The organism is Brevibacterium album DSM 18261, assembly GCF_000426445.1.
GTDB lineage: Bacteria > Actinomycetota > Actinomycetes > Actinomycetales > Brevibacteriaceae > Brevibacterium > Brevibacterium album.
This window is the reverse complement of the sequence record NZ_AUFJ01000010.1, coordinates 225881-281686: the sequence shown is the minus strand read 5'-3', so window position 1 is coordinate 281686 and position 55806 is coordinate 225881. Positions and strand designations below refer to the sequence as shown.

The following is a 55806-nucleotide window of genomic DNA, read 5'->3' as shown; positions in this document are numbered from 1 at the left end:
AAGGCCCGTCCGGCCCGTCCCATCGCCGCGGCCTCCTCGGGTTCGGCGAGCAGCCGCCCGGCCGCCGCGGCCAGTTCGCCCGGATCCGCGGAGACCGTGCCGGCGTCCGGGGGGACGGCGCGGCCGGCCTCGGTGGCGGCGAGGGCGAGCACGGGCATGGCCAGGTGCATCGCCTCGAGCAGCGACAGGCCGAGCGACGTCCAGCGGACGGGATGCAGATAGATCCGGCGGCGGGCCATGAGGCGGTGCAGCTGGCACCGCGGGAGGTCTCCGAGCACGCGGAGGCGGTCCGATCCGAGGCCTGTGGCCTTCTGGAGGTCCTCGGCTCCCATGCCGAACACGTCGATCGGCGATGTGCGCGCGAACTCCGCGAGGAGGTCCGCCCCCGTCACGCGCCAGCGGCGCACGGGCTCGTTGCCCACGAAGGCGAGGCGGGGGATCTCTCCCGTGTAGAGCGGGCCGGGGTCCCGGATGCCGTGCTCGATGACCTCGGCGGGTGCGCTCCCGCTGTCCCACATGAGCCGGTTGAAGTGCGTGACGTGGACGAGGGGGATGTCCCGCTGATCGGCGAGGGGGTGCACGGAGTCCGGCACGTCCCCGCGGGGCGTGTTGTGCTCGACGTAGACGGCGGGCACGTCCCGGCCCGGGGTGCGGCCCAGCAGACGGGCCGCGGCCTCCCGCTCCTCCGGGCGCTGGAGGAGGACCAGGTCGACCTCGGCGTCCGCGAGCTCCTCGGGGCCGAGCTCCCGTGCGGAGGGGGGCCAGTCGCGGCCGCCGCGCCCGAGCCCCCAGGGGCCTCCCCCGGGGAGTGCGGGCAGCAGGTACTCGTGGCGTCCGTGGACGAACGCGTCCGTCCACGAGCCGTGGACGTGCCAGAGGAGGATTCTCATGCGCTTCTCCTGGTGCGGTGAGTGATGCGCTCGACGGCCTCTGCGACGTCCGCGGGCGACACCGAGGCGAGGCAGGGATGGCCGGGCACGGGGCAGTTCCTGGCGCGGGAGTCCCGGCAGGGGGCGGTCTGATCGCCGAGCAGCTCGACCGGGACTCCGTGCGGGGCCCAGCGGACGGGAGGGACGACGGGGGAGAAGAGGCTCACGACGGCAGTCCCCACCGCCGCCGCCAGGTGCGCGGGGCCGGTGTTCCCGGTGACGAGGCAGGCTGCCCGGGAGAGCACCTCCGCGGTGCCGCGCAGGCCGGTGCGGCCGCCCAGGTCGATGCCGTGCCTGCCGGCGACGGCGGCGGTGAGGTCTGCCTCCGCCGGTCCGCCGGTGACCGCGACGGTCCAGCCGCGCTCTGCGAGCAGGTCGACGGCCGCACGGCTGCGCTCCGGAGGCCACATGCGGGCGGGGGCCGAGGCGCCCGGATGGAGGACGAGGTAGGGTGCGGCCGGATCCGGCCCGCCGGCCGCGGCCGCGGTCCCGAAGTACGCCCCGGCGGGATCGGCGATCCGCATGAGCCCGGAATCGTCCGCCGGGAGCTGGAAGCCCGCCGCAGCGGAGATCCGCAGAGCCCTCGCGACCTCGTGCTGGTCCTCGGGGAAGTCCTCTCCGGGGCGCAGGCGCACATCGAGCAGGCTCCCGGCGAAGTCCACGGAGGCGCCGGTGATGCGCGGCACCCCCGCCGTGCGGAGCACGAGGGCCAGCGGCAGCGGAGACTGGTGGAAGGACGTGAAGATCACGGCCTCGTCGAAGCCGCCCGCCGCGATGCGGCGCCGCAGGTCCTCCACGTGCCCGGCGTCGGCGGCCGGCGAGGGCACGAGGGTCCACGGACTCGCCCAGCACTCGAGCGCGTCCGGTTCCGGGAGCAGGCGGGCGGCGGCGAGGCCCTGTGGGCCGCACAGCAGGGTCAGCTCCGCCACCTCCGGATCGGCGGCGATGGCGCGCAGGGCGGGCTCGGTGACGAGGACGTCCCCTGCGCTGTCGAGCCGTGCGGCCAGCACGCGCCTCATGGCCGTCCCTCCGTCCTCAGCGCGAGGAGGACGGCTCCGGGCAGATCGGCGGCCACGGCGGGGGCGGCCTCCACCTCCGCGGGGAGCGTGACGGAGGTGGGGACGAGGACGCCGCGGCAGCCGGCCGCCGCTGCCGCGCCCATGTCGGCGCCGATGTCGCCGATCATGACGGTCTCGGCCGCGCGCACTCCGAGCCGGGAGACGGCGCTCAGCAGCATCCCCGGTCGCGGCTTGCGGCAGCCGCAGCCGTCCCCGGGGGCGTGCGGGCACATCTCCCACACGTCGAACGGGCCCAGGAGCTCCGCGACCCGTGCGTTGACCGCTCGTGCCTGTTCCGCCGTGAGGAGGCCGCGCCGGATGCCCGACTGGTTCGTGACGACGCCGAGGCGGACTCCATGGGTGCGGAGCAGCTCCAGCGCACGGGCGGCTCCCGGCACCGGTTCGACGAGTTCGGGCCGGCCGTTGTACGGCACGTCGCGGATGAGCGTATCGTCGCGGTCGAACAGCACCGCAGACGGGAGGGGCCCCTGATGGATCAGCCCACAGTGCTCGCACTCCGTGCGCTCAAGCTCGGCGACCTGCTGGTCGCGGTCCCCGCGCTCCGCGCGCTCCGCGCCGGGCTGCCCGAGCATCGTCTGCTGCTCGCCTGCGCCGCGTGGCTGCATCCGGTGATCGAGCTGATCGGGGACGTCGACGCGCACCTGCCGGTGCGCGGGCTGGACGCGGCGCTGCCCGCGGCCCCCGGAGACGTCGATGTCGCGGTGAACCTCCACGGGAACGGCCGGGAGAGCCGCGGGCGGCTCGAGGCCCTGGCCCCTGCGCACCGGATCGGCCACAGGGCCCCCGGCTGGGACGGCCCCGAGTGGGTCGATGACATCCACGAGCGGGAGCGCTGGGTGAGGCTGCTCGCCGCCCACGGGATGCCCGGCGACGCCGCGGATCTGCGTCTGCGGACCGAGGGTCTCGCGCTCGGGGCGCACGGCGGCGGGCCGGGCGCGGCCGTCGTGCACGTGGGCGCGGCCCACGGCAGCCGGCAGTGGCCTGCCGAGCGGTTCGCCCGCGTGGCCCGCGGACTGGCCGAGCACGGCCTGCGGGTGCTCGTCACCGGCGACGGGCGGGAGCGCGCCCGCGCCGAGGAGGTCGTGCGGCTGGCGGCAGGTCCGCGCCGACCTGCGCCCGCGCCGCCCGCGGTCCGCTCCCTCGCGGGCAGTCTGTCCCTGCGCGAGCTGTGCGCCCTCATCGCGGGCTGCGAGCTCGTGGTCTCCGCGGACACGGGTGCGGCCCATCTCGCCAGCGCGTTCGGCCGGCCCTCGGTCGTGCTGTTCGGTCCGGCTGCCCCCGAGCACTGGGGTCCGCCGGACGGACCGCATCGCGTGCTCACGGATGCGCGGCTGCGTCGCGGGGAGGTCTTCGCCGCGGACCCGGATCCCGCCCTGCTCGCCGTGGAGCCGGAGGACGTCCTGCGAGCGGCGGCCCTGCTGATCGGCTGAGCGCGCCGGACCTGCGCCCCGCGGACCCGGGAGGGTCCGAGTGAGTGTCCCGCTGGTTTCGGGAAGGTCGTCACTGCTCATACTCCAATACAAGGCCCCTTGCTGAGAAAAAACAAGGGGCCTTGGGCTAGAGGTTGAGGTCAGCGGCATGGAGGTGCGTTCATGGCCGCTGAGTGCGCGCTGAGCGGAGGGCTCAGGCGCGACCGTTCTCCGTGCCGACCGGGACGGCGTCCGCGGCCGGTGCGAAGGGATCGCGGTCGCGGCGGAGCGCGCCTGCGCGCGCATGGCGGTGGACCGCGTCCAGGGTCTGCAGCTGCGCGCGGGTCCCGCGCACCCGCCTCGCGAACTGCGCGGCGTCCAGGCCGAGGACTCCGGCGTTGTCCTCGCAGGTCTGCCACAGTCCGAGCTTGCCCTCGACCGCGCTGCGCATGAGCTCGGTCTCGAGCAGGAGCGTGAGCGGCGAGCGGCTCAGGAGGCGCCCGTTGGCCTTGAGCCTGCCGAGATGCTCCGCTGACCAGGCGAGGGCCTGTCGCGCGGGCCGACGCCGGAGCCCGAGGTCCTCGGCGACGCGCTGCGCGAACGCGCGATCTGCGCGGATCCCGTCCGCGAGCTGCGTCAGCGCCGGGCCGACCGGCGTGTCCGCGAACGCCTCGGCCATGCGCCGGATCCGCGCCTCGCCCGCCCGGGCACCGGTGAGGTGGTCGCTGAGGTAGAGGCTCAGCAGGCCGCGGTCGCAGGACTGTCCGGGTGCGGGGTGCACCTCCTCTTCCTCCTCCTGCGTCCGCGGACGCAGGGGGCCGGAGGGTGCGCCCTGCCCCTCCGCCATCCCCGCGAGCAGGATCTGCAGCGCCTCCCGGGCACTGTGGCGCGGTGCCCACCCGAGCTCTCCGCGGGCGCGTCCGGCATCCATGAGGGGAACCCCCACGGCCATGTCGAGCCAGCCCGGATCCGCCGCGACCGCGCCGGTGCGGTGGCCGAGCGCCAGTCCGGCGCGCATGAGGCCGGTGGGCAGCTCCACGGTGCGCCCGTGGTCGACGACATCGCCCAGGTCCTGGGCGCCGAGGACGTCCTCGGCGCAGATGTTGAAGGCCCCTCCCCGGCGCCGGAGCACGGCGGCGACATAGGCCCGCGCCGCGTCCTCGCGATGCACCGCCTGCACGCCGCGCAGCCCCCGGGGCAGGGGGAGGGCGGGGAGCCGGCCCGCGCGCAGCAGGTGCACCGGCATCCAGGCCCCCAGGAAGTACCGCTGGATCTCGGAAGCGGGAGCGCCGCCGAAGACGAGCGCGGACCTCAACCGGGTCACCGTCATTCCGGGAGAGGAGGCGGCGACCCGGTCGAGGACGGCCTCCTGCGCGGCCTTGTCGACGCTGTAGTGGGATGTGCGGATGCCTTCCGTCGGCCAGGTCTCGTCCCGGAGGTCCGTCCCGCCGTCAGGGGAGTAGGCCCCCACGGAGGAGGCCGCGACCAGGTGCGGGACGCCCGCTTCGGCGGCGGCGCGGGCGACCCGGGCCGTGCCGTCCACGTTCACCCGCCGGAGCAGATCGCGCCTGTCGTTGGGCTGGATCAGCCAGGCCAGGTGGATGACGGCGTCGGCGCCCGCGAACGCTTCGCGCAGCCCGGCGACGGCGGCCTCCTCCGTGCTCGCGGCGGCGATGTCGAGCGAGGCCCACTCACAGCCGGAATAGGGGAGCGCGCCGGTGTCGGGAAGGCGCCGGGCGATGCCGAGGACGGACGATACCTCCGGGGTCCGGGCCAGCTCCTCGAGCACGGCCGTGCCCACATTGCCGGTGGCTCCCACCACTGCGACTCTCATGTCGTTCCTCTCCTTCGCTGTTCCGCTGGGTGCTCTTCCTCGACGGGCTGCCCCGGTGCGGCTGCGGGGCTCTCCGCCTGGCGCTCGGACGCGGTCCGCGGCGTCCGGAATCCGCTGAGCCTGTGCGAGCCGTCGCACAGGGGCGGGATCGCCGTCATGCCGCAGCGGCACAGGGCGGTCACGTTCCGCCGGGGAGGCTCCGGATCCGCCCCCGGTGCGGGCGCGATCGCGAAATCTCCCCGGACGAGCAGGGGCCCGTCCGGACAGAGGGTGATGACGACGGGTTCGTCTCTGTCTCTCATCTCCAGGCCTCCCGGCGCTCTCGTGTGCTCTCGTCCGCGCCCGTGCCCGCTCGCTCGCGCTCCCGGCGGCGCAGGGTGCCGAGGGAGTGGGCGGCCGTGGGCAGGCGCGTCCCGCCGTACCGGATGCCGCCGCGCAGGCCCGCCGCCAGCGCGATCCACGCGCAGGCCGCCCGCTCGAGCAGCCACAGGGGCGCCCATAGCGCGGTGCTCGCGGGAATGACCGTGCCGCCGCCGGCCCTGCGCCGTCCGGCCTCCGCGAGGAGGACCGCGGCAGCGGCACCGGCGACGAGGAGCGAGGGGCGTCTCAGCCCGGCGAGGACCGCCGGGAGGAGCATGAGCTCGACCGCACAGCGCAGCGGCTGCGCGCGGCTGTCATAGGCCTGTCGGACTCGCTGGCCCGCGAACTTCCGAGTCGAGGGCGGGCGGCGCTCGACATACACCTCCGGCGCGTGCTCCGTGAGGCCGCCGCGCGCGCGGACAGTGCGCATGAGCTCGAGGTTCTCGAAGAGGACGGCCGGGTCGTAGCCGCCGGCGAGGACGCTGCGCCTGAGCGCGAGCGTGCCGGGGAAATCCGTGCCGAATGCGCGGTTGAGACAGGAGCGTGCCGTGTCCCATCCGGCATGCCAGGGCAGGGGTGAGCCGTCCCCCGTCGCGAAGACGTTCTGGGGGACCACGAGATCGGCGCGCTCGAGGCGCCGCAGCACCTCTCGGAGCGCTTCTGCCGAATAGCGCACATCGTCGTCGGCGATGACGACCGCGGGGTGGGTGAGGTGCGGCAGGGCCGAGAGGACGCCCGACACCTTGCCGTTGGCGCCCGGCACGGCCTCGGCGGAGAGGTGCCGCACTCCCGGGGGAAGCGCCGCCGCATGGAGTTCCCGCACCTCCGGTGCCGAGCCGTCGACGACGGTGACCTCCACCTCCGGCGGCAGGTCGGCGAGGTAGCCGACGAGCTCCGCGAGCGCCTGCCCGTGCGCGCCGTCCTGCTCCCAGCGCAGGGGCAGGAGGTAATCGGCGCGCAGTGCTCCGGCCTCTCCCGCCGTCTCCCGTGCGCACTGGACGCCGCCGGCCCTCATGCTCCCACCGCTGCCGGGCACCGGAGCGAAGACGCTCCCGCCTGCCATCTCGTGAGCAGGTGCGCGCCCGCGAGGTCGTCGACGAACAGGCACGCGGCGGCCCCGAAGACGATGTCCGGGACGAGCGCGGGCTCCTCGTCGGCGAGCCCGCCGGCGAGATCGCGCGCCGCTATCTGCTCGTGGACGGCATCGGCCTCGACGTGCTCGTCGAAGTACTCCCTCACATCGGACCCCCAGCCGAGCCTGCCGAAGGCCCGGGAGTAATGGCGGTTGGGGATCGAGGAGGTCATCTCGAAGGCCGCGAGGTGCCCCACGATCGCCCCGCGGAGCCGCCGGTTGAGGCCGAACATGCTCATCGCGTTCATGGGCAGCAGCGTGCCGGCCGGCACGAGGTCGAGGTACGCCTCCGGCCGGCTGTCCAGTCCGAGCCCGCGCATGGTGCGCGCGAAGATCTCCGCGTGCACGCGGTCCGGCCTCCCGCCGCCGTACTCGTCGGCCTGGATCTCGACGAGGGCGGCCTTCGCCCGTCCGCGCAGGCGCGGGATCGCCCAGCTGTGCGGATCGGCCTCGCGGAGCGTGTAGAGCGAACGGTGGACGAGGAACTCGCGCAGCTGCGCCTCGTCGGCGCGGCGGGAGAACCAGGTCGCCAGCGTCGGGCGGGCCGCATCCGCGGTCATCGAGAAGAGGAGATCCGCGAGCGCGGCTCCGCTCCCCGGGAGCTCGGCCGGCGGCGCGATCCGGGCGCGAAGCTCGTCCTCGAGCGCGCGCTCGAGCACCGCTCTGGCGGCGAGGAGCCCCGGATGCCACTCCCGGTCCCCGCGGACCCACTCCTCGGGGCCGTAGTGGAGCTGGTAGAGCAGGAACAGGGAGAGCTGGAGGTCCTCGTCCCTGAGCACATCGGCGCTCGCGGCCGCGGAGGCGTGCGCGGCGGTGCGGACGGCATCGGCTCCCGCAGGTTCGCCGTCCGAGGAGAGCAGTGCGATGAGCTCCGCGCTGAGAGGCCCCCGGGACTCGGGCGGCACGGCGGCGGGGCGGGCGATGGGAAGGGTCATGGATGCTCCTCGGAACTCGGCTGTGCGGCTGCGCGGGGGTCGTCGCCGGACGCGGAGGCCTGCTCCTGCTCGGCGAGCTGGGGGAGGAGCTCTCGCGGCAGCTCCTCGACGACGGAGAGGACGAAGTCCTGGATCCTCCAGTCGAGGGCGATGCACCGCTCGCGGAGCTCCGTGATGCGGGCGAGGGCGGGCGGGGCGCCGCCGGTGGGGACGACGAAGGCCTCCACGTGCAGGACGTGGCCCTGGTCCCGGATGCGGCATTCCGCCTCGGCGACCCAGTCGGCCGCCTGCAGCGCCTCGTCGGTCCGGTGCACGAGCGGATCGGGATCCTCCCCGTCGTACTGCGTGGCACGTGCGTCCATGAGGTCCAGGACGGAGCCGCGGAGGTTCGTCCAGCCGTCGTGGAGGATGCTCAGGGAGACTGCGATCGCCGCGGCTGCGTCCATCCACCACAGGCCCACCCCGATGCCCAGCACGCCGATGATCGTGGCCAGGGAGGAGGTCCAGTCCGCCTTGTTCATCTGGGCGTCGGCGTAGAGCACCTTGTCGTGCAGCAGCGGCGCCAGGCGGAGCTTCAGCCTGCCGAGGACGACGGGAGGGATGATGACGACGACCATGACGAGGAGCATGAGCCAGCCCTGCCACACTGGAGTCCCGAAGACGCTCATGGTGCCGATCGGAGGGCGCTCGCCGCGGGCCAGGCCCAGCCCTGAGTCGATGAGGAGGAAGCCTCCCATCGTCAGCAGGGCGAGGGCGGAGACGAGATGGGCGATCCCGATGGTGCGGTGGTACCCGTAGGGGTGTCGCGTGGTGGGAGCACGCCGGATGAATCGCACGGCGACGAGGAAGGCGAGCGGCGGGAGGAGGGCGAGGGAGTCCTCGACCCACGCGGCCTTCATCGCCTGGGAGTCCCCGGCGACGAGGATGACGAGGGTCATCGTCACGGCTGTCGTTCCGAGGCTCACCCGTTCGAGGCGGACGGCGCGGCGGAGGGCGCGCGCCTGCTCGGCCGGGAGTTCGGTGTGTCCGAAGCGCGCGGTCATCGCGATGTCTCCAGTCCCGATTCCCGGACCGTCCCCTGCGCCTCGGGCGAGAGCAGGTGGCGTTCGAGTGCGGTGAGCAGTGCGTTCTCGCCCATGCGGACGGCCATGACGTGCTTCTCCGTCCGCCCTCCGGGTCCGGTCGCCTCCGCGTAGTCCGTGGTGAGCGCGGCCTGCGAGGTCCAGGGGGAGTCCGCGGTGAGTCCGCCGACGACGATGTCGAGCTCTCCCTCCTCCAGCCTGCTCATGAGGTGCTCCTCTCCGGAGACCTCCCACTCGATGCGGGCATCGAGCGAGGCGGCGAAGCTCCGGACGAGCTCCGGCTCCGTCCCGGCGGGCGCGAAGCCGCGGGCATCCGTCCACGGCGGGCTGTGGGAGACGCCCACCAGGAGCTCTCCGCCGCGTGCTCCGTCCAGGGTGCCCTCCGGGTCGGCGGGGACGGAGAGGCCGCAGCCGCTCAGGCTCAGGGCGAGCAGGAGTGCTGTGAGTGCGCGAAGACTGCCCATATCCCCAGTGTTGCAAGTAACCTTGTTCTTGTCAGGAGTTCTTCCCTGTGAGAGTCCGAGGAGTGGCGCGCATGCGGGTGGTGGAGACGATCGCGGAGCTCGAGCGCATGGCCGCGGAGCTGCCGCCGGTCCACGTGAGGTACTCGGAGGGCCCCGAGGCGGATGAGGCCGGCGGTTCGATCGACACGGAGAGCGGTCTGGAGCTTCCCGGCCTGTCCGTGAACCCCCTGCTCCCCGAGGAGTGGTGGACGCGTCCGCTCGCCGACTGGATGGCCAGGCAGCTGTGCCAGTACAAGCACCTCGGCGAGAGGAACCCCGGGCGCAGCGCCTGGGTGCTCACGGGCGAGTTCGTGGGGCGCGGTCCGGACTGCGAGCCGCTGCTGGTCCGGTGCCGGTACCGCGCGCGGCTGTCGGACGCGCTGCTGGAGGAGGCCGAGGCGCGATACCGGGAGCGCTTCGATGCGGGGCGGGGTCCGGAGGACGGGTAGCGGCGGGGCATTGTGCTCGCAGTGCGTGGGGAATACCGTTGAGATCACAAGGAGACTTGTTCTTGCGACGGGTCCCGGGACGTTCCTGGGACAGCCACGAGGAAAGTGAGAGCGATGTGGGATCCCCGAACATCTTCGTCCTGGCGCTGACGGACGAGCAGCGCAGAGAGCTCAAGACCATCCGCGGGGCCGAGGGCTTCGCCTTCCACGGCCTCCTCGACTGCGAGACGCTGGTCAACACGCACACGGTCGACTTCGCCGGCCTGCTGGAGGCCGCGCGGGAGGAGCTGGAGGCGTTCGACGGCTCGGTCGACGCGATCATCGCGCACTGGGACTTCCCTGTGAGCATCCTGGCGCCGCTCCTGGCGGCGGAGCGCGGCCTTCCCGCACCTTCCCTCACCAGTCTGCTGAAGTGCGAGCACAAGTACTGGAGCAGGCTTGAGCAGCAGCGCTGCATCCCCGAGTGCGTGCCCGCCTTCGCCGCCTTCGACCCCTTCGATGCGGACGCACTGGGGAAGATCGGCCTCGACTATCCCTTCTGGATCAAGCCGGTGAAGGCGCACTCGTCCAATCTGGGCTTCCGGATCGAGGACGAGGCCGGGTTCCGCGAGGCGCAGGAGGAGATCTGCGCCGAGATCGAGAACATCGGAGACGCCTTCAACGAGGTCCTCTCCCGGGTGGAGCTGCCGGAGGAGATCGGCGGCGCGGACGGCAACACCTGCCTCGCGGAGCAGTACGTCGAGGGAATCCAGTGCGCGCCCGAGGGTGCGGTGTGCCGGGGCGAGTACAGCGTGCACGGCTTCTTCGACATGCACAAGGACGCGGCCGGGACGAGCTTCGACCGCCTCGACTACCCCGCCGGCGGCGTCCCGCAGGACGTCCAGGCCAGGATGACCGAGCTCACCGGGAGGTACCTGGAGCACATCGGCTTCGACGACGGCTGCTTCAATGCGGAGTTCATGTGGGACGCGGAGACCGACCAGCTGTGGCTCATCGAGGTGAACACGCGGATCAGCCAGTCCCACAGCGACCTGTTCGTCAAGGTCGACGGCGCCTCCAACCACGAGGTGGCCGTGGACGTGGCCCTCGGCCGCCGTCCCAGGCCGGCGCGGGGCGAGGGCGCCTTCGCCGTGGCCGGGCAGTGCATGGTCTTCCACGACGAGGACGCCGTCGTCGCCCGAGTCCCGGATGCCGACGACATCGAGCGGATCCGCCGGGAGCACCCCGATCTCGTCTTCACCCCGCAGGTGAAGGAGGGGGACCGGCTCTCGGAGCTGCCGGCCCAGGACAGCTATCGCTGCGTCGTCGGCAAGTTCTGCATCGGAGCCGACAGCCACGAGGAGCTCGGGAGGCGGCACGCGGAGATCGCGGCGAGCCTTCCCTTCGAGTTCGAGCCCGTGCCCGGCGGCGAGGCGGAGGGGCGGGGGCTGCAGATCTGAGACGCAGACCGGAGAGAGGAGAGGAGTCCGAGAATGCAGACCGTGGCAGACTTCCCGCACGAGGTCCGCGAGATCGAGAACGTCTTCATACCGATGCGCGACGGCGCCCGTCTCGCGGCTCGGCTCTGGCTGCCGGAGTCCGCCGAGCGCCGTCCGCAGCCGGCGGTCCTCGAGTACCTGCCCTACCGCAAACGCGACAGCACGCGGGCCCGCGACGCGCTCAACCACCCGTACATGGCCGGTCACGGCTATGTGTGTGCGCGGGTGGACATGCGCGGCAGCGGTGACTCCGACGGCGTCCTCGTGGACGAGTACCGGCCGCAGGAGCAGGAGGACGCCGAGGACGTGATCGCCTGGCTCGCGGAGCAGCCGTGGTGCGACGGGAACGTGGGGATGATGGGGATCTCCTGGGGCGGCTTCAACAGCCTGCAGCTCGCCGCCCGCCGCCCGCCCGCGCTGAAGGCGGTCGTGAGCGCCTCGGCGACGGACGACCTGTACGTCGACAACATGCACTACATGGGCGGGGCGCTGCTGGCGGACAACCTGTCCGAGGCGACCGTGATGTTCGCCTTCAACAGCCTCCCGCCCGACCCCGCCGTCGTGGGGGACCGCTGGCGGGACATGTGGTTCGAGCGCCTGCGGGGCAGCGGGCTCTGGCTGGAGACCTGGCTCGCGCATCAGCGCCGCGACGACTACTGGAAGCCGGCCTCCGTGAATGAGGACTACAGTGCGGTGGGTGTTCCCGTGATGGCGGTCGGCGGCTGGGCGGACGGCTACACGAATGCGATCTTCCGCCTCATGGAGCACCTGGAGGTGCCGCGGAAGGCGCTCATCGGCCCGTGGGGGCACAAATATCCCCACGTGGGCGTGCCCGGTCCTCCCATCGGCTTCCTCCAGGAGGTCGTGCGCTGGTGGGACCACTGGCTCAGGGGACGGGACACCGGCGTCATGGACGAGCCGATGATGCGCGTGTGGATGCAGGACAGCGTTCCGCCCCAGGCCTCCTACCGGGAGCGGCCGGGGCGGTGGGTCGCGGAGGAGTCCTGGCCCTCGGCGAACGTGGAGGACCGTCCCCTCGTGCTCACCGGCCACCACCTCGTGCCGGAGGACTCGCCCGAGGCCGCGCAGGCGGCGGATGCGCCGGCGGAGATCACCGTCCGCTCGCCGCTGAGCGTGGGCCTGTTCGCCGGCAAATGGGCGTCCTATGCCGCGACGCCGGATCTCCCGTTCGACCAGCGCGAGGAGGACGGCGGCGCGCTCGTCTTCGAGACGCGGCCGCTGGAGCGCGATGCGGAGGTCTGCGGGCTGGCCTCCCTGGAGATCGAGGTCGCCTCCGACCGGCCCGTCGCGCAGCTGGCCGCCCGGCTCTCGGACGTGAACCCCGACGGCGAGGCCACGCGGGTGACGTACGGGGTCCTCAACCTCACGCACCGCGACGGCAGCGAGTTCCCGCAGCGGCTGGAGCCCGGGAAGCGGTACCGCGTGAGGGTGCCGCTCAACGGGATCGCGCAGCGCTTCCCCGCAGGCCATCGCATCCGCCTCTCGCTGTCCTCCTCGTACTGGCCGCTCGTGTGGCCCTCGCCGGAGGCGGCGGCCCTCACAGTGACGACGGGGACGAGCCGTCTGCTCCTGCCGGTCCGCCGGCCGCAGCCGCAGGACGGGAGGCTGCGGGAGTTCGGCCCGCCCGAGGCCGCCCCGGAGCTCGAGGTCGAGAGGCTCGCGGCCGGAGACCACCAGTGGCGCGTGATCCGCGATCTCGCCACGGACGTCTCCACCCTCGAGATCATCAACGACCAGGGTGCCTTCCGCATCGAGGAGACGGGCACGGTCGTGCGACGCGCGACGGACGAGTGGTTCAGCTTCCGCTGGAACGACGTCGACTCGGTCCGCGGCGAGACCCGCACCGTCCGCCGCATCGAGCGGGACGGCTGGCGGGTCGAGGTCGTGACCCGCACCGTGCTCACCTCGACGCGAGAGGCGTTCCGCATCGCCGCGCAGCTCGACGCCTACGAGCTCGACGCCGAGCGCGGCGATCCGCGCGTGCACTCGCAGAGCTGGCAGCGTGACATCCCCCGCGATCTCGTCTGAGAGAGCGGGGCAGGGTGCCCGCCGCACAAGGCTCTCCGGGAGAGCCCTTCCGGAGATGAGAGGACGAAGGAGAGGACACGACGATGAACCCCAGCACCGGCAGCGACCAGCTGACCTTCCAGAACCCCGTCACCCGCTTCCCCGACATCACCCCGCCCGTGCAGGACCAGCCCGAACCCGGACTCGACCGGGACCTCGTGCCGCAGACCGACCGCGGTCACGACTCCTACCGCGGCACCGGCCGCCTCGAGGGCAGGAAGGCTCTCATCACGGGAGCCGACTCCGGGATCGGCGCCGCGATCGCGATCGCCTTCGCCCGCGAGGGGGCAGACGTGGCGCTCGCCTACCTCCCGGAGGAGGAGGCGGACGCGCAGGACATCAGGAGGGTCGTCGAGGACGCGGGGCGCAGGGCCTTCCTGTTCCCGGGCGATCTCTCGGACGCCGCGTACTGCGAGGAGCTCGTGCGCGGAGCCGTGGAGGCGCTGGGCGGCCTGGACGCGCTCGTGAACAACGCGGGCCGGCAGATCGCCGTCGAGGATATCGCGGACCTCAGCGATGAGCAGTGGCAGGAGACGTTCGACACGAACATCCGGGCGATCTTCCGCGTCTCGCAGGCGGCGATCCCGCACCTGCCGCCGGGCTCCACGATCGTGAGCTCGACCTCGATCCAGGCCTATCAGCCCTCGGAGCACCTGCTGGACTACGCCGCCACCAAGGCCGCCATCAACAACTTCACCAAGGGGCTCGCCCAGCAGCTCGCCCCCGCCGGCATACGGGTGAATGCGGTGGCGCCGGGGCCGATCTGGACTCCGCTCCAGGTCTCGGACGGCCAGCCCAAGGAGGCACTGCCGCACTTCGGCAAGAGCACCCCGCTGGGCCGGGCGGGCCAGCCCACCGAGCTCGCGCCCGCCTACGTCTTCCTCACCTCCGCCGAGTCCAGCTACGTCATCGGGGAGACGCTGCACGTCAACGGGGGCACACCCACTCCCTGAGCGGCCCGGTGCGCACTCCGGGCGATCGCCTCAGTCGATCCTGCCGATGTCCGTTCGCTTCTCCGACTGGAAGCGGTCCTCATTGCGGCCGTGTGCCCAGTAGCCGGAGATCGAGATCTGCTCGCGCGGGATGCCGCGCTCCTTGAGCAGCCTGCGGACCTGCTTGATCGACTCGCGCTCGCCGTGGGCGAACACGTGCACCCGCCCCTCGGGCCAGTCCCGGCTCACCATCGTCTCCGCGAGGAGGCCGGTGGCCGCTCCGGCCTCGGCGCCGACGGCCCACACGATCTCGACCCCGGCGGGATGGGGGAGCTCGAGGCGGTCGTCGGCGTGGTCGACGACGAGGAAGGCATATCCGCGCGCGTCGGCCGGCAGCGCTTCGAGCGCGGCGGCTACGGCCGGCATCGCCGAGGCGTCCCCGGCCAGCAGGTGCCAGTCCGCCTCGGGGTCCGGGGCATACGCGCCGCCGGGGCCCATGAAGACGATGGGGTCGCCGGGCCGGGCCTCGCGGGCCCAGGGCGCGGCGAGGCCCTCGTCGCCGTGGACGACGAAGTCGAGGGTGAGGGTGCGGGCGTTCGCATCGACGCTGCGCACCGTGTAGGTGCGGGTGACCGGGATGTCCTCGGGCGCGAGCGTCTCGCGGAGGGCGGCGAGATCGTACGGGGGCGTGAGGCCGAGCTCCGGCTTCGCGAAGACGATCTTCACATAGGAGTCCGTGCTCTCCGAGGGCGCGAAGCTGTCGAAGCCGTCCCCGCCGACCACGAGGCGCACGAGCGAAGGGCTGATGCGCTCGCGGGAGACGACCTCCATGACGTGCTGCGGGCGGGGCGGACGGGCGGGTGCGGCCATGGGGAGTTCTGAGTCCTTCTGCGAGGCGGCGGAGGGACGGTGCCCACCGATTCCGCGTCCAGCCTAGACCATCGGCTTAGGCATGCCTAAGGGGACTGCCCTTGCCCTGCGGCCGGGTGATGCACAAGGATGAGGACATGGCTGAAACCGCACTCAAGGGATCCCCCGTCCAGACCGCAGGCACGCTCCCGGCAGAGGGGGAGAAGGCCCCGGCCTTCACCCTCACGGGACAGGACCTCTCCGATGTCACGAGCGCCGACTTCGCGGGCAGGCGCATCGTGCTCAACATCTTCCCCAGCGTCGACACCGGCGTGTGCGCCGCAAGCGTGCGGAAGTTCAACGAGCTCGCCTCTTCCCTCGAGAACACCGTGGTGGTGTGCGCCTCGAAGGACCTGCCGTTCGCCCAGGCCCGGTTCTGCGGGGCCGAGGGGCTCGATGCCGTGGTCACCGGCTCCGCCTTCCGCTCGGACTTCGGCACCGACTACGGCATCCAGCTGGCGGACGGTCCCATGGCAGGCCTGCTCGGCCGTGCGGTGATCGTCCTCGATGCCGAGGGCACCGTCCTCCACACCCAGCTGGTCCCGGAGATCACCCAGGAGCCCGACTACGACGCCGCTGTCGCCGCGCTGAGCTGAGAGGAGCACGCCTCATGGAAGCCGTCTTCGGCCTGGGCATCGGCCTCGTCGTCGTCCTGCTCGTGGTCGCCGTCCTCCTCTTCAGCGGTCTGCGCACCTCGGTCTTCTTCACGGTGAAGACGCAGGAGAACGTCATCGTCGAGAGGTTCGGCAAGTTCAAGAAGGTCGCGCGCCCGGGGCTCAACACGAAGGCCCCGTTCATCGAGACCACGACGCGGCCCATCTCCCTGCGCGTGCAGCAGCTGGGGGTCGACATCGAGTCGAAGACCAAGGACAACGTCTTCGTCAACGTCCCCGTCGCCGTGCAGTACGTCGTCAACGAGGACAGCGTCGTCGACGCGTACTACCGCCTGGCGAACCCGGAGGAGCAGATCCGCTCCTATGTGTTCGACACGGTGCGTTCGGCGCTGTCCTCGCTCACCCTCGACTCCGCGTTCGAGTCGAAGGACGACATCGCGCACAATGTCGAGCAGCGACTCTCGCAGTCGATGGCCGCCTACGGCTTCCGGATCGTCAACACCCTCGTCACGGACATCTCGCCGGACGCCCGCGTACGCGATTCCATGAACTCGATCAACGCCGCACAGCGCGATCGCGTGGCCGCGCAGTCCCTGGCCGAGGCGGACAAGATCAAGCGCGTCACGCAGGCCGAGGCCGATGCCGAGGCCATGCGTCTGCACGGTGAGGGCGTCGCTGCTCAGCGCAAGGCGATCGCCGACGGCATCGCGGAGCAGTACGAGCGCCTGCGCGAGGTCGGCATCAGCGAATCGGCCGAGCAGCTGCTCATGATGACCCAGTACTTCGACACGATGCAGGAGGTCTCGCGCTCAGGGCGCTCGAACGTCCTCTTCATGCCCTCCAATCCCGGAGGCCTGGGTGACATGGCCGCCGAGGTGCGCAACTCCCTGTTCTCCGCACAGGCGAACGAGCAGGGCACGGCGAACGCGCAGCTCGATCAGCGCGCCGCCGCCGAACAGGAGTCCCGGCGTCAGCGGCGCGAGGCCGAGCACAAGGCGGAGCAGGACCGGCGCCTGGCCGAGGAGCGCAGCCGGCGCGCGGCCGCGAACGCCGCGCAGAGCGGCCAGGGCGTCGCCCAGCGGGCCGCGGACCTCGCCGCCCGCGCCCAGCAGTGGGCACAGAACCAGGGCGGACAGCAGCAGGGCGGCCAGGGCGGCGTCCCGCAGCCGCCGCCGCACCAGCCCTGACTCGGATTCCCGAGGCGGCGCGCTCACAGCCGGCTCCTCCGCAGCCGCGTCCTGTCAGTAGGACGCGGCTGCGGCTGTCTGTGCAGGGGCAGCTTTCGTACTATGATCGGCATGCCGGGGCAAGGGCCCCGGCCCATCACCATGGTCTCCCGCGGTCAGCGGCTCACGGATGAGCGCGCACCGCTTCCCGAAAGGCCCGTCCCATGACCCCTGGCTCCTCCCTGCCCGCACGCGGCTACTCCCTGTCCGCGCGCGGCATCGCGCTGTCCGCCGCGGTGCTGCTGGGAACCGTCCCCGCCCTCGCGACGCTGCCGGCCGCCGCCGCTGAGCGGATCGAGTTCTTCGACGCGATCCCCGGGGACGCCCACTACACCGGCGCCCCCGACAGCATCGAGGTCATGGTCTCCGCGATGACCCCCGCGGACGCGGTGACGGTCACGGTGGACGGCCGTGAGGTGCTGCGGACCGCGGAGCCCGCGAACCACCGCGCTCTCGACCTCTGCGCATCCTGCCACCTCGCGGACCTCACGGACGAGGAGGCCGAGGAGCTGGACGAGGCGTTCTTCACCCGGGGTGAGCCCACCGACATCTGGCTCTCGGCCTACCTCGACGCACCGCTGACCGACGGCGCGCAGATCACCGTGCGCGTGGGCGAGGCCGAGGTCTCGGGCACGTTCGCGGATGTGGGCTGGTACGACGGAGCGGAGTGGACCCCCTCCACGGCCACGACCGTGCGCGATGCGGAGGTCGCGGCCTCCGGGCTGAGCCTCTCCGGCACGCTCCATCCCACGGAGCTGGCGCCGCTCGACCAGGTGAGTCACGAGACCATCGTGTTCGAGTCCACCGAGGACGCAGACATCTTCTGGGTGCTCTCGGGCGAGCCGGTCCCCGCACAGGTCGGGGGCGGGAGCCTCAGCGGCGTCCTCGCGCCGGAGACGCCCATGGACGCCGTCGTCTTCACCTGGGAGGACTGGGACGAGGAGGACTGGGAGGACGAGGAGTGGGTCGGGGAGCAGGCGGAGAAGTTCGGGCTGGACGGGGAATCGGCCGCGACCGAGGCGCTCGCGGAGACGGTCACCCAGCTCAGGGCCGCGGCCGAAGCTGCGGGCGCCGATGCCGCGGACACCTCCGGGACCGCAGCGGCCGCCGAGGACGCCGAGGACGTCGAGGTCCCGGAGACCGCGACGCTGGCCGAGGTGGTCTCCCGGCCCGATGCCGTGATGGGACAGCACCTCCTGTCCACCGAAGTGATGGGCGAGACCGTCCCTGTCTTCTCCGTCGATGACGGGGACCTCTACGAGATCGAGCACGAGGGCGCTCCGCGACCCACCGAGCCGGGGGAAGAACCCAGCGAGGAGCCGGGCGGGAAGACTCCCGGCGGGGAACCGGGAGAAGAGACTCCTGGCAGTGAGCAGACCGGAGCCCCGAAGGAACCCTCCGCGGGCGGGGAGCCGGAGGCCGCTCCGTCGCCGCGTGCGCATCCCGGCACCCTCCCGCGCACCGGCAGCGAGCTCGCCGCACCGCTGGGTGTCGCGGCGGCACTGCTGGTCGTGGGCGGCGCGGCCGTCGCGGTCAGCCGGGTGCGCAGGCGCCTCTGAGCCCGGCGGAGGCTCAGCGCAGCAGGCGGTCCATCCGCCGGTCGCTGAGCTTCCGCCCGCCGGTCTGGCAGCCGGAGCAGTACTGGAGGGACCGCTCGGCGAAGGCGACCTCGGCGACCTGGGTCCCGCAGACGGGGCAGGGCGAGCCGGTCCGGCCGTGGACGCGCAGCAGCCTCTTCTTCGCCGCCTTGATCTTGTCCGGCGGCAGGCCGACGAGTGCCTCACAGGCCTGAGTGAGCACGGCCCGCATGACGGCGTGGAGGGACTCGGCGTCCACCCCGTCCGCGGGCGCGAAGGGGGAGAGGCCCGCACGGTGCAGGATCTCGTCGGACCACGCGTTCCCGATGCCCGCGAGCACCCGCTGGTCCTCGAGGACCGTCTTGATCCGCGAGCGGGTGCCCGCGAGCGCAGCGGCGAAGTCCGCCGACGAGAGCGCGAGCGCATCGGGGCCCGCCTGCGCGAGCGCCGGCACCTCGGCGAGCTGCCTCACGAGCGCGACCGAGGCGTTCTTCCGCGTTCCCGCCTCCCGCACATCGAAGCCCGCACCCGAGGCGAGTGCCACCCGCAGACCCAAGGGCCCCCTGCCCATCCGCACGGGTGCCGCGGGCATCTGCGCGTGCCAGGCGAGCCAGCCGGCGCGGGCGAAGCGGCACACGAGGGAGAGGCCGTCGGCCTCGATCACGAGGGCCTTGCCCGCGCGCGAGGCCCCGGTGAGCTCGAGGCCGAGCAGCGCCTCGAGCGGTGGATCGACGGTCTTGAGGAGGCTGAGCTCCGCGAGCTGCATCCCGGCGATGGCATCGCCGGTGATGCGCTCGCGGAGGAACGCGGCGAGGGCTTCGATCTCGGGCAGCTCCGGCATGCGTCAAGTATGCGTCGGGCGCGCCCGGCAGGGAAGGGCGCCGGTCAGCGCACTCCGCGCATGAGGCGGGTGAAGGGCCGGGCCAGGAGCAGGACGAGAACTCCGAGCGCGATCGAGGACAGTCCCAGAGTGGTCCAGTACGGGGCCTGCGCATCCGCACGGTAGTACGTCGAGAACACGCCGGAGAGCGCGGTGCCCACACCCGAGGACAGGTAGAACAGCGCGATCATCTGCGAGGTGAAGACCTTGGGCGCCAGCCGCGTGGACAGTGACAGGCCGATGGGGGAGATGAGCAGTTCGGCCACGACGAAGAGCGCCATGATGAGCACGATCCAGAGCAGCGGCGTGGAGTGCTCCCCGGCCTGCGCATAGGGCAGGAACAGCAGGTAGGCCGCACCGATGATCGCGAGCGCGAGGCCGGCCTTGACATAGGAGCTGGGCTGGCGGTCGCCCAGCTTCAGCCACAGCGCCGAGGCGATTGGGGCCAGCGCGATGACGAAGATCGGCGGGATGAGCTGGATCCAGTTGATGGGGAACTCCCAGCCCAGGATCACGCGGTTCATCTGCGTGTCCGAATACGCCGTCATGACGTTGAAGATCTGCTGGTAGAGGGACCAGAAGCCGGCCGAGGCGATGAAGTACGGGATGAAGGAGAGAGTGCGGGACTTCTCCACCGGCGTCGTCTGCCGTGAGGTGAGGAGGACGGCGAAGTACGCCACGGCGGCACCCGCGGAGACGCACGCGGTCCAGGTGGCGAGGTTGCCCCCATTCATGAGGCCGGAGGTCCAGAGCGCCGTGACGACGGCGATGACGCCGAAGAGCGCGGCGGGCAGCACCCACAGCCGCCTGCGGGGAAGCGGGTTGACGGCGAAGCCCGCGGAGGCGGGCAGGCCCTTCCTGCCCGTGAGGTAGATGAGGAGGCCGATCGCCATGCCGGCTGCGGCCGTGCCGAAGGCGATGTGGAAGCCGATGGAGGACTGCAGCCAGCCGGTCAGCAGTGGGCCCAGCAGGGCGCCGATGTTCACGCCCATGTAGAAGATCGAGAAGCCTGCCTCGCGCCGGGTGTCCTGCTCCGTGTACAGGCTGCCGACGACGGCGGAGGCCGTGGCCTTGAGTCCGCCCGAGCCGAGTGCCACGAGCACGAGGCCCACCGCGACACCGGCGAGGCCCGGCAGCAGGGCCAGCGCGATGTGCCCGGCCATGATCGTCACGGCGGACCAGAAGAGCACGGTCTCGGAGCCGAGGAGCCTGTCGGCGACCCAGGAGCCCAGGATGGTCGCGAGGAAGACGGCGCCGCCGTAGGCGCCGACGATCGCGAGCGCGGTGGGCTGAGCGAGGCCCACCCCGCCCTCGCTCACGCTGAAGTAGAGGTAGAGGGCGAGGATGCCCGTCATGCCGTAGTAGGAGAACCGCTCCCACATCTCGAGTCCGAAGAGCTGGGCCAGCGGGAGGGGGTGGCCGAAGAACCTCCGGTCGTGCGTGTAGTCCTCGACCTGCGGTGCTGCAGGCCCTGCGGGCTGCGCGGTCTGTCCTGGGGCGGTCGCCATCTGGGGTTACCTTCTCTCGACACGGCGCGCCCGGGACGGCCCCGGACGCGGCACAGCGAGCCAGGGTAGTCCTGCATGCTGAGATTCCGGGGCCTCGGGAGCCGCCGGGCCGGGGAAAGAGAGAAGGGTCACGTCACCCGTCCCGGAGACGGATGACGCGACCCCCTCAGCGGCGCTCGCCCTCTCGGCCGCCTTTCAGGCGAGCTCCTGCCGCTTCGCCGAGATCACCCCGGTGTTGAAGCCGGCGAGGTTGAGGCCGCCGTGGAAGCGGGCGTGCTCGATCTTCAGGCACCGGTCCATGACGACCTCGAGCCCGCCGGCCTCGGCGATGGCCGCGGCCTCCTCGTTCCAGGAGCCCAGCTGCAGCCACAGCGTCTTCGCGCCGATCCGGACCGCCTCGCGGGCGACCTCGGGGAGGTCCTCGTCGCGGCGGAACGCATCGACGATGTCCGGGACCTCGGGCAGCTCGTCGAGCGAGGCGTGCACGGGGCGGCCCAGGATCTCCGTCTCCCGCGGGTTGACGAAGTGCACGCGGTAGGGCGAGGAGGAGAGGAGGTAGGTGGCCACGAAGTTCGAGGCGCGGGAGGGCTTCGCCGAAGCCCCCACGATCGCGATGGACTGCGCGCGCCGGAGGATGTCCAGCCGCTGTGCCGCCGTGGGCCCGGCCCAGGTCCGTGCGGTGTCTGCCTGCTGTGTCATCGTGTCTCGCCTTCTGCTCCTGCGGCCGCGAGCGCTCGCGGATCCTCCTGTGCGGACGCCGCCCCCGTGTGCGTGATCCCGGTGGCCGCGGTGAGCGACCGGTCGAGGTCCCACAGGATGTCCGCGAGGTCCTCGAGGCCCACGGAGATGCGGATGAGGTCGGGTCCCACGCCGCCGGCGGCGAGCTGTTCGCCCGTGAGCTGCTGGTGCGTCGTGGAGGCCGGATGGAGCACGAGCGTGCGCGCATCGCCGATGTTGGCCAGGTGCGAGGCGAGCTGGAGGCCCTCGATGAATTCGGCGCCCACGGTGCGGCCGTCCTTGTCCGCGGTCCCTGCGACGCCGAAGGAGAAGACGGAGCCCGGACCGCCCGGCAGGTACTTCTGCGCGCGTGCGTAGTGGTGGTGCGTGGGCAGGCCCGAGTAGTTCACATAGGAGATGCGCGGGTCCGCCTCGAGCCATTCGGCGACGGCCCGGGCGTTCGCGACGTGCTCGTCGACGCGCTGGGCCAGCGTCTCGACGCCCTGGATGAGCTGCCATGCGGCCTGCGGCTGGAGGGAGGGGCCGATGTCGCGCAGCTGCTCCGAGCGCAGGCGGGTGAGGAAGCCGTACTCCCCGAAGTTGTCCCACCAGGAGAGGCCGTTGTAGCTCGGCACCGGTTCGGTCATGAGCGGGAAGTTCCCGTTGCCCCAGTCGAAGGTGCCGGACTCCACGACCACGCCGCCCAGGGTCGTCCCGTGTCCGCCCAGGAACTTGGTCGCGGAGTGGATGACGATGTCGGCCCCGTGTGCGATGGGGCGGCACAGGTAGGGGGTGTTGAGCGTCGCATCGACGACGAGCGGGATGCCGGCGGCGTGCGCGACCTCGGCGAGGCCCTCCAGGTCCGCGATCTCGGAGGAGGGATTGGCGATGAGCTCGGTGTAGACGGCCTTGGTCTCCGGGCGCAGGGCCGCCCGGTAGTCGGCCGGGTCCGTGCCCTCGACGAAGGTGGTCTCGATTCCGAAGCGGCGCAGGGTCACGTCCAGCTGGGTGACGGTGCCGCCGTAGAGCTGCGAGGAGGCGACGATGTGGTCGCCGGCCTGGGCGAGCGCGGCGAAGACGATGAACTCGGCGGACATGCCCGAGGCGGTGGCGACGGCCCCGATCCCTCCCTCGAGGCTCGCGATGCGCTCCTCGAACGCCGCGACGGTGGGATTGCCGATGCGCGAGTAGATGTTGCCGTACTTCTGCAGGGCGAAGAGGTTCGCCGCATCATCGGCGTCCTTGAACACGAAGGACGTGGACTGGTAGATCGGCACCGCCCGGGCGCCGTGCACGGCATCGGGGACGGCCCCGGCGTGCAGGGCCCTGGTGCGGAACCCGAACTCATGGTCGGACATGTGCGGTCTCTCTTCCTTCCGCGGAGGGATGGCCTGTGATCCCGGCGATCTGCGCCACGGCGTGCGCGTTCTGCAGGGATGTGATGTCCCCGAGCGTAGTGTGCTCGAACAGCTGAGTGAGGAGGCGTCTCATGATCTTGCCGGAGCGGGTCTTGGGCACCTCGGGCACGGCGATGACGTGCTTGGGCTTGGCGATGGGCCCGATCCGCTCCGCCACGTGCGCGCGCAGCTCGGCCGCGAGCGCGTCTGCGTCGAGCTCCGCAGCCTCGGCGGTGAGCACGACGAAGGCGAGGACGGCGTGCCCCGTGAGGGGGTCGGCGGTGGGGGCGGTGCCGGCCTCGATCACGTGCGGGTGGGAGACGAGCGCGGACTCGATCTCGATGGTGGACAGCCGGTGGCCGGAGACGTTGATGACGTCGTCGACGCGCCCGAGCACCGTGATGTCGCCGTCCGCGTCCCGGCGGGCGCCGTCGCCGGAGAGGAACCAGCCGCGCTCGCCGAACTGCCGCCAGTACGAGTCGAGGAAGCGCTGCGGGTCGCCCCACACCGTTCGTGCGGCAGACGGTCCGATGCCGTCGACGACGAGGAGCCCCTGCTCACCGTCCGGGGTGGGGGAGCCGCCGGCGTCCACGACGGCCGTGCTCAGCCCCGGCAGTGCCCGGGTGGCGCAGCCGGGCTTGGGCGCGGCGTCACCGGAGCCGGAGTCCCAGCACGGGTCCTGGGGGCGCGGGGACATGACGCACGCGCCGGTCTCGGACTGCCACCACGTGTCGATGACGGGGGCGGTGCCCGCTCCGACCTCGCGGCGCAGCCATTCCCAGGCCTCGGGGTTCACCGATTCGCCCACCGTTCCCACGAGCCTGATCGAGCCGAGGTCCCAGCGGTCTGCGGGGCGCTGCCCGGGCGCCGGCCGCGAGCCGAAGGCGCCCATGTGCGAACGCACGAGGGTGGGGGCGGTGTAGTAGGTCGTCACCCCATAGCGTTCGATGATCTCGAAGTGCCGGCCCGGATGGGGCGTCTGCGGGGTGCCCTCGTAGATCACCTGCGTGACGCCGTTGAGCAGAGGCCCGTAGATCTCATAGGTGTGCGCGGTGACCCAGGCGAGATCGGCGGTGCACCAGTGGACGGCGTCCGCGACCCGGGCGGGGTCGTTGACCGCATCGTCCTCGTGCTCGACGAGGTCGAAGAGGAGGGCGTGCGTGTAGGCGGTCTGCACGAGGTAGCCGCCGGTGGTGTGCACGAGTCCCTTGGGCCGTCCCGTGGTGCCGGAGGTGTAGATGACGAACAGGGGGTGCTCGGCGTCGAAGGGACGGGCCTCGTGCACCGCCGAGGCTCGGTCCACGGCCTCGTGCCACCACACGTCGCGGCCCGGAGTCCACGGGATCGCATCGCCCGTGCGGCGGACGACGAGGACGTGCTCGATCGCGTTCTCGCCGGCGACGGCGGCGTCCGCGTTCTCCTTGACCGCGACGGCCCGGCCGCGGCGGAACTGGCCGTCGGAGGTGACGAGGAGCTTGGCGCCGGTGTCCTCGACGCGGAAGCGCAGCGCCTCGGAGCTGAAGCCGCCGAAGACGAGGGAGTGGACCGCGCCGATGCGGGCGCAGGCCAGTGTGATGACCACGGTCTCCGGGATGACGGGGAGGTAGATCACCACCCGGTCGCCGGGCCCGATGCCGAGGGCGGCGAGTGCGTTCGCGGCGCGGGAGACCTCGGCCTGCAGGTCCGCGTAGGTGAGCGTCCGGCGGTCGCCGGGCTCGCCCTCGAAGAGGAGGGCGGGCTTGGCGCCGAAGCCCGCCTCGACATGGCGGTCCACGCAGTTGTGCGCGGCGTTGAGCCGCCCGCCCGTGAACCACTCGATGCGGGGGACGGTGTACCGGGGCTCATCCTCCGGCCCGCCCGCCTCGAGCAGGCGCGGCCGTTCGAAGGTGTGGGCGGTGTGCCAGGGGGAGGCCCAGTCGAGGCGGCCGGCCTGGCGCTCCCAGAACGCGATGCGGGCGGCCTCGTCCTCGATCGGGGGCGCTTGGTCGGCTGGAGGCGTGCGCGTGGTCGAAGCGGTCATGCTCCTATGCAACCGCGTACGGGCCGTGGGAGGGGCGGCGACCGTCACAAACCGGCGCGCGATGCGTCATATCCGGGCCTGCCGTGACGGATATCACGGCAGCCCCGGCGCGGTCGGGACGAGGGTCAGAGCACCTCGCCGGACTCCGCATCGACGCGGACGTCCGTGCTGCGGTCCTCGCCCTCGGGGTAGACGCCGACCTCCCAGTGGAGGGTGCCGCCGTCGTCGTCGAGGGAGGCGTCGTCGAGGAGGCCCGGCGTGTCGCCGAGCGCGGTCTCGAGCGCATCCGCGAGGGCGACCGAGGCGGCCTCCCGCTCACGCCGGTCATCGCCGTCGACATCGTCCTCCTCGGTGCCGAGCACCTCAGCGCCGTCGGCGGACACGCGCACCTCCTGCTCCCGGTCGCCGTCCATGACGCCCACGCTCCAGTGCGCCTCGCGCACATCGTCGTCATCGTCGTCGTCCGTCTCCGCCTCTTCGAAGTCGACGTCGAAGGCGGTGCCGCCGGCCTCGGCCTCGGCGGTCGCGATCGCCGCGAGTGCGGCGTCGAGCTCTCCTCCGCGGGCGGAGGAGGTGCCGCTCTGCTCGGCGGCGGGGGAGGAGGCCTCGTCCGAGCCCTCCTCCCGGGTCTGCTGGGTCTGTGCGGACGTCTCCTCCGCGGGGGCGGCCTCACCGCCTCCGGAACCGCAGCCGGCGAGGGCGAGGAGGGCGGCGGCGGGGAGGGCCAGGACGGGGATGCGGATGCTGTGCCTCTTCATGCCCCGAGACTAGCGAGCCGGGTATGAGAATGGAGTGAAGTGCGGATGAGGAGATCCTCATGAGGTGCTCCGCACAGGCGGGCTGCCGGCATGCGAGCCGGGCAGAAGGGGATCAGCGGGAGGCCCGGAGCGCGCCGAGGAGCACGGCGGCGACCTCTGCGACGACGGTGGAATCATCCTCGCGCCGGCTCACCCAGGCCTCCGAGGCGGCGGAGGCGCCGGTGAGCGCGAGGGTGCGGATCCGTGCGTCCCGAGCATGGCGCCGCGCCACGCTGCGGGGCACGACGGCTGAGCCGAGCCCGTGCGCGGTGAGCTCGATCGCGCTCTCCCAGGTCGAGGTCTCGTGGCGGATGTCCGGCTCCAGGCCCGCGGCCGTCCAGAGCGAGAGCACGCGGTCGCGGTAGTGGGGTGAGGCTTCGCGCCGGAAGGTGATGCACGGGAGCGCCGCGGCCTCGGCGAGGCTGTGCGCGGACGAGGACGCGGGCACGCAGAGGACGAAGGGCTCGGCGAGCGCGGCGGTCGTGACGATGCCGGCATCGCCGATCGGCATGTGCCCGCAGGCGAGGTCGATCTCCCCGCTGCGCAGGAGGTCGCGCTGTGCCGCGGTCGGGAGTTCGAGGGTCCGCACGCGCAGCTCCGGGCGCTCCGCGGCCAGCCGGCCCACCGCCTCGGGCACGCCCCGGTAGCAGAAGGACTGGACCGTGCCGATGGTGAGGGAGCCGGCCGCGCCCGCGGCGAGGTCGCCGGCGCGTTCGGAGAAGCGATGCGCTGCGGCCAGTGTCGCACGGGCGTCCCGGAGCAGCAGGACGCCCTCGCGCGTGAGCGCCGTCGCCGGACTGCGGGTGAAGAGCGCCATGCCCGTCTCCGCCTCCAGCTTGCGGATCTCCGCACTGAGCGCGGGCTGGGAGATGCCCAGCGCCTCGGCGGCGCGGGCGAAGTGCAGGTGCTCGGCCAGCACGGCGAAATAGCGGAGGCGGCGCAGCGACGGGGGTTTCATAGACTTTGACTATATCTGCAGAAGCAATGATTACTTGAACCTATGCAGTGCGCGTGCCTAGGCTCGTGGGCGTCACGCCTCAGCGGAGTTCCGCGGAGATCGAAGGAGATCAGATGACGTCCACGATGAGCCGATCCGAGACGGCCGTGCCGGACAGCTTCGGCATCGACCGGATCGCGGATGACGAATCCCTCGCGAGCCTGCTGCCCCTCTATCTGGAGCCCGTGCTGCTCGCGCACCTGCGGCCGGTGCTCGCAGACCTCGGGCCCCGTCTGGGCGGGGAGCTCGACGCGCTCGCCGGCGAGGCTGACCGGAACCCTCCCGTTCTCGAGCACCGGACGCGCACGGGCCTCGACCGGCAGTCCGTCCGCGTGCACCCTGCCTACCGGCGCCTGCAGGAGGTGGCGTTCGGGGAGCTGGGCATGGCCGCGGCCAGTCACCGGCCGGGTGCCCTGGGCTGGCACGAGCCCCTGCCGCCGGTGGCCAAGTATCTCCTCTTCTACCTCTTCGCCCAGGCGGAGTTCGGTCTCGAATGCCCCGTGAGCATGACCGATGCCCTCGCCCGCACGCTGCGGCGATTCGGCTCACAGGAGCTTCTCGACCGCTATCTGCCGGGTCTCACCAGCATGGACGTCGATGAGCTCACCCAGGGTGCGATGTTCATGACGGAGCAGGACGCCGGTTCGGACGTGGGGCGGACCGCGACGACGGCGCGCGACAACGGCGACGGCACCTGGGCGCTGACCGGGCAGAAGTGGTTCTGCTCCAACGTCGACGCCGAACTCGCGATGGTGCTCGCCCGGCCGGAGGGGGCTGCGGCCGGGATCAGGGGCATCGGCCTCTTCCTGCTCCCGCGGCACCTGCCCGACGGCAGTCCCAACCGCATGCGGATCGTCCGGCTCAAGGACAAGCTCGGCACCCGGTCGATGCCCAGCGGGGAGATCGACCTCGACGGCGCCACCGCTCACCTCGTGGGCGACATCGGGCAGGGCTTCAAGCAGATGGCGGACATGATCAACGCCTCGCGGCTGTCCAACGGCGTGCGCTCGGCCGGTCTCATGCGCCGGGCCTTCGGGGAGGCCCGGCACGTGTGCCGGAACCGCGAGGCCTTCGGCACCGCGCTCATCGACCTGCCCCTGCAGCGCAGGCAGCTCGCGAAGCTGCGCGTGACCGCGGAGCAGGCGCTCAGCGTCGTCATGCACACCGCGGAGGTCTTCGGCCGGGCGGATGGCGGCGACGCCGAGGCCGCCGCGGTCCTGCGCATCCTCACCCCGCTCGTGAAGTTCCGCGTGTGCCGGGACGCGCGCAAGGTCACCGCGGACGCGATGGAGGTGCGCGGGGGCGTGGGCTACATCGAGGAGTTCGGAGACGCCAGGGTCTTCCGGGACGCCCAGCTCGGGTCGATCTGGGAGGGGACGTCGAACATCGTCGCCCTCGATGTGGTGCGCGCCGCGCATCGCGCGGGGGCGCTCAAGCCGCTCATCGGGCACCTGCAGGGGCTGCTCGCCGAGGCCGGGGAGGCCGGATTGCCGCCCCGGCTGCGCTCGCACCTCGACAGGCTGGTGCTCGATGCGCTGCACGCACTGGAGATGCACGGGGACGGCGGCGCCGAGTGGCGGGTGCGCCAGGTCGCCTCTGCCACCTATCACGTGCTCTCCGCCGTGGTCCTGGCCTGGGAGGGGGCGCGCATCGCGGAGTCGAACGGCGACTGGACGCGGGTGGCGTACGCGACGCTGGTGCTCGAGCACCGGGTCCTCCCGCAGGATCCCTTCGCCCCGTCCGAGGACGATCCCGAGCTGCTGCGGAGGCTGATCGAGGGGGAGCCGGTGGACAGGGAGACGGTGTGGGAGCACGCGCGGGCGGTGCTGCCGGAGTCTGCGCTCTCGGAAGCTGGGAACGGCAGCCCGCGCGCAGGCGAACGGATGAGCGCGGAGACAGGAGCGGACGCGTGAGCACCACGATGAACGGGAGCGATGCCGGGGACCACGGTGGGACTGCAGGCCATGCGGCCTCGGGATGGGGAGCGCTGGACGGGATCACGGTCGTGGACCTCTCGCGGGTGCTCGGCGGGCCGTACTGCACGCAGATCCTCGCCGACCACGGGGCGACGGTGATCAAGGTGGAGCCGCCGGCCGGTGACGAGACGCGCTCCTGGGGTCCGCCGTATCTGTCCGAGGACGTGTCCTGGTACTTCGCCGGGGCCAATCGCAACAAGACGAGCATGACGCTGGACCTGCGCACGGACGCGGGTCGGGAAGCGCTCCTGGGGCTGCTCGAAGGGGCGGACGTGCTGGTGGAGAACTTCAAGCCGGGCTCCCTGACCCGCTGGGGCCTGGATCCCGAGGAGGTGCTGGCCGCGAGGTTCCCGCAGCTGGTCCACTGCTCCATCACGGGTTTCGGCGAGGACGGCCCGCTGGGCGGTCTGCCGGGCTACGACGCGATCGCGCAGGCGATGTCCGGGCTCATGTCCGTCAACGGCACACCGGAATCCGGTCCCGTCCGCATCGGGATGCCCGTGGTGGACATGGTCACCGGCCTCAACGCGGCCAACGGCATCCTCATGGCGCTCCACGAGCGCAGCGCGGGCGGCCGCGGGCAGCGGGTGGAGACGGCGCTCTTCGACTGCGCACTCTCCGTCATGCATCCGCATCTGCCCAATCACTTCGGCACGGGCCGGCGCCCGGAGCTCACGGGCAACGACCACCCGAACATCGCCCCCTATTCGACCTACCGGACGGGTGAGGGGGAGCTGTTCCTGGCGGTCGGCAACGACGGGCAGTTCGCGCGGCTGTGCGAGGTTCTCGAGCGGCCCGATCTGCCCGCCGATCCCCGGTTCCGCGGCAACCCGGAGCGGACTGCGCACCGGGCGGAGCTGCGGGCGGAACTGGAGGCGGCGTTCGCGGGGCATGCGGCGGACCCCCTGGCGAAGACCCTCATGGCCGCCGGCGTGCCGGCCGGTCCGATCCTCGCCGTCGACGAGGTCGTGGCGCATCCTCACACCCGGCACAGGGGCATGATCGTGGAGATGGAGGGAGGCTACCGAGGTGTGGCCTCTCCCGTGCGGCTCTCGCGGACCCCGCCCGAATACCGCATGCCTCCGCCGCGGCAGGGGGGCGATCCGAGCATCTGAGAGCTGAGCCCCTCCCTCTGGGTGACGTAGTGCGCAGATCGCACTCGCGGAGGGAGGAGCACGTGTGGTGAGCGGCAGATCGACGCAGTGCGGCAGCTGCGTGGAGAGGCCTGCGCCGGGAGGGGCAGCCCCAGCGGGCTTCAGGATGGGCTGCCTCAGAACGGAGGTGCCTCGTCCTGCACCCACACGGCCGGTGGATCGACTTCGCTTTGAGATCCAGTGCTTCCCCGAGAGCCAGCACTGCGCTGGGATTCAGTACTGTTCTGAGATGTGACATTGTTCCGTGCGGCAGCGTTGCTCCGCTCTGCGAGGTTTCGTTCTGCCGTGTCGGCCAGCAGTTCGCGCAGCCGTGCCGCGGCCTGGATCTCGTAGGGGTCCGGTGCGGTCAGGGTGACGGATTCGCGTCCGAGAGGTCCGGACCACTGACTGAGACCCTGCGCGCTCTTCGTGACGGTGAGGATGCCCTGGGTCTTGAGCTGGTGGCAGGGTTGGCAGAGGGGCTGGAGGTTCTCCGGCACCGTCAGGCCTCCCGCGGCCGGCAGAAGATGGTTGAACGGGACGATGTGGTCGGTCTGGCAGCGCAGGGCGGTCCGGGTGCATCCGGGTGCGGCACACTGTCTGTGCTTCGAGGTCACTGTTCTGCGGACGTTCGCGGGGATCGTGTAGGTCTGTGCGGTCTCGTCGAGGACGGTGCCGGTGGCCGGATCGGTGAGGATGCGGTAGAGGACGGATTGGGTCGAGACGATCTGCCGGGCGGCATCTGCGGGTAGGGGGCCGACCCCGGTGAGGTCCGCGGGGACGTGAGCGGCCGCATCGACGAGGCTCAGGACGGGCACCGTGACCATGACGGTGGCCTGCTGGGAGAGCCACTCGCCTTCGGCCGGGCACTGCACACGCACCAGGGGTGGGAACACCGTCTCCTGTGCGCCGCCTGCAGCCATAGCCGCAGGCACGGAGGCACCCATAGCTGCAGGCATGGAGGTGCCCATAGCTGCAGGCATGGAGGTGCGGGTAGCAGCAGGCACGAAGGCTTCTCCGGTGGAGGTACCTGCGTCGGGGATGTCCCTCGGCGCATGCGCGTCGGTTCCGGATGCGGGCGGAGCTGTCCCCTGGAATCCGAGTGCGGACCTGTGCGACGGCGCGGATCTGTGTGGCAGTGGGGGCGCAAGGCGTCTCCTGCGGGAATCCGCGATCACGGGCGAATGATCCTCAGTGATCGTGCCGGCCCGTACGCGTGTGCCCTGGAGGGGGATGTGAACGACAGCGAAGGTGTCCAGGGGTGCACCGCCGGCGGGGTTGCTCAGCCGGATGCGACGTTTCTCCACCACGGACGGCAGCCGCCCCGCACTGGTGGACCCTCCGGCTGACGGAGAGAGCCCTTCGGTGCCTGCGCGGCTGGTCGCATCCCCTGCGCAGTCGCCCGTCCCGGCGGGGTCTGCGGCTGCGTGGGGTATGCATCCAGGAGCATGGAGCTCGACGGGCACATACGTCGCCGGTGCGGCCAGAGCCGCGAGGTCGAACATGAGCTGATCGAGAGTCCGCCCGTCCACCGGGACAGCTGCAGCTGCTTCATCGCGTGCATCGGAATCGGCATGAGGGACATCTGCCCTCCCCATGGCATCGTCCGCAGTCCCCACCAGCGGCTGGAGGCGTCCGGCTCGCACGGCCCGGGCGGTCGCCTGCAGGCGCTGGTAGTACGGCTCCAATGTCGTGATGGGTCCTTCCAGGGTGAGGAAGGCGCTCCCGGAATCAGCGCGTTCGTAGGTGACCCGGCGGGCGTCGTGCACCGTCTTCATCGGAGGCGCCGGTGGAGCGCAGAGCGCCGCCTGCGCGCGCACGTGCTGCGTGAACGTCTCCAGGGGAGCGGCGAGGAGGGCCGGCCCGTGCAGCCGACCATGCCGGTCCCGGATATGTGCCGCTCCTGCGCTGTCGTCCGGGACGGAGAACCCACTCGTCGCCCTGACGTACCCGTCACTGTCGGTGTTCCTGCCCTCACCGGCGTTGCATGCGTTCGTGTCCGCAAGGATCGCATCGGGGGAGCCGAAGGAGTCCGAGGCTGGAGTGTCGGTGCTCACCTCCTCGGCATTCCGGCTGTTCTCTGCTTCGACGCGTCCTGTGATGTCGCGGCCGAGCCAGCGAGCATCGTGGAGCTGCAGGAGCGCACTCGCCCGGAGCAGGGCACGTAGCTTCGCCATGCTCAGTCTGCCCTCGATAACCAGAGCCAGGCAGCGGGAGAAGCCGAGATAGGCGAACACTGCATCGACGAGCCGGCGGTGGGCCCCGGTCTTCGTCAGATCCGCATCCACCAGCACCGCCCGCACCACGGTCCGCGGGAGGTGCCGGCTGATGAGCTCCCTCGCCGAGTGCATCCCGTGGGATCGCAGGAGGACCTCGAGAGTGTCGGGTCCGTCCTCAGCGGCGATGGCGGCCAGGGTCGTCTCCGCCAGTGCGACGAGGTGCGCAGCCTCGCACCGGTCGAGGGCGTAGGCCGTCTCCTGCACGCTGCGGGAGATCTCCAGCACATCGAGGGATTCCGCCGTCGCCGCGGTCTCCAGGGCAGAGGCGGTGGGCTCGAGCATCTGCCAGCCCTCCCCGGCAGGCAGTTCACCGGGCTGGCGGTGGAAGACCGGCAGCCGAGAAGGCCCGCCGGAGGCGGAAAGGCTGCTGCCGCGGGCGAGGTGCGCGCAGAGGTCGTCAGCGGTCACGATCTCGACCGGTTCGATGTCCGTGCAGGCGGGAAGGGTCATCGTGCGTGCCGCGGCACGGTGCCGCTGCGAGTTGTGCTCGTGGTGTCTCCGGCTGCCCCTCCAGGGACGCAGCTGGGCGGGAGCGAGCGCACTGCCCGGAGCGAACTGCTTCTGTGACATCGTCATCACCTCCTCAACGGCGAGTGAGCGGCTTCAAAGATCCATCTGGTTCGAATCTATCGTGAGGCACGGACACAACTTGCTCGAGCGGTCGGTGGTGGCCGGTGGGAGGGCCTGGCTGCCGCGCATCGTCGAGTGAACGGGGGCATCCGCTCCGGGCTGCCAGACGGAGCCATTGCGCTTCCGAGGCGCCGAGTCTAGTCTGTAAACATGTTCAGTGAACGTGTTCATGAAGCTGGCGTGCACCGCTGTGCGGTCGAGAGCGCCGGTCCGAACTCCGCGTCGGATCCACCTCCGGAATCGGATCCGGCTCCGGTCCCGCTCGGGCGGGAGGCGCGTCGTGACAGGACCGAGGCGATGATCCTCCGTGCTGCCGGTGAGCTCTTTGCGGAGAAGGGCTTCACCGCCGCCACCGTGCGCGGGATCGCTGCACGGGCGGGGGTGAGCGCAGGCCGGGTTATGGCAGTGGGGGACAAGGAGCGGCTGCTCGTGCTCACGGTCGAGGCCGAGGTGCAGCGCATCCACGAGGAGGCGGAGTCGCGTGCGCTCGGCAGAGGCGGAACCGCCTCTACCGAGGTCTGCGCTCTCGTTCGACCGTTCGTGGAGCTCTTCACCTCCGATCCTCCGCTCGCGCGGGAGTACGGCGCCGTTCTCATGCGGGGCCGTACCCGCGCTGCCATATTCGAGGGACTCTCCGCCCGGCTGGAAGCCGAGATCGAGGAGGTCCTACGGCGGCGTGCCGCCGGACCCTCCGATGCCGAACGCGTCCGCAGGGGCGCTCGCACCGTCTACCTCGCCTACCTCGGTGCGCTGTTCGCGGCTGCGCACGGAGCGCTGCCGTTCGCGGGGATCGAGGGCGAAGTCGCCGCTGCGGTGAGAGCGGTCCAGGGCGAGCCCGGTGATTCCCCCGAAGCCGGTCATCCGGCCGAGGCGTTCGCGGCGCCCGCGGAGCCAGAGCATGCGGGAGGTGGAGAGCGATGACGATTGACCAGTGGGGGCTCGTGCTCAGCCTGCTCCTGACCGCGGCGCTCGCCGGAGACGCGATCCTGTCCCTGCGGCCGCCGCGCTTCATCCGAGACTGTCTGGAGGGTGTGCGCTTCCCCGCGGACTGGTGGTGGGTGCTCATCGTGGTGAAGCTGGCGGGAGCGGCCGGGCTGCTCACCGGCCTGTCCGTGCCCGGGGTGGGCCTCGCGGCGGCGGCTGGGGCGGTCGTCTACTTCCTGTGCGCAGCGGCCGCACACCTGCGGGCCCGGTTCCTGGGCACGGCCTTCTGGTTCAACTGCCTCGGCATGCTTGCGCTCTCGCTCGCGACGACCGTAGTGCTGGTCTTCGCGGGCTGAAGCGGCCCCGGGGCTGAAGCGGCGCGAGACTGCGTGTGCATGAGGCTGCAGGAGTGCGCGGCCATGAAGAGGTGTGGGGCCGCAGCAGCGAGAGGCAGTTCCGGCTCACGCCCGAATGACGTCCACGCCCTGTCGTTCGAACGGCGCGAGGAGCGTCTCCTCGCGGCAGTCCGTCACGAGTGTCCAGCCGTGGGGGAGCGGTGCCCAGGCGGCCACGCCCCGGGTGCAGAGCTTCGAGGCGTCGGCGAGCACCACCGTCCTCCGCGCCCGGGTCGCTGCGAACTCCTTGACGTAGGCCTCCTCGAGGGTCGGCTCGCCCACTCCGAGCGCGGGCGAGACCGCATCGCAGCCGAGGAAGGCGAGATCGAAGGCGAAGCGGCCCAGCGCTTCCAGCGCCAGGGGGCCCGTGGTGCCGTGCGAGGCCGGGGTGAGCGCTCCGCCCACCACGTGCACGCTGATGCCCGGCCGGCCGACGAGCGTGATCGCGTTCTCCAGTCCGCGGGTCACGACGGTGACGCCCTCGACGCCGTCGAGGGCGTCCACGAGGGCCAGGGTCGTCGAGCCCGCGTCGACGAAGATCGTGGCGCCGGCGTGGACGAGTCCCACGGAGGCCAGCCCGATCCCGGTCTTCGACTCCGCGTTCACCGCGACCCGCTCGGACAGCGCGCGGTCGCGGAACGGCGCGGGCATGATCGCGCCGCCGTAGGTGCGGGAGAGCTGGCCCGAGTCCTCGAGCGCGGCGAGGTCCCTCCGCACGGTGGAGGGCGAGACCTCCAGGCGGCTGCCGAGCTCCTCGACCCTGGAGATGCCCGAGGTCACGAGCCGCAGCAGGGCCTCACGGCGTTCCAGGGTCGAGCGGTGCGGACGCGCCATGTCAGCGGGGGAGGTACTCCGCGCGGATGCCGTCCACGAACGGCGCGTAGCCGATCGCGGCCCGGAACGCCGAGCGCATGGTGCCCGGATCGGCCTTCCCCTGCCCCGCGATGTCGAATGCGGTCCCGTGGTCCACGCTCGTGCGCAGGATCGGCAGGCCCACCGTCACGGAGATCGTGCCGTCGAAGTCGAAGGTCTTCGCCGCGATGTGACCCTGATCGTGGTACTGGGAGAGGATGCCGTCGTAGCGGCCCATGAGCCCGTGGTGGAACACGGAGTCCGCCGGGATGGGCCCGGCAACGCCCAGGCCGTCCGCGTTCACCTGCTCGACGGCGGGGCGGAGGATCTCGATCTCCTCGTCGCCGAACGCCCCGTTCTCACCGCCGTGGGGGTTGATCGCGGCCGTCGCCAGCCGCGGGTTCGCGATGCCGTAGACCTCGAGGGCGCGGTGGGCGCGGCGGATCGAATCGGCCTGCGTCTCCACCGTGATCGCGTCGAGAGCCTTCCGCAGCGACATGTGGCGGGTGGCGAAGAAGACGTGCATGTGGTGACCGGGCACGTGGGAGCGCTCGACGACGAACATGGTGTCCTGCTTCGTCACGCCCGTGAGCTCACCCAGCATCTCCGTGTGGCCCAGGTGCTCCGAACCCGCCTTCCAGATGGCCTCCTTGTTGATGGGGCCGGTGACGATGCCTGCGATCTCGCGGTTCATCGCGGCGGTCGTCGCGAGTTCGATGGATTTCACGGCGGCGCGGCCGGCGCGGGCGTCCACGACGCCCCAGTCAAGCTCCGTGTCGCCGAGCACGCCGATGTCGAAGACGTCGATGACGCCCTCACCGGCGTGGGGGACGTCCCAGGAGGAGACGGCACGCACCTCGGCGTCGAGGCCGAGCACCTCGACGGCCCGGCGCATGACGGAGGCATCGGCCACCGCGATGCCGCGGACGGAGGCATCGCCGGAGTGCTCGTGGAGGACGGCGGCGGTGATCTCGGGGCCGATGCCCACGGGGTCGCCGGGCGTGAGTGCGAGGACGGGAGCGGTCATGAGGGGACTTCCTTCGCTGTTCGGGGGGGGCGGATGGGGTCAGAGCGGCTCGGCGGAAGCGGCGGCCACCTGGGGGTGCTGCCGCGCGGCGAGCTGCTCGAGCGCGGTGACGCAGACCAGGGCGGTGTCGGCGGCACCGACGAGACCGCCCTTCGTGACGATGGGCGTGCCGTGCTGGCTCCCGCCCACGATGGTGCCGGCCGCCGCGAGGGGCACGACCTCGCTGTGGACCTCGATGCCGGCGCCGTCCACGCGGTCGAGCACGGCCGTCGTGATGTCCCCGCCGGTCGTGTAGAGGCCCCGGACGGGCGCGGCGGCGAGCACCTGGGCGACGACCTCGCCGAGCGCGGCGGGGATCGCATCGCCCTCCTCGGCGCTGAGGTCGAGGAGGTCCGAGGAGCCGAGCACCGTCGCGAGCAGGACGACGGGTGCTGGAGCGCCCGCGGTGGACCCGCCGGGGTCCGAGGCGCCGGGAGTGAGCGCGGCCAGTGCCCGCCGCACCGCCTCGGCGGTGGCCCCGATGTCGAGGCGGTGGCCTGCGCCGGAGGAGTACCGTGCGCGCACGACGGTGCACTCGCGGGCCTCGGCGAGCCGGCCCAGCTGGGTGCGGGTGAGCTCGGTGGCTGAGCCGGAGACGGCCAGCACGGGAGCGGCCGGCACCGGTGCCGCCGGCGCGGCGGTCGGAGGGATCACATGCGCGGTCGGCGGGGTGCGGGAGTGCTCCTCGGAGGCCGGGGCGCTCGCATCGCGGCCCAGTCCCAGTGCCTCGGTCATGGCCCAGGTGCCGGGGCCCGGGTCGATCGTGACCCACATGGCGCCGGGCCGCACCGCGACGGCTGCGCGGGCGATCGCGGCGAGGTGCTCATCGGTGCAGGCGTCTGCGATCAGGACGTCCGGCCGGGTCTCCAGCGCTCGGCCGAGGGCGTCCTCGAGCACGCTGCCGCCGGCGGTTACCTCGGCGATGCCGATGTGGGCGCAGCGCAGCCGCGTGCCGTCTCCGAGCACCTCCTCCACGGAGGAGGTGGTCATGGGGGAGCGGACGTCGCGGGCGAGTTCGGTCTGCTCCAGCCGGCGCCCGCCCATGAGCTGGAGGCCGGCCAGCGTCTGCCTGTCCGCGCTGGGGAAGGCCGGCATGCACAGGCCGATGGTCTCCGTGCCGGAGAGCTCGGCGACGGCGCTCAGGACGGCCTCGGCCTCGGGCCCCACGTTTCCCCGCAGGGTCGAATCGCAGCGGGAGGCGACGAGTCTCGCCGGCCAGCCGGCCCGCACTGCCTCGCGGGTGAGCGCGGCGGCCTCGGCCGGCGGCAGGTGACGCGAGTCGGTGGTGACGACGAGGGCGTCGAACACCTCCCGGTACGGGCCGACCCGGTCCACCCTGTGCAGGTGGTCCGTTTCGGGGGAGCCGGCCGCGGGCGGGCCGGCGCGCATCGTCCCGGAGCGGAGCCCGCGGCGCACGAGGCCGTTGGCGGTGCCGTTGGAGCCGGTGAGGTCGTCGCCCACGACGAGGACGTCTGACATGCTCCCGGCCTCAGCCGATGACCAGGTTGAGGACGATCAGGAGCGGGATCGAACCGGCCCAGACGAGGGTCGTGATGCCGGACCAGCCCTTGATGGCGTCGAGCCCGTCGAGGCCGGTGAACTTCGTGACGACCCAGAAGTAGGAGTCGTTGAAGTAGCTGAAGACCATCGAGCCGCACACGCAGGCCATGACCGCCACGAGCGGGTCGAGTCCGGAGCCCGCGACGACGGAGGCGGAGACCGAGGCGGCGGTGATCATCGCGACCGTGCCGGAGCCCTGTGCGATGCGGACCACCGAGGCGATGATGAAGGGCACGAAGAGGGCCGGCAGCGGGGTGGCGGCGACGGCCTCGGCGAGCTCGGCGCCCACGCCGGACTCCCGGAGCACGGAGCCGAGGCCGCCCCCGGCGCCCGTGATGAGGAGGATGAGGCCCGCGGAGCCTGCGGCCTCGGCCAGCCAGCCGTGCACCTGCTTGCGCGGAGTCCAGCGGGGGAGGAGGACGTAGACGGCGAGGATGATGCCGATGGTGAGGGCGATGACGGGGTTGCCGAGGAAGATGAGGGGCTGCGCCCAGTCCGAGGCGGTGTAGGCCTCGTCGTCGCCGAGGACTCCCTGGCTCGCCTTGTCCACGGCGCTCGCGACGGTGTTGCCCACGATGAGCAGGAGCGGGAGCACGAGGGGCAGCGCGCCGAGGAGAGCGCTGGGACGATGCGGCTTGCGGCCGGGAGGGGTGGGCCCGAGGTGGTCGTCCGGCTTGTAGGTGACGACGCTCGTGAGCGAGGCGGCATCGCTGCTGCCTCCGCGGGCCGCGAGCTCGACGTCGTGGTGGGAGCCGTAGACCTCCTCGGCCACGATGGGGTTGAGACGGGACTCCAGCTTGGGGCCGATCCAGCGGGCGTAGAGGACGACGAGCGGGAGCAGGCAGACCGTGAAGATGAGGCCGGTGAGGATGACGGCGCCCATATCGGCGCCGAGCAGGCCGGTGACGGCGAGCGGACCGGGGGTGGGCGGGACCATGTGGTGCGTGAGCGTCATACCGCAGCCCAGGGCGAGAGCCAGCGTGATGTAGGCGCCCTTCTTCACGCGGGCGATCGAGCGCGCGAGGGGATTCATGATGACGAATCCGGAGTCGCAGAAGACGGGGATCGAGACGAGGGAGCCGACCGTGCCCATCGCCCAGGGTTCGCGGCCCCTGCCGAAGAGGCGGAGGAAGGCGCGAGCGAGGGCATCGGCGCCGCCGGAGACCTCGAGGATCTTGCCGATGAACACGCCGAGGCCGATCACGATGCCCACGCTGGCGAGGGTGGAGCCGAAGCCCTCGGTGATCCAGCCGATCGTGTCCAGGACGTTCGCGCCGGCCACGATGCCGGTCACGAGGCCTGCGATGAGGAGGGCGACGAAGGCGTCGAGGCGCGTCTTCAGGACCAGCACGACGATCGTCGCGATGCCCAGGACGAGGGCCAGTAAGAGCTGCACATCCATGGTGGGATGCTCCTTGCGGGATCGGGGAGGCCTGCAGCAGCCGAAGGTGCACGGACGCAGGCGGAAACACCGCGAGTATACGCACAGATCACTCAGACTTTCCACGTTTGTTGCTCATTGTGCGCAGAAAAAGTGGCGTGATCGTGGGAGAGCGACTGGTGCGAGCTGGGGCGCGGAGGTGTCGGTGCTGGTGAGAGGGCGGATCGGAGTCCGCCGTCTGCGATGGGGTGGGAAGGACCCCGCTGCCGGGGTTCCCCGCAGCAGGGCGGTGCGGCATGCTGGGAGTGAGGGGCGGCCGTCGTCGGTTCGCGCTGAGAAGGAGGGATCATGGGCGGATCAGGTGCTGCTGAGGACCCGGTTGCGCGCGAGCGCGAAGTCGCGGGCGAGGTGCACGATCGGACGGACGGGGAGATGCCGGGCGACGACGAGGCGGCGAGCGGTGAGAGCCCTCTCGTCGATCTCGACGATCTGCTCTCGATGGAGCCGGGTCCTTCGTGCACGGCCGACGGCGTGTGCGATTGAGCCCGTCCGCTGACAGACCGTGCCATGCGTGACGCGGCGAGGCGCCTGCAGGGGGAGGCGCAGCCTGTGGGCGCGGAGAACGCGGCCCGGGAGATCGTGCGCGCAGTATCCGTCGGCCAGCATTGACGGCAGGTCATCTGCGTGGGGCGCTGCCTCGACCGATGTGCCGCATCCGCGCCCGGCGGATCCCGGGGGCGATCCGCTGTGTGAGCGCAGGGGCTCTGGGTAGGCTGGACTCATCGGGCCTGAAGTGAGGGGAGACAGGTGGACGGTGAGAAGATCCAGCAGGTCGCGGTCGAGATCGCCGATCGTCTGCCGGGCACGGGCAATGGGTACCCATTCACCGCACATCTGCGGGTGTGGAAGGTCGCCGGGAAGGTCTTCCTCATCGTCACCGAGAACGATCCGGAACTGAAGATCATCACCGTCAAGGCCGACCCGCATCTCGGGGACGCACTGCGGCGCGATCATGCTGCGATCAGCCGCGGTCGCTACCTGAATAAGGAGCATTGGATCTCCATCGCCTCAGGCGAAGGCATCACCCGTTCCCTGGTCGAGGATCTCGTGCATGACTCGTACGACCTCGCGGAGCGGCAGGCGCCGGCGAAAGACCGCCCCGACCGCGACGCATAGATCACGACCCTCGCCGAGAGGGCGGGAAGGGAGGCGAGTCGATGAGTCAGGACCCGCTCTCGCTGTTCGAACCCGACGATGCCGCTCGTCCGCTCGCGGATCGGCTGCGGCCGACCGCCCTGGAGGACGTCGTCGGGCAGGAGCACCTGCTCGGTCAGGACGGCCCCCTCGGGCGGATGGTCGCCGAGCAGCGGCTCGTGTCGATGATCCTGTGGGGGCCGCCGGGATGCGGGAAGACCACGATCGCCCGTCTGCTGGCCGAGCGCACGAACCTGGTCTTCGAGCCCCTGTCCGCGACGTTCTCCGGTGTCGCCGACCTGCGCAAGGTGTTCGTGTCCGCACAGAAGCGGCGCGAGATCGGGCAGGGCACGCTGCTGTTCGTCGACGAGATCCACCGTTTCAACCGCGCCCAGCAGGACTCCTTCCTGCCCTACGTCGAGGACGGCACGATCGTGCTCGTCGGGGCGACGACGGAGAACCCGAGCTTCGAACTCAACGGCGCCCTGCACTCGCGCTGCCAGGTGTTCGTGCTCAAGCGCCTCGACGAGCACGCCCTGACCACTCTGATCGAGCGGGCCGAACACACGATCGGACGGAATCTGCCGCTCGATGCGGATGCGCGGCAGGCGCTCGTGGCGATGGCCGACGGTGACGGCCGCTACCTGCTCAACCTCGCCGAGCAGGTGCAGACCGTGTGCGAGCCGCTCGATGCGGCCGGTCTCGCCCAGCTCGTGCAGCAGCGTGCCCCGCTCTACGACAAATCGCAGGAAGGGCACTACAACCTCGTCTCGGCGCTGCACAAGTCCATGCGCGGCTCCGACCCCGATGCGGCCCTGTACTGGCTGGCGCGGATGCTCGACGGGGCGAAGACCCTCTCTACATCGCCCGCCGCCTCGTCAGGTTCGCGAACGAGGACATCGCCATCGCCGACCCCCAGGCTGTGCACCAGGCGGTGGCGGCATGGGACGTGTATGAGCGCCTCGGCTCCCCGGAAGGGGAGCTCGCGATCGCGCGGGCCGTCGTCTATCTGGCGACCGCACCGAAGTCGATCAGCGTGTACAGGGGATTCGGTGCGGCCAGGAAGCTCGCGAAGCAGACTGGTTCGCTCATGCCGCCGCCCCATATCCTGAACGCCCCGACGAAGCTCATGGAGAACCTGGGCTACGGGAAGGGCTACCAGTACGACCCCGACACGGAGGAAGGGTTCTCCGGGGCCGACTATTTCCCGGAGGGCATGGAACGCGAACGCCTCTACCGGCCCACCGGCAACGGGTACGAGCAGGTCATCCGCGACCGGCTCCGCGAATGGGAGCGTCTCCGCGCCCGCGCGCGACAGGGGAGCAGTGGACGGATCTGCCCCCTGGCGGAGAACCCCACTCATGACGCTGCTTCGCGGCGTCGACGAGGCGGAGGGCTTCCGAGAAGACGTCGTCCTCGCGCCGGACGGACTGCTCACGCGAGACAGCATCAGCAGAAGAAAGGCGCAGGAAACAGCTGAAGCCGTTTCCTGCGCCTTTCGAATTGGTCGGGCTAGCGGGATTCGAACCCACGACCTCTTGACCCCCAGTCAAGCGCGCTACCAAGCTGCGCCATAGCCCGTCCGGTTCGCTGTGAACCGAGGAAGACTCTATAGGAGCGGCCGGAGTGCTGGCAAATCCGCGCGTGAAGACGCCGCGAGCCCAGTGCCGGAGCGGTCGACGGGCCCCTGCTCCGGATGATTCTGCTGGTGAGGGGGTGGAGATAAGAGTGTGATCTCCGCCGCACGGAGCCGGTCTGCGCGGTGCGGCGCGGTCCCCGCGCGGTTCGCACGCGTGCGTGCGCGAGACTCCCCGTCCGTCCGGCTCCGTGCGACTCCCGTGCGAAGTCCGCTGACGGCCGGAACCGCTGGTGGATCCGAATGCGACCTGGGACACTGGAGCAGTTATGCTGTGACCACGAATTCGAGGAACAGGAGCTGACATGGCTGATCTCACCTTCCCCGATGGCCTGCGCTACTCCGCGGAGCACGAGTGGGTCGCTCGGGCCGCGGACGATTCCGTCGTCCGTGTGGGGATCACCGACTTCGCGCAGGACTCTCTGGGTGACGTCGTCTATGTCGACAGCCCCGCGCTCGGCGACACCGTCACCGCGGGTGAAGCCTGCGGTGAGGTGGAGAGCACGAAGAGCGTCTCCGATCTCATCGCACCCGTCTCCGGCGAGGTCGTGGCCGTGAACGAGGCGCTCGAGGACGCTCCGGAGTCCCTCAACTCCTCACCGTATGAGGACGGCTGGATCTTCGAGGTCCGCCTGGCCGATCCGGCCGAGGTCGATGCCCTCATGGACGCACCCGCCTACCGGGCGGCAGTGGAGAGCGAAGGAGCCTGATGTCACAGCAGAATGGCGGGTTCCCCGGCGAGGGGCAGGGCTCCCAGCCCTCGGCAACCCCGCACGTCTTCCCGTTCGGCGCTCAGCAGAGTCCCGAACAGCAGGCCGGGCAGGACCAGCAGCCCTGGCAGGGCGGGTTCGGCTCCGGCCCGCAGTACAGCGCCCCCGCCCACGGCGGCACCCCTGCGCAGCAGTGGGGAGCGCCCACGACGGCGCAGCCGCAGCAGCCCGAGGCCCCCTGGTCCCCGGCCGCCCAGCAGCACCCGGAACCGCAGTACGGCACGGCTCAGCAGGCCGGCGGATGGCCCCACGAGACGCAGGCCGCCGCGCAGTGGCCTCCGCAGGGCGGTCAGCAGTACGGCGGACAGCCCCAGAGCCCCGCCCAGGGTCAGACGCCGCCGCAGGGCCAGCCCCCGGTGCAGGGCGCGTCCCAGGGGGGTCAGCAGCAGTTCTCCGGTATCCTCGATCCGCACACCGGTGAGATCCACCCGGTGCCGGACCTCCAGGGCCTCGACGAGACGGACGCCCTCCTCGTCGTGGTCTCCGGCCCGGACGCCGGCGCGCAGATCCTGCTGGACACGGACGTCGTGACGGTGGGCCGCAGCCCCAACGCGGACATCTTCCTCGACGACGTCACGGTCTCCCGCAAGCACGCGGAGTTCGTGCGGACGCCCAGCGGCTTCACGCTGCGCGACACCGGTTCGCTCAACGGCACCTATGTGGGCCGTCAGCTCATCGACTCGATCGAGCTGCAGAACGGTGCGGACGTGCAGATCGGGAAGTTCCGCATGATCTTCCAGCAGCGTCCCCGCACCTCCTGAGACGGGCGGTCATGGCTGAAGTCGAAGTCGAGGTCGTGGGGATCAGGATCGAGCTGCCCGCCAACCAGCCGATCCTCATCCTCAAGGCACTGGACCGTCCGCGGTACCTCCCCATCTGGATCGGCTCCCAGGAGGCCGCGGCCATCACGATGGCCAAGCGCATGCTGGTCGCGCCCCGGCCGCTCACCCACCAGCTCGTCATCGACGCGCTCGGCCTCTACGGCGCCCGGATCACCGGGGTCGCCGTGACAGGCCGCGAGGATCAGACCTTCCTCGCGGAGATCCGCATGGACGACGGCCATACGCTCTCCGCGCGGCCCTCCGATGCCGCCCTCCTCGCCCTGACCGCCGATGCCTCGGTCTTCGTCGACGAGGCGGTCCTCGCCGATGACGGCATCGATGCCCCCGAACCCGATGAGGACGCCGTCGCGCAGTTCCGCGAGTTCCTCGACCACGTCTCCGCCGAGGACTTCGAGTCCGAGGACGCGGACGAGTCCGAGGCCGGGGGAGAGGCCGACGGCGAGGCGGACGAGGGCGCGGAGGACGACGAGCATCCGCATGGCGACACGGACGGCGACGACGCGCGCTGAGCCCGTAGCCTCTTCCCGGGACGGCCGCGCGGTCGCGCCCGGCTCCGGGACCGTCCTGCCCTCGCACGGACCCCGGATCACGCTGAACAGAAAGGCCGGCACTTGAGCTTCCACGACGACCCCCGCTTCGAGGCGGTGGGCTCCGCACAGGCGACCCCGGAGACGCTCGCGGGCCTGGAGACCTGGCGCAGGCTCGGTCCCAGGCAGCAGCCCACGTATCAGGACCCCGCTGAGCTGGAGGCCGTGCTCGAGGAGCTCCGCGCCGTCCCCCCGCTCGTGTTCGCGGGCGAGGCCGATCTGCTCCGCAGCCGGATCGCCGAGGTGGCCGCCGGCCGGGCCTTCATGCTCGCCGGCGGCGACTGCGCGGAGACGTTCGCGGACGCCACGGCGGACAAGATCCGCCGCCGCGTCCAGACGGTCCTGCAGATGGCAGCCGTCCTCACCTACGCCGGCTCCGTCCCGGTCGTGAAGATGGGCCGCATGGCCGGCCAGTTCGCCAAGCCGCGCTCCTCGGACGAGGAGACCCGCGACGGGGTGACGCTGCCCTCCTACCGCGGCGACATCGTCAACAGCCACGAGTTCACACCCGAGGCCCGCCGCCACGATCCCGGCCGGCTGCTGCAGGCGTACCACACCTCTGCCTCGACGCTGAACCTGCTGCGCGCCTTCACCCAGGGCGGCTTCGCCGACCTCCGGCGCGTGCACGAATGGAACCGCGGCTTCCTCGGCTCCAACCCCAACTACCACCGCTACGAGCAGATCGCGCGCGAGATCGACCGCGCGCTGAAGTTCATGGCCGCCTGCGGGGCCGATTTCGATGCGCTGGGCACCGTCGAGTTCTTCGCCGCGCACGAGGCCCTGCTGCTCGAGTACGAACGCGCGCTCACCCGCGTCGACTCCCGCACCGGCAATCCCTACGCCGTGTCCGGGCACTACCTGTGGATCGGCGAGCGGACCCGCGAGATCGACGGCGCGCACGTGGACTTCCTCTCCAAGGTGCACAACCCCATCGGCGTGAAGCTGGGCCCCGGCGCCACCAAGGACGACGTCCTTCGCCTGGTCGACAAGCTCGATCCCGAGCGCACCCCCGGCCGCCTGAGCTTCATCACCCGGATGGGCGCCGGGCAGATCCGGGAGAAGCTGCCCGCGCTGCTGAACGAGGTCGGCCGCGAGGTGCCCCAGGTCGCGTGGGTGTGCGACCCTATGCACGGCAACACCATCACCTCCGGCAACGGCTTCAAGACCCGCCGCTTCGAGGACGTCGTCGAGGAGGTCGCGGGCTTCTTCGACGCCCATGCAGAGGCCGGCACGATCCCCGGCGGGCTCCACATCGAGCTGACCGGCGACGACGTCACCGAGGTCCTCGGCGGCGGTGCGCAGATCGACGAGGAGGGGCTGCGCCGCCGCTACGAGACGCTCGTGGACCCGCGCCTCAACCACGATCAGTCGCTCGAGATGGCCTTCCAGGTCGCGGAGCTGCTGACCCGGGCCTCGCGCGCATGACGGAGCAGCTGCTGGCCGATCTGCGCTCCGACACGCTCACCCGCCCCTCCTCGGAGATGCGGCAGGCGATGGCGTACGCGGAGGTGGGCGACGACGTCTACGCCGAGGATCCGACGGTCAATGCGCTCGAGGCCCGGGTCGCCGAGCTCTTCGGCCACGAGGCCGGGCTCTTCTGCCCGTCCGGCTCCATGACCAACATGCTGGGCGTGGCAGCGCTCGTCCCGCGGGGGAGCGAGCTGCTCGCGGAGTCCCGCGCCCACGTGCTGCGCGCGGAGGTGGGTGGTCACGCCGCGCTCGCGGGAGTCACGAGCCGCACGTGGATCTCCCCGGACGGCACGCTGTCGGCCGACGCGGCTCTCGCGCTCGCGGAGCCCGGCAGCGGATACAACCAGGTGGCGACGGGGGCGATCGCGGTCGAGAACACGCACAACTTCTCCGGCGGGCGGATCGCGGATCTCGCCGAACTGCGCCGCCTGCGCACGCTGACGGCCGAGCGCGGCATCCGGGTCCACATGGACGGGGCCCGCGTGGCGAACGCCGTGGTCGCGAGCGGCTGCTCCTTCGCGGACCAGGGCGCGTGCGCGGACACGGTGAGCCTGTGCCTCTCCAAGGGGCTGGGCGCCCCCGTCGGCAGCGTGCTGACCGGTGACGCCGAACTCATCGGCCACGCTCGTCACCTGCGCAAGCGCTACGGAGGCGGCATGCGTCAGGCCGGGATCCTCGCGGCCGCCGGCCTCTACGCGCTCGAGCACAACGTGGACCGCCTCGCCGAGGACCATGCGCACGCGGCCCTCATCGCCGCGCGCATCGCCGCCGCCGTGCCCGGCACGTGCGATCCGGGCATCGTCGAGACCAACATCGCCTTCATCAGCACGGAAGGGCTCTCGGTCGACGCGGTCGAGTTCGCCCGGCTCGCGGCGGAACGCGGAGTGCGCATCACCCCGCTGGGTGCACAGGCCTGCCGGCTCGTCACCCATCTGGACGTGGACACGGCCGCTGCCGAGGCCGCAGCCGGGGTCCTTGCGGAGCTTGCCGAGCGCACCGCAGGCGCCTGAGCCGGCGGTCTCAGCTGAAGCCGCTCACTCCTCCTCGGCGGGGGCCGGCTCCTCGCCGTTCGCGTCGTCCGCGCCGCTCTCCGCCTCCGGGCCCTTCGAGACCCTGAGCATGATGAGATCGCCCTCGTGGCGCTCCTCGCGGCCGCGCGGGTACTGGGAGACGACCTTGCCCGCGGGCACCTCCTCGTCGAACACGTCTTCGCGGGAGACCTTGAACCCCATGCGGGCGAGCCGGCCGAAGGCGGACTCGTAGTCGATGCCGGTGACGATGGGCACCTCGATGGGCTCGACGCCGCGTGAGACCACGAGGTCCACGGCGGTGCCCTTCGCGACCTGCTCCTCACCGCCCACGCCCTGGCTGATGACGCTGCCGTCGGGCACCTCGTCGGAGAACTCCCGGGTGATCTTGCCGAGCACCATGCCCGAGGACTCGAGGGTGATCCGGGCATCGGCCTCGGCCGATCCCGTCACATCGGGCACCGTGAACAGCTCCTCGCCCTGGGAGAGGGTGAGCGTCACCGTGTCGCCGGGCCGCAGCTCCGCGCCCCCGGCCGGGTCCGCGCCGAGCACGCGGCCGGCCGGCACCGAATCGCTGTGTGCCTCGACGGTCTCGACCTCGAAGCCGGCCTCCTCGATGAGGGCGACGGCCTCGTCCGGATCCTGCCCCGTCTGGACGTCCGGGACGGTCGCGGTCCGGTCACGGGAGAGGTAGAGGCCGGCGGCGGTGAGGCCCAGGACGAGAACGGCGGCTACGAGGATGAGCGCGAGGCGGGCCCCGCGGCGCCGGGGCGCCGGTCCCGCGCCACCGGACTCCGGCCCGGCGGGGGAGGCCTCGGCGCCCGCCGGCTCTCCTGCGTCCTCGTTCGGATCGGCATCCCGCGCGGCTGCTGCCGCACCTGCGGGTCCGCTCGTCTTCGTCCAGGTGCCCTCCGCATCCGCCTCCTCGTCGAGGCCCTCCGCGGGTGCGCCGAGGTAGGGGATCTCGTCCGTCGACCGGGGCACCTCGCCGCTGTCGGCGGACGCAGCCGTGCGGATCGTCGCGGTGGGGACGAGCAGGGGCCGGGTCTCGTCGAGCGCGGCGGCGGGCAGCTCCCCGGAGCCGAGGTCGAGCTCGCCGGGGGTGAGCTCGGCGCGGGCCTCGGCGAGGGCCTCCCGCAGCGCCGTCGAGGACTGCGGGCGCTCCTCGGGATCGCGGGCCGTCGCCCACAGGACGAGGGCGTCGAGGCGCGGAGAGAGGCCGGGCACGAGGCCCGAAGGCGCCGGCACGTCGTCGTGGACGTGGCGGTAGGCGACGCGGATGGGCACGTCATCGGTGTACGGCTGCTCTCCTGTGAGCATCTCGTAGAGCATGATGCCCACGGTGTAGAGGTCCGTGCGCGCATCCGCGCCCGTGCGCGTCACGAGTTCGGGGGCGACATAGCCCACCGTGCCCATGAGGGTCTTGGTCGTCGTGGCCGAGCTCACCGCGCGGGCGAGCCCGAAGTCCGCGAGCTTGATCTTCCCGTCCTCGCCCAGGAGCACGTTGTCGGGCTTGAGGTCGCGGTGGATCATCCCGGCGGAGTGCACGGCCTCGAGGCCGGCGAGCACGGCGTCGAGGACCACGAGCGCCTGCCGCGGGGAGAGGTGGCCGCGGTGGCGGAGCTCGCGCCGCAGGGTGACGTTCGGCAGGTACTCCATCACGAGGTACACGGCGTCGCCGTCTCGTCCCGTGTCGTGGACGGCGACGAGATTGGGGTGGAAGAGGCCCGCCGCCGCACGTGCCTCGCGCTGGAAGCGCTCGACGAAGCCGTCGTCGTCGATGAGGTGCCGGTGCATGACCTTGAGCGCGACGACGCGGTCCAGGCGCAGGTCCGTGCCCCGGTAGACCATCGCCATGCCGCCGCGGGCCACGGGCGCGTCCACCCGATAGCGGTCGTCGAGGCTCGCCCCGATGAGCGGATCGGTGAGCGTGGTCATCGTCGCACCTCCGCGCGCAGTCGTTCGGCGATGATGAGGGCATTCGCGGCGAAGCGGCCCGCATCGGGGTAGACGCCGCCCGCGCGCAGGGAGCGCAGCCCCTGGTGGTAGGCGGCGAGAGCCTCCTTCTCGTCCCGGGCGGCGTCGAGGAGGGCTGAGAGGATGACCACGCCGGCGGTCACGTTGTCGCGCGCGTCGAGCACATCGAGGCGCCGTGCGATCCGCACGGACGCCGTCCATGCCGCATGCGGGGTGACCTGCATGATCCCGATGGCGTTGCCGGGGCTCACGACGCCGTGGTGCCAGCCGCTCTCGAGCTGCGCGACCGCCGAGGCCAGCTGCGGATCCACGGAGTGCTCGCCCGCGACCGCCTCGATCATGCGGCGCGCGGCCCTGCGCGAGGGGATCTCGCGGGTGTGCAGCGTCCGCTTGTTGACGCGCGCGGCCAGCAGGGTCTCGGGAGGGTGCTCGGCGGTGCCGCCGGCGACGAACGGCAGCTCGCCCAGATCCTCGATGCGCAGCGGCGGGCGGTGGCTCATCGCCCCGGAGCCCGCCAGGTCGAGGAGCTCGCCCTCGACGATGAGGGAGGACTCGCCCATCGCGTTCGCGCGGCGGAGTTCGGCGGGGCTGACGTGCTGGGCGGCGGCGACCGAGTCGAGGGTGTCGCCGGGACGCACGCGCACCGTCGCGGCCCCCTGCGCGGCCTGCCTCTCCGGCAGCGAGACGATCTGCCCCGGCTGCAGGCGCGGGCGCCGGCCGAGGCCGTTGAGCTCCACGAGTGCGGGCACGGAGACGCCGAACCGCGCGGCCACGCTCGCCAGGTCGTCGCCGGTGCGCACCCGGTAGGTGCGCCCGCCGTGGGAGACCGGCACTGACTCCCCGGCGGTGCCGGAGAGGAAGCCGGGACCGGAGGGGATGCACAGCGGGAGCGCGGGCGGCTCCGCAGGTGCGGGCTCGCCGGCTGCGGTGGGCGCCTCGCTCAGCATCGTGGACACCTCCAGCGGGCCGGCCTCGCGCAGGGCCGTCCGGGCCCGCGACCGGCGGCCGCGGGCGGGAAGCGCGAAGGGGTCCGTCGTCGAGGTCATCAATCCGTCCTGTGCTGCGTCCGGGGGAGTGCACGGCCGGGACCAGGCGGGGCCGGGCGCGGTGCACGTTCGGTAGAAGCGTATCCGGGGCCGCGCCCGGAAGCCGCGCACCCTCGCCGGGCGTGTCGGCACGGTGCGCACGTGTGACCCGCGTGGGTCCGGGCGCTAGGCTGGAGGGGTGAACAGAACAGATGACCTCGTCGACGCCTGGCTCCCGCTCCCCGATATCGCCGAGCGGTCCGGTCTGGGGATATCCAAGGTCCGCCGCTTCGTCGAGGAGCGGGCGATCATCGGCGTCCGGCGGACGGAGCGGGCGATCTTCCAGGTCCCCGCGCTGTTCCTGGACGAGGCCCACCTGCCGCTCAAGCACCTCAAGGGCACCCTCATCACCCTCCGGGACGCCGGCTTCGACGACGAGGCCGCGATCGCCTGGCTCTTCACCCCCGATGACTCCCTGCCGGGCCGCCCCATCGACCTCCTGCGCTCCGGGAGCAAGACGGAGGTGCGCCGCAGGGCGCAGGCGCTGGCGTTCTGAGCCGCGCCCGTGCGCCTCAGGCGCGGCGGTGCGTGAGCTCGTCGGCGAAGGCCGCGAGCGCCCGCACATCCGCCTCGGCGACGCCGAGCGTGCGCAGCGTGCGCAGACCGGCCTCGGCCTCGGCGCGCTCCCGCTCGATCCTCTCCTCCAGCTCCGCGGCCGCGCCGCAGTCGGCGATGAGCGCGGTCATCCGCGCGATCTCCCCGGGCGTGAGCCCCGGATCGCCCAGCCGCGAGGCGAACCAGTCCGCCTGCTCCGCGTCCGCGCGGGCGAGCACCTCGGCGACCAGCAGGGTCTTCTTGCCCTGCGCGAGGTCGTCGCCGGCGGGCTTCCCGGTCGTCGCGGGCTCGCCGAACACCCCCAGCACGTCGTCGCGCATCTGGAAGGCCCGGCCCACGGGACGGCCGTAGCGCTCGAGCGCCGAGAGCAGCTCCGGCCCCGCTCCGGCGAGCGCCGCGCCCAGCGCGAGCGGCTGGACGACGGTGTAGAGGGCGGTCTTGTGCGTGAGCACCTCCGAGGCGCGGGCGAAGAGCTCCTCGCGGGGCACGGGCCGCGCCTGCAGGTCGATGTCGAGGAACTGCCCCAGCATGACGTCGCGGCGCAGCGCATCGTGGGCGGTGCGCGCCTCGGCGGAGACCGGGAGCCCGGCGGTGCCGAAGAGCTCCTCACTGAGGGCGAGGCACAGGTCGCCCGCGACGATCGCGGCCGAGGCGCCGTACAGGGCGGAGTCCCCGGCCCATCCTCCGGCGGCGTGCTCGCGGCTGAAGCGCGTGTGAACGGCGAGGCTGCCCCGGCGCGTCTCCGAGGCGTCGATGACGTCGTCGTGGACGAGGGCGGCGGCGTGCAGCAGCTCGACCGAGCCCGCGGCCGAGGCGATCGCGGGACCCGGCTCCCCGCCGCCGATCTCATGGCCCCACCAGGTGAGCATCGCGCGGACCCGCTTGCCGCCGGTGGCGAAGGCGCGCAGGGGCTCCGTGAGGCGGTCGGCCGCGGGCGAGATCTCCCGGAGGCGGTGAGCCGCGTCCGCGAGGAACTCCGCGAGGCGGGCGTCGACGGCAGCGCGCACGGCCGCGGGCGCGCTCAGGCGTCCTGCCGTCACGGAAGGGTCTTCCCGCCGATGGTGACCATGAGCAGGCCCTCGTCCTGCTGGTCGGTCGAGATGCTCACGGAGAGGAGCTGATTGCCGTTGTCGGCGTGGAAGGCCTGGGTCGTGACGCCTCCCTCGGAGGAGGCGTCGCTCACCGGTGCGAAGTCCGCCTCGCCGAGGGTGTCGGAGTAGAACTTCAGGACATCGTCCTCGGAGGACTCCGTGCGCATCGTCAGGCTCGCGCTCACGAGCTCGCCCTCGTCCGCGGGCTCGACGGAGGACAGGACGATCTCCGAGTCCGGGAGCTGCTGGATCGTCGAGGGGAAGTCCTCGACGAGGGCGCCCGAGGTGGCCTGGGCGCTGGGGCTCTGCTCCGCCTCGGCGGTGGCCTCCTGTGCGGCCTCGTCGGCACCGGTCTCCTCGGCGGTCGGCTCGGCGGTCTCCTCGCCGCCGGAGCCGGCCCCGGAGCAGCCGGTGAGGAGCAGGGCGGCGGCCAGGGCGGCCGCGGGCAGTGCGCGCGCGGAGGCCGCGGTGCGCCTGGTGAGGACGGTGCGCGAGGTGCGGGCTATCATGCCGTCCAGAGTACAGCGCGGGGGTGGGAGTGAGCAGAAAGCAGCTGGCCCGCGGTGGGGGAGACCTCAGCCGGCTGGGCGACGACGACACCGGCTGCGTCGTCCTGCACCTCGACATGGACGCGTTCTTCGTCGCGGTGGAGCTGCTCTCGCGGCCGGAGCTGCGGGGCAGGCCCGTCGTCGTGGGCGGCCGCAGCGGGCGCGGCGTCGTCGTCTCCGCGAGCTACGAGGCGCGGGAATACGGTGTGCACGCGGCCATGCCCATCGGACGGGCGGAGACCCTGTGCCCGCACGCCGCCTTCATCCCGCCCTCGCGGGGCCTGTACGGGGAGTACTCGGCGCGGGTGTTCGGGCTCGTGGCCGAGGTCACGGAGGACTACGCCCAGGTGAGCGTCGACGAGGGCTACGTCGACGTGAGCTCGGCGGTGCGCAGGCTGGGTTCGCCGGCGGTCATCGCGGCGGGACTGCGCGAGCGGATCGAGGCCGAGACGGGCCTGACGGCCTCGGTGGGCGCGGCCTCGACCAAGGTCGTGGCGAAGCTCGCCTCTGCGCGCGCCAAGCCCGACGGCCTGCTCGTCGTGCCGGTGGCCGAGGTGGACGCCTTCCTGCGGCCGATGCCGGTCGAGGCGCTGCCGGGTGTGGGCAGCACGACCGCGGGGACGCTGGCGCGCTACGGGATCGCCACGATCGGAGAGCTCGCGGACACCGAGCGGGCATGGGCTGGCCGGATCCTCGGTTCGCACGGGCTCATGCTCCACGACTTCGCCCACGGCATCGACCGGCGGCCCCTGCGGCACACGCCCAAGGACCACTCCGTGAGCGCCGAGCACACCTTCCCCGCCGATGTCTGGCGGATCGAGGACCTCGAGCGCGAGCTGCTGCGGCTCGCCGACACCGTCGCGGCACGGCTGCGCGCGGAGGGCCGCGCCGCCCGGAGCGTCGGACTCAAATACCGGCTCTCGGACTTCACGACGTACTCCCGCTCCGCGACGCTGCCGGTGCCGAGCGACCTCTCCTCGGATCTGCACCGCGCTCTGCGGCGGCCGCTGCACACGCTGCGGGAGGCGCATTCCTCCGGGGTGAGGCTGCTGGGGCTGCGCGCTCACGACCTCGTGCCGATCGCGGAGGCGGGACGGCAGGGATCCCTGTTCGATCCGGAGGCGGGGATCACGGCGGAGGGCGGGGCTCCGGGTGCGGAGGAGCGCGATGCGCAGCTTGCCCTCGACGAGGTCCGCAGGCGATTCGGGAAGGGTGCGATCACAGCGGCCTCCCTGCTCAGCCGCGCGGACCCGCCGCAGAACGGCCCCGGCTAGTCCGGGCGCGCCGGGCCCACCGGCTGTCAATCGTGTGTGAACCGCCTTCCCACCTCGTGGGAGGCCCTGTCCCGGGGGCGGACCGGCTGTGCTTGGACCGGTGCGGGCGACTATGATTGAGGTGACCGGGGACGGCGGATTCTCACAGCGGACGGACAAGGAGATCGCGATGGCTCTCTCAGATCATGAGCAGCAGCTTCTGGACCAGCTCGAGCAGCAGCTCCGGAGCGAGGACCCGAGGTTCGCGAGCAGCATCTCCGAGGTGCCCCAGGCGGGCGGCGGCTCGCTCTCGGCCTCGCGCCTCGTGGTGGGCGTGCTCGGCGTGGTCGTCGGCATCGCAGTGGCGCTCGGCGGCATCTGGGCCGGCTGGTGGCCGCTCGGCATCATCGGCTTCGCGGTGATGGTCGCCGGCGGCTTCTGGGCGCTCAAGACCAACGGCGGCGGCAGCGAGGGCAGCGGGCCCTCCTCAGGCACCGGGAGCAGGCCCGCGGGACCGTCCTCCAAGGGCGGTGCACCCGCAGGCGGCGGCTTCATGAACCGCATGGAGGACCGCTGGGACCGGCGTCGCCGGGGCGAATGAGCCGCCCCGCGCCTGAACGGCCCGCCCGCACCTGAGCCGCGTCACCCCCCCGAGCCCTCCGGCACCGCCGGAGGGCTCCTCTCATGTCCGGAGTTCCCCTCACGCCCGCCCCGTGCGCGAGACACCGCCTCGCCTCCGCACCGCACTCCGCCATCGCGTGGACGGTCCACGCGATGGCGGAAGGCGCACTGCGCGGCGTCGCAGCGGCGCCCGGTGGTGTTGCATCCAGCCCGCTGAGTGGTGAGCTTCGGCTCAGCCCCGCTTCCAGAGGCTTGCGGGCACGAGGGCCGCGCGGACGGCGGCGGGCGAGCCCCTGCGCCGGGTGAAGTCCCTGCGGAGCGCGCGCACGAGACCCGTGAGCTCGGCCGCCGCGGGCGTGCGCTGCCCGCGGCGGGAGGCGTGCGGATCGCCGTCGCCGGGCTCGGTGACCCCGCCGGACTCCGTCATCCCGCCGGGCTCCGGCGCAGCGCCTGTGCGGATGCCGCCCACGGCCGCGGCCCCGGCATAGCGTGCGCCCTCGAGCGCGTCGACGACGCGGCGGAGGCGCTCGGCGGCATCCGCATCGAGATCCGCGATCAGACTCGCCTCGTGGGCGCGGAGCGTGCGGGCACGGTCCCAGCCGAGTCCGAAGTCCCGGCTCAGCGCGGCGATCTCCGTCCACGTCCCCTCGGCCCGGGCGAGCTCGCCGCGAGGATGCGTCCCGGCGCCGATCCCGGCCCTGCCGGTGAGCCGCAGGCGCCGCTGGAGAAGCCGCAGCAGCGCGGGCAGTGCGAGCACGAACAGCACCAGCAGCACGAGGCCCGCGATCGCGAACGCCCGCAGCGTCTCGGCCGACAGGCCCTCGGCCCCGGACTCCTCGTCCGGTCCGGCCTCGTCCTCCGGGGTCTCCGGTGCCGCGCTCGGCGCGGCCTCGGCGCCGTCCTCGGAGGGCTCCTCCGTGGGCTCTGCGGTCTCCTCGGCCTCCTCGTCCTCACCGGTGCCGCTGGAGACCGCCCACGGCGGAGGATCGCCCGCCGGACCGCCGGGCGTGGGCTCGAAGCGGACCCAGCCGGCGCCCTCGAAGTAGAGCTCGGGCCAGGCGTGGGCCTCCTGCAGAGACACGCGGTACTGTCCCTCGCCCGTGGGCCTGCCGGCCGTGAAGCCCACTCCGATGCGCGCCGGGATGCCCAGCGACCGGGCCATCGCGGTCATGGCCCCCGAGAACTGCACGCAGTAGCCGCGCCGGTCCGCGAGGAAGTCCGCGATCGCGGAGCTCGAGGCCTCGGCCGGGGCCGAGAGCGAGTACTCGAACTCCCCGGACCGGAACCAGTCCTGCAGCGCGACCGCGGCCTCCCACTGGCTGCGGGAGCCCGCCGTGACCTCGTCCGCGGTGTCCGCGATGACGGAGGGCATGTCGGCGGGCAGCGCGAGCTCGGTCTCGAACTCCTCCGCGTCGACAGCAGGCGCCTCGGCGAGCTGCTCCGCCGTGGGCTCGACGGACCGGTAGGCCACCTCGTACTGCGCGTCCGTCGTGAGCACGCCGTTGCCCACGATCGTGAGGGTCTCCGGATCGAAGATCCAGCGCCGCTCCAGGCCGCTGATCGACTGCGGCGCGTACGGCGCGGGCAGGTGCTGCCCGTCGAGGCCGAGGATGCGCACGTCCGCGCTGCGTTCGGCGACGGGCGTGTCCGAGGAGAGCCCGTCGGGCCGCGGAAGCCCGTCCGCGGCGACGGCGAAGGGGTCGATGTCGAAGGGCTCCGGCATCCAGGTGCGGCCGTCGAAGGCGCTCACGCTCGTGAGGCGCAGCGGCGGGGCCAGCGGATCGTCGCTGACGTACTCGAGCACGGGGGAGTCATCGCCCTGCTCGAGGTCGTTCCTGAGATCGAGGAACGGATTGACGACGCTGATGTCCTCGGGCTGGCCGAGCGGCTGCTGCGGGCGCTGGGCGACCGGCGGCAGCGCGATCGGGAGGACCGCGCCCAGTGTCAGCGCCAGGGCCCCGGCCACGGCCGAGTACGCGGCCGCGCGCCGCACGGAGGTGCTCAGATAGCGCGAGAGCATGAGGAGGAGGAACGCGCCCGCGACCGCCGCGAAGTGGTACCAGGCCAGGTCCGTGCCCGCGAGCAGGACGGGGATGACCCA

50 protein-coding genes, 1 tRNA gene and 1 pseudogene (2 of these 52 only partly in view) are annotated in these 55806 nt (G+C 72.1%); 24 read left to right on the top strand and 28 right to left on the bottom strand.

Annotated features, from left to right (window positions below):
* The 3 genes in view from K318_RS19655 to K318_RS19650 are tightly spaced (each overlapping or abutting the next) and all read right to left on the bottom strand, a layout consistent with a single transcriptional unit that may run on beyond the window.
* On the bottom strand, nt 1-890 hold the 5' portion of the coding sequence (locus K318_RS19655) for a glycosyltransferase (RefSeq protein ID WP_156913812.1). It extends 169 nt beyond the left edge of the window; 890 of the gene's 1059 nt are visible here — the first part of the coding sequence; it begins with the start codon at nt 888-890; its stop codon lies beyond the left edge, outside the window.
* Complete coding sequence (locus tag K318_RS0105425) at nt 887-1948, bottom strand: glycosyltransferase family 9 protein (RefSeq protein ID WP_029088732.1); 1062 nt, start codon at nt 1946-1948, stop codon at nt 887-889. Before K318_RS0105425 ends, K318_RS19655 begins: the two co-directional genes overlap by 4 nt.
* Nucleotides 1945-2457 carry a D-glycero-alpha-D-manno-heptose-1,7-bisphosphate 7-phosphatase gene (locus K318_RS19650; RefSeq protein WP_245579772.1) on the bottom strand — a complete coding sequence of 171 codons (513 nt, stop codon included), beginning with the start codon at nt 2455-2457 and terminating at the stop codon, nt 1945-1947. The genes K318_RS0105425 and K318_RS19650 overlap by 4 nt, the downstream gene beginning before the upstream one ends.
* Before the next feature lie 21 nt (nt 2458-2478).
* On the opposite strand from K318_RS19650, the gene K318_RS0105415 reads away from it, so the two are divergent.
* Nucleotides 2479-3438, top strand: coding sequence for a glycosyltransferase family 9 protein (locus K318_RS0105415; protein ID WP_035280714.1), 960 nt, complete (start codon nt 2479-2481; stop codon nt 3436-3438).
* A 193-nt stretch (nt 3439-3631) separates the two neighbouring features.
* Here the strand turns inward: K318_RS0105415 and K318_RS19645 are convergent, their stop codons facing one another.
* From K318_RS19645 to K318_RS0105390, 6 genes are read right to left on the bottom strand one after another with little or no spacing between them, the layout of a single operon-like run.
* Entirely contained in the window at nt 3632-5251 is a 1620-nt protein-coding gene (locus tag K318_RS19645) for an NAD-dependent epimerase/dehydratase family protein (protein ID WP_051297588.1), read from the bottom strand.
* Nucleotides 5248-5553 carry a CDGSH iron-sulfur domain-containing protein gene (locus tag K318_RS24225; protein WP_084499748.1) on the bottom strand — a complete coding sequence of 102 codons (306 nt, stop codon included), beginning with the start codon at nt 5551-5553 and terminating at the stop codon, nt 5248-5250. The genes K318_RS19645 and K318_RS24225 overlap by 4 nt, the downstream gene beginning before the upstream one ends.
* Nucleotides 5550-6626 carry a glycosyltransferase family 2 protein gene (locus K318_RS19640; protein WP_084499747.1) on the bottom strand — a complete coding sequence of 359 codons (1077 nt, stop codon included), beginning with the start codon at nt 6624-6626 and terminating at the stop codon, nt 5550-5552. Before K318_RS19640 ends, K318_RS24225 begins: the two co-directional genes overlap by 4 nt.
* Nucleotides 6623-7678 (bottom strand): iron-containing redox enzyme family protein, encoded by a 1056-nt coding sequence (locus tag K318_RS0105400; protein WP_051297587.1) that lies wholly within the window; start codon nt 7676-7678, stop codon nt 6623-6625. Before K318_RS0105400 ends, K318_RS19640 begins: the two co-directional genes overlap by 4 nt.
* Nucleotides 7675-8721, bottom strand: a complete 1047-nt coding sequence (locus tag K318_RS19635) for a cation diffusion facilitator family transporter (protein WP_084499746.1) — start codon at nt 8719-8721, stop codon at nt 7675-7677. The genes K318_RS0105400 and K318_RS19635 overlap by 4 nt, the downstream gene beginning before the upstream one ends.
* On the bottom strand, nt 8718-9224 hold the full coding sequence (locus K318_RS0105390; protein ID WP_029088729.1) for a transporter substrate-binding domain-containing protein: 507 nt from the start codon (nt 9222-9224) through the stop codon (nt 8718-8720). The genes K318_RS19635 and K318_RS0105390 overlap by 4 nt, the downstream gene beginning before the upstream one ends.
* A 71-nt stretch (nt 9225-9295) precedes the next feature.
* Between K318_RS0105390 and K318_RS0105385 the strand changes: the two genes are divergently transcribed.
* From K318_RS0105385 to K318_RS0105370, 4 genes are all read left to right on the top strand, one after another.
* Nucleotides 9296-9712, top strand: a complete 417-nt coding sequence (locus K318_RS0105385) for a DUF6098 family protein (RefSeq protein WP_051297586.1) — start codon at nt 9296-9298, stop codon at nt 9710-9712.
* Between the two features lie 116 nt (nt 9713-9828).
* Nucleotides 9829-11151, top strand: a complete 1323-nt coding sequence (locus K318_RS0105380; protein ID WP_029088727.1) for an ATP-grasp domain-containing protein — start codon at nt 9829-9831, stop codon at nt 11149-11151.
* 33 nt (nt 11152-11184) lie between these two features.
* A complete protein-coding gene (locus K318_RS0105375) occupies nt 11185-13239 on the top strand; it encodes a CocE/NonD family hydrolase (RefSeq protein ID WP_029088726.1) in 2055 nt (684 codons plus the stop codon).
* Between the two features lie 83 nt (nt 13240-13322).
* Nucleotides 13323-14231, top strand: coding sequence for an SDR family oxidoreductase (locus tag K318_RS0105370; protein ID WP_029088725.1), 909 nt, complete (start codon nt 13323-13325; stop codon nt 14229-14231).
* A gap of 30 nt (nt 14232-14261) precedes the next feature.
* Here the strand turns inward: K318_RS0105370 and K318_RS0105365 are convergent, their stop codons facing one another.
* A complete protein-coding gene (locus tag K318_RS0105365; protein ID WP_029088724.1) occupies nt 14262-15080 on the bottom strand; it encodes a siderophore-interacting protein in 819 nt (272 codons plus the stop codon).
* A gap of 137 nt (nt 15081-15217) precedes the next feature.
* On the opposite strand from K318_RS0105365, the gene tpx reads away from it, so the two are divergent.
* The 3 genes from tpx to K318_RS23510 all read left to right on the top strand — a co-directional run bounded on the left by tpx (nt 15218) and on the right by K318_RS23510 (nt 18518).
* Nucleotides 15218-15715 (top strand): thiol peroxidase, encoded by a 498-nt coding sequence (tpx, locus tag K318_RS0105360; protein ID WP_029088723.1) that lies wholly within the window; start codon nt 15218-15220, stop codon nt 15713-15715.
* A gap of 14 nt (nt 15716-15729) precedes the next feature.
* Nucleotides 15730-16920, top strand: coding sequence for an SPFH domain-containing protein (locus tag K318_RS0105355; protein ID WP_029088722.1), 1191 nt, complete (start codon nt 15730-15732; stop codon nt 16918-16920).
* Nucleotides 16921-17123: 203 nt separating this feature from the next.
* Nucleotides 17124-18518 carry a hypothetical protein gene (locus K318_RS23510; RefSeq protein WP_029088721.1) on the top strand — a complete coding sequence of 465 codons (1395 nt, stop codon included), beginning with the start codon at nt 17124-17126 and terminating at the stop codon, nt 18516-18518.
* A 13-nt stretch (nt 18519-18531) separates the two neighbouring features.
* On the opposite strand, the gene K318_RS0105345 is transcribed toward K318_RS23510, so the two are convergent.
* The 7 genes from K318_RS0105345 to K318_RS19615 all read right to left on the bottom strand — a co-directional run bounded on the left by K318_RS0105345 (nt 18532) and on the right by K318_RS19615 (nt 26813).
* Nucleotides 18532-19377: a DNA-formamidopyrimidine glycosylase family protein gene (locus tag K318_RS0105345; protein WP_029088720.1), complete on the bottom strand. Its 846-nt coding sequence runs from the start codon at nt 19375-19377 to the stop codon at nt 18532-18534.
* A 44-nt stretch (nt 19378-19421) separates the two neighbouring features.
* The gene (locus K318_RS0105340; RefSeq protein WP_051297585.1) at nt 19422-20924 is read right to left on the bottom strand and encodes a peptide MFS transporter; all 1503 of its coding nucleotides are present in this window, start codon (nt 20922-20924) and stop codon (nt 19422-19424) included.
* Between the two features lie 195 nt (nt 20925-21119).
* Nucleotides 21120-21623 (bottom strand): CoA-binding protein, encoded by a 504-nt coding sequence (locus K318_RS0105335; RefSeq protein ID WP_029088718.1) that lies wholly within the window; start codon nt 21621-21623, stop codon nt 21120-21122.
* A complete protein-coding gene (locus tag K318_RS19625) occupies nt 21620-22999 on the bottom strand; it encodes an O-acetylhomoserine aminocarboxypropyltransferase/cysteine synthase family protein (protein WP_051297584.1) in 1380 nt (459 codons plus the stop codon). Before K318_RS19625 ends, K318_RS0105335 begins: the two co-directional genes overlap by 4 nt.
* Complete coding sequence (gene acs / locus K318_RS0105325) at nt 22986-25058, bottom strand: acetate--CoA ligase (RefSeq protein WP_029088717.1); 2073 nt, start codon at nt 25056-25058, stop codon at nt 22986-22988. The genes K318_RS19625 and acs overlap by 14 nt, the downstream gene beginning before the upstream one ends.
* Before the next feature lie 125 nt (nt 25059-25183).
* A complete protein-coding gene (locus K318_RS23505; RefSeq protein ID WP_051297583.1) occupies nt 25184-25816 on the bottom strand; it encodes a PepSY domain-containing protein in 633 nt (210 codons plus the stop codon).
* 112 nt (nt 25817-25928) lie between these two features.
* Nucleotides 25929-26813: a LysR family transcriptional regulator gene (locus K318_RS19615; protein ID WP_051297582.1), complete on the bottom strand. Its 885-nt coding sequence runs from the start codon at nt 26811-26813 to the stop codon at nt 25929-25931.
* Between the two features lie 113 nt (nt 26814-26926).
* Here K318_RS19615 and K318_RS19610 point away from each other — a divergent pair, with 113 nt between their 5' ends.
* Nucleotides 26927-28765, top strand: coding sequence for an acyl-CoA dehydrogenase family protein (locus K318_RS19610; RefSeq protein WP_084499745.1), 1839 nt, complete (start codon nt 26927-26929; stop codon nt 28763-28765).
* Nucleotides 28762-29943 (top strand): CaiB/BaiF CoA transferase family protein, encoded by a 1182-nt coding sequence (locus K318_RS19605; protein ID WP_245579771.1) that lies wholly within the window; start codon nt 28762-28764, stop codon nt 29941-29943. Before K318_RS19610 ends, K318_RS19605 begins: the two co-directional genes overlap by 4 nt.
* A gap of 155 nt (nt 29944-30098) precedes the next feature.
* Here the strand turns inward: K318_RS19605 and K318_RS23500 are convergent, their stop codons facing one another.
* Entirely contained in the window at nt 30099-32816 is a 2718-nt protein-coding gene (locus tag K318_RS23500) for an HNH endonuclease (RefSeq protein WP_029088716.1), read from the bottom strand.
* Between the two features lie 351 nt (nt 32817-33167).
* On the opposite strand from K318_RS23500, the gene K318_RS23495 reads away from it, so the two are divergent.
* Nucleotides 33168-33791: a TetR/AcrR family transcriptional regulator gene (locus K318_RS23495; RefSeq protein WP_169721446.1), complete on the top strand. Its 624-nt coding sequence runs from the start codon at nt 33168-33170 to the stop codon at nt 33789-33791.
* Nucleotides 33788-34150: a DoxX family protein gene (locus K318_RS0105290; RefSeq protein WP_029088715.1), complete on the top strand. Its 363-nt coding sequence runs from the start codon at nt 33788-33790 to the stop codon at nt 34148-34150. The genes K318_RS23495 and K318_RS0105290 overlap by 4 nt, the downstream gene beginning before the upstream one ends.
* Nucleotides 34151-34255: 105 nt before the next feature.
* Here the strand turns inward: K318_RS0105290 and K318_RS19590 are convergent, their stop codons facing one another.
* The 4 genes from K318_RS19590 to K318_RS0105270 are packed head-to-tail and all read right to left on the bottom strand — an operon-like array spanning nt 34256 to nt 39069.
* Nucleotides 34256-35023, bottom strand: a complete 768-nt coding sequence (locus K318_RS19590; protein ID WP_035280710.1) for a DeoR/GlpR family DNA-binding transcription regulator — start codon at nt 35021-35023, stop codon at nt 34256-34258.
* 1 nt (nt 35024) lies between these two features.
* Nucleotides 35025-36068, bottom strand: coding sequence for a 4-hydroxythreonine-4-phosphate dehydrogenase PdxA (gene pdxA / locus K318_RS0105280; RefSeq protein WP_029088714.1), 1044 nt, complete (start codon nt 36066-36068; stop codon nt 35025-35027).
* Nucleotides 36069-36107: 39 nt separating this feature from the next.
* On the bottom strand, nt 36108-37586 hold the full coding sequence (locus tag K318_RS19585) for a four-carbon acid sugar kinase family protein (protein WP_051297580.1): 1479 nt from the start codon (nt 37584-37586) through the stop codon (nt 36108-36110).
* A gap of 10 nt (nt 37587-37596) precedes the next feature.
* The gene (locus tag K318_RS0105270) at nt 37597-39069 is read right to left on the bottom strand and encodes a GntP family permease (protein ID WP_029088713.1); all 1473 of its coding nucleotides are present in this window, start codon (nt 39067-39069) and stop codon (nt 37597-37599) included.
* A gap of 327 nt (nt 39070-39396) precedes the next feature.
* On the opposite strand from K318_RS0105270, the gene K318_RS0105265 reads away from it, so the two are divergent.
* The 4 genes and pseudogenes from K318_RS0105265 (at nt 39397) to K318_RS25805 (ending at nt 41722) form a co-directional block, all read left to right on the top strand.
* Nucleotides 39397-39591: a hypothetical protein gene (locus K318_RS0105265; protein ID WP_029088712.1), complete on the top strand. Its 195-nt coding sequence runs from the start codon at nt 39397-39399 to the stop codon at nt 39589-39591.
* Between the two features lie 264 nt (nt 39592-39855).
* Nucleotides 39856-40224 carry an MmcQ/YjbR family DNA-binding protein gene (locus K318_RS0105260; protein WP_029088711.1) on the top strand — a complete coding sequence of 123 codons (369 nt, stop codon included), beginning with the start codon at nt 39856-39858 and terminating at the stop codon, nt 40222-40224.
* A gap of 41 nt (nt 40225-40265) precedes the next feature.
* A pseudogene (locus K318_RS25475) lies at nt 40266-40976 on the top strand (AAA family ATPase); the annotation flags it as partial.
* Complete coding sequence (locus K318_RS25805; RefSeq protein ID WP_342664198.1) at nt 40919-41722, top strand: AAA family ATPase; 804 nt, start codon at nt 40919-40921, stop codon at nt 41720-41722. The pseudogene K318_RS25475 and the gene K318_RS25805, both read left to right, overlap by 58 nt.
* 24 nt (nt 41723-41746) lie before the next feature.
* On the opposite strand, the gene K318_RS0105250 is transcribed toward K318_RS25805, so the two are convergent.
* Nucleotides 41747-41823: transfer RNA gene (locus tag K318_RS0105250), tRNA-Pro, on the bottom strand.
* Between the two features lie 360 nt (nt 41824-42183).
* Between K318_RS0105250 and gcvH the strand changes: the two genes are divergently transcribed.
* The 5 genes from gcvH (at nt 42184) to K318_RS0105225 (ending at nt 46557) form a co-directional block, all read left to right on the top strand.
* Nucleotides 42184-42588, top strand: a complete 405-nt coding sequence (gene gcvH, locus K318_RS0105245) for a glycine cleavage system protein GcvH (RefSeq protein ID WP_029088710.1) — start codon at nt 42184-42186, stop codon at nt 42586-42588.
* Complete coding sequence (locus K318_RS25860) at nt 42588-43409, top strand: FHA domain-containing protein (protein ID WP_084499743.1); 822 nt, start codon at nt 42588-42590, stop codon at nt 43407-43409. The genes gcvH and K318_RS25860 overlap by 1 nt, the downstream gene beginning before the upstream one ends.
* A gap of 11 nt (nt 43410-43420) precedes the next feature.
* Nucleotides 43421-43999, top strand: coding sequence for a bifunctional nuclease family protein (locus K318_RS19570; protein WP_084499742.1), 579 nt, complete (start codon nt 43421-43423; stop codon nt 43997-43999).
* A 102-nt stretch (nt 44000-44101) separates the two neighbouring features.
* Nucleotides 44102-45502, top strand: a complete 1401-nt coding sequence (locus K318_RS0105230; RefSeq protein ID WP_084499740.1) for a class II 3-deoxy-7-phosphoheptulonate synthase — start codon at nt 44102-44104, stop codon at nt 45500-45502.
* Nucleotides 45499-46557, top strand: coding sequence for a threonine aldolase family protein (locus K318_RS0105225; protein WP_029088708.1), 1059 nt, complete (start codon nt 45499-45501; stop codon nt 46555-46557). Before K318_RS0105230 ends, K318_RS0105225 begins: the two co-directional genes overlap by 4 nt.
* A gap of 24 nt (nt 46558-46581) precedes the next feature.
* Here the strand turns inward: K318_RS0105225 and pknB are convergent, their stop codons facing one another.
* Together pknB and K318_RS19565 are read right to left on the bottom strand one after the other, a co-directional pair.
* A complete protein-coding gene (gene pknB, locus K318_RS0105220) occupies nt 46582-48513 on the bottom strand; it encodes a Stk1 family PASTA domain-containing Ser/Thr kinase (protein WP_029088707.1) in 1932 nt (643 codons plus the stop codon).
* Complete coding sequence (locus K318_RS19565; RefSeq protein WP_051297579.1) at nt 48510-49598, bottom strand: LysM peptidoglycan-binding domain-containing protein; 1089 nt, start codon at nt 49596-49598, stop codon at nt 48510-48512. The genes pknB and K318_RS19565 overlap by 4 nt, the downstream gene beginning before the upstream one ends.
* A 178-nt stretch (nt 49599-49776) precedes the next feature.
* On the opposite strand from K318_RS19565, the gene K318_RS0105210 reads away from it, so the two are divergent.
* Nucleotides 49777-50133 (top strand): Rv2175c family DNA-binding protein, encoded by a 357-nt coding sequence (locus K318_RS0105210; protein WP_029088706.1) that lies wholly within the window; start codon nt 49777-49779, stop codon nt 50131-50133.
* 16 nt (nt 50134-50149) lie between these two features.
* Here the strand turns inward: K318_RS0105210 and K318_RS19560 are convergent, their stop codons facing one another.
* Both K318_RS19560 and K318_RS0105200 read right to left on the bottom strand, forming a co-directional pair.
* Entirely contained in the window at nt 50150-51232 is a 1083-nt protein-coding gene (locus tag K318_RS19560) for a polyprenyl synthetase family protein (RefSeq protein ID WP_035280708.1), read from the bottom strand.
* Nucleotides 51229-51792 (bottom strand): hypothetical protein, encoded by a 564-nt coding sequence (locus tag K318_RS0105200; protein WP_029088705.1) that lies wholly within the window; start codon nt 51790-51792, stop codon nt 51229-51231. The genes K318_RS19560 and K318_RS0105200 overlap by 4 nt, the downstream gene beginning before the upstream one ends.
* Nucleotides 51793-51815: 23 nt before the next feature.
* Here K318_RS0105200 and dinB point away from each other — a divergent pair, with 23 nt between their 5' ends.
* Together dinB and K318_RS0105190 are read left to right on the top strand one after the other, a co-directional pair.
* On the top strand, nt 51816-53105 hold the full coding sequence (gene dinB, locus K318_RS19555; RefSeq protein WP_245579770.1) for a DNA polymerase IV: 1290 nt from the start codon (nt 51816-51818) through the stop codon (nt 53103-53105).
* Nucleotides 53106-53274: 169 nt separating this feature from the next.
* The gene (locus K318_RS0105190) at nt 53275-53685 is read left to right on the top strand and encodes a DUF3040 domain-containing protein (protein ID WP_029088704.1); all 411 of its coding nucleotides are present in this window, start codon (nt 53275-53277) and stop codon (nt 53683-53685) included.
* A gap of 252 nt (nt 53686-53937) precedes the next feature.
* Here K318_RS0105190 and K318_RS19550 read toward each other — a convergent pair whose 3' ends face one another.
* Nucleotides 53938-55806, bottom strand: the 3' portion of a protein-coding gene (locus K318_RS19550) for a transglutaminase TgpA family protein (RefSeq protein ID WP_051297578.1). It continues 531 nt past the right edge of the window; only the last 1869 of its 2400 coding nucleotides appear in the window; its start codon lies beyond the right edge, outside the window; it ends in the stop codon at nt 53938-53940.

Coding starts and splice junctions, on each gene's coding strand:
- K318_RS0105425 (WP_029088732.1), bottom strand. CDS start 1,948: ATGAGGCGCGTGCTGGCCGCACGGCTCGACAGCGCAGGGGACGTCCTC.
- K318_RS0105415 (WP_035280714.1), top strand. CDS start 2,479: ATGGATCAGCCCACAGTGCTCGCACTCCGTGCGCTCAAGCTCGGCGAC.
- K318_RS19645 (WP_051297588.1), bottom strand. CDS start 5,251: ATGAGAGTCGCAGTGGTGGGAGCCACCGGCAATGTGGGCACGGCCGTG.
- K318_RS24225 (WP_084499748.1), bottom strand. CDS start 5,553: ATGAGAGACAGAGACGAACCCGTCGTCATCACCCTCTGTCCGGACGGG.
- K318_RS19640 (WP_084499747.1), bottom strand. CDS start 6,626: ATGAGGGCCGGCGGCGTCCAGTGCGCACGGGAGACGGCGGGAGAGGCC.
- K318_RS0105400 (WP_051297587.1), bottom strand. CDS start 7,678: ATGACCCTTCCCATCGCCCGCCCCGCCGCCGTGCCGCCCGAGTCCCGG.
- K318_RS19635 (WP_084499746.1), bottom strand. CDS start 8,721: ATGACCGCGCGCTTCGGACACACCGAACTCCCGGCCGAGCAGGCGCGC.
- K318_RS0105390 (WP_029088729.1), bottom strand. CDS start 9,224: ATGGGCAGTCTTCGCGCACTCACAGCACTCCTGCTCGCCCTGAGCCTG.
- K318_RS0105385 (WP_051297586.1), top strand. CDS start 9,296: ATGCGGGTGGTGGAGACGATCGCGGAGCTCGAGCGCATGGCCGCGGAG.
- K318_RS0105375 (WP_029088726.1), top strand. CDS start 11,185: ATGCAGACCGTGGCAGACTTCCCGCACGAGGTCCGCGAGATCGAGAAC.
- K318_RS0105370 (WP_029088725.1), top strand. CDS start 13,323: ATGAACCCCAGCACCGGCAGCGACCAGCTGACCTTCCAGAACCCCGTC.
- K318_RS0105365 (WP_029088724.1), bottom strand. CDS start 15,080: ATGGCCGCACCCGCCCGTCCGCCCCGCCCGCAGCACGTCATGGAGGTC.
- tpx (WP_029088723.1), top strand. CDS start 15,218: ATGGCTGAAACCGCACTCAAGGGATCCCCCGTCCAGACCGCAGGCACG.
- K318_RS0105355 (WP_029088722.1), top strand. CDS start 15,730: ATGGAAGCCGTCTTCGGCCTGGGCATCGGCCTCGTCGTCGTCCTGCTC.
- K318_RS23510 (WP_029088721.1), top strand. CDS start 17,124: ATGACCCCTGGCTCCTCCCTGCCCGCACGCGGCTACTCCCTGTCCGCG.
- K318_RS0105345 (WP_029088720.1), bottom strand. CDS start 19,377: ATGCCGGAGCTGCCCGAGATCGAAGCCCTCGCCGCGTTCCTCCGCGAG.
- K318_RS0105340 (WP_051297585.1), bottom strand. CDS start 20,924: ATGGCGACCGCCCCAGGACAGACCGCGCAGCCCGCAGGGCCTGCAGCA.
- K318_RS0105335 (WP_029088718.1), bottom strand. CDS start 21,623: ATGACACAGCAGGCAGACACCGCACGGACCTGGGCCGGGCCCACGGCG.
- K318_RS19625 (WP_051297584.1), bottom strand. CDS start 22,999: ATGTCCGACCATGAGTTCGGGTTCCGCACCAGGGCCCTGCACGCCGGG.
- acs (WP_029088717.1), bottom strand. CDS start 25,058: ATGACCGCTTCGACCACGCGCACGCCTCCAGCCGACCAAGCGCCCCCG.
- K318_RS23505 (WP_051297583.1), bottom strand. CDS start 25,816: ATGAAGAGGCACAGCATCCGCATCCCCGTCCTGGCCCTCCCCGCCGCC.
- K318_RS19615 (WP_051297582.1), bottom strand. CDS start 26,813: ATGAAACCCCCGTCGCTGCGCCGCCTCCGCTATTTCGCCGTGCTGGCC.
- K318_RS19610 (WP_084499745.1), top strand. CDS start 26,927: ATGACGTCCACGATGAGCCGATCCGAGACGGCCGTGCCGGACAGCTTC.
- K318_RS23500 (WP_029088716.1), bottom strand. CDS start 32,816: ATGACGATGTCACAGAAGCAGTTCGCTCCGGGCAGTGCGCTCGCTCCC.
- K318_RS23495 (WP_169721446.1), top strand. CDS start 33,168: ATGATCCTCCGTGCTGCCGGTGAGCTCTTTGCGGAGAAGGGCTTCACC.
- K318_RS0105290 (WP_029088715.1), top strand. CDS start 33,788: ATGACGATTGACCAGTGGGGGCTCGTGCTCAGCCTGCTCCTGACCGCG.
- K318_RS19590 (WP_035280710.1), bottom strand. CDS start 35,023: ATGGCGCGTCCGCACCGCTCGACCCTGGAACGCCGTGAGGCCCTGCTG.
- pdxA (WP_029088714.1), bottom strand. CDS start 36,068: ATGACCGCTCCCGTCCTCGCACTCACGCCCGGCGACCCCGTGGGCATC.
- K318_RS19585 (WP_051297580.1), bottom strand. CDS start 37,586: ATGTCAGACGTCCTCGTCGTGGGCGACGACCTCACCGGCTCCAACGGC.
- K318_RS0105270 (WP_029088713.1), bottom strand. CDS start 39,069: ATGGATGTGCAGCTCTTACTGGCCCTCGTCCTGGGCATCGCGACGATC.
- K318_RS0105265 (WP_029088712.1), top strand. CDS start 39,397: ATGGGCGGATCAGGTGCTGCTGAGGACCCGGTTGCGCGCGAGCGCGAA.
- gcvH (WP_029088710.1), top strand. CDS start 42,184: ATGGCTGATCTCACCTTCCCCGATGGCCTGCGCTACTCCGCGGAGCAC.
- K318_RS25860 (WP_084499743.1), top strand. CDS start 42,588: ATGTCACAGCAGAATGGCGGGTTCCCCGGCGAGGGGCAGGGCTCCCAG.
- K318_RS19570 (WP_084499742.1), top strand. CDS start 43,421: ATGGCTGAAGTCGAAGTCGAGGTCGTGGGGATCAGGATCGAGCTGCCC.
- K318_RS0105225 (WP_029088708.1), top strand. CDS start 45,499: ATGACGGAGCAGCTGCTGGCCGATCTGCGCTCCGACACGCTCACCCGC.
- pknB (WP_029088707.1), bottom strand. CDS start 48,513: ATGACCACGCTCACCGATCCGCTCATCGGGGCGAGCCTCGACGACCGC.
- K318_RS19565 (WP_051297579.1), bottom strand. CDS start 49,598: ATGACCTCGACGACGGACCCCTTCGCGCTTCCCGCCCGCGGCCGCCGG.
- K318_RS0105200 (WP_029088705.1), bottom strand. CDS start 51,792: ATGATAGCCCGCACCTCGCGCACCGTCCTCACCAGGCGCACCGCGGCC.
- K318_RS0105190 (WP_029088704.1), top strand. CDS start 53,275: ATGGCTCTCTCAGATCATGAGCAGCAGCTTCTGGACCAGCTCGAGCAG.